Here is a 54,625-nt window from a genome sequence, read left to right as displayed (position 1 = left end):
TTGGCCATGTGGGCGAGCGTACCCTAGGGTTTACGAGTTGCGTCGATTGCTGCGTCGATTGCTGCGTCGAATCTCGAGGAGGGCCGGTGGACACCGATCTCACCGCTGCCTATGCCCGCTGCCAGGAGCTGCACAAACGACATGGGCGTACCTACTATCTCGCCACCCGTCTGCTCCCCACCTGGAAACGGCGGCACGTGCACGCCCTGTACGGATTCACCCGGTACGCCGACGAGATCGTCGACCGGACCGAGGACCTGCCGCCGGCCGAGCGCGCCGCCCGGCTGGACGAGTGGTCCGCCCTCTTCGTCGCCGGGCTCCGCGGGGAGCCGGTCGCCGACCCGCTGCTCCCCGCCGTGCTGCACACCATCGCCGTCTTCGACCTGGACCGGGCCGACTTCGCGTCGTTTCTGAAGAGCATGGCGATGGACCTGACGGTCATGTCGTACCCGACCTACGACGACCTGCTCGACTACATGGAAGGCTCGGCGGCGGTCATCGGGACGATGATGCTGCCGATCCTCGGCAGCTCCGACCCGGCCGCCGCCCGCGAGCCGGCCCGGCAGCTCGGCTTCGCCTTCCAGCTCACCAACTTCATCCGGGACGTCGCCGAAGACCTGGACCGGGGCCGGACGTACCTGCCCGACGAGGACCTGGCCAAGTTCGACGTCACCCGCGACGACCTGCTCGCGGCGAAGGCGCAGGGCCGCAGCACGCCGAAGATCCGAGAGCTGATCGAGTACGAGGTGACCCGCGCCCAGGCCCACTACGAGGCGGCAGCGCCGGGGATCACCCTGCTCGCCCCCGCCTCGCAGGCCTGCATGCGCACCGCGTACGCGCTCTACGGCGGCATCCTCGACGAGGTCGCCGCGCAGGACCACGACGTCTTCGTCCGCCGGGCCCTGGTGCCGCAGAGACGCCGGATGGCGGTGGCCGCCCGCGCCCTGCTCGCCCCGACCGGCACCCCGGTCGCCGTACCCGGACTGGGCCGATGAGCGCCGCGAGCGGGCGTACGGCGGTCGTGCTCCTAGCGCTTCGTCTCGCGCAGGAAGTCGACCAGCACCGGGTTCACCTCGTCGGGGCGTTCCAGGCTGGGCAGGTGACCGGCCCAGGGAAGGTCGAGGTGGCGGGCGTCGGCGAGCTGCTCTGAGAGCCGGGCGGCGATCTCCCGGAAGTCGGCGAGGTCGTGGCCGCCGGAGACGAGCAGGCTGGGGGTGGTGATCGCGGAGAGGTCGGTCTCGACCCTGATCGGGGGGAACTCCTCGACCACGGCCAGTTGCACCTCGAAGGCGTGCCGCTGCATCCGGCGTACCTTCTCCCGGGTCGCCTCGTCGGCGTGCGGGCCCAGCCAGGTCTGCACGTTGAGCTCGGTCGCACCGGCGACGTCACCGGCTTCGAGCAGCGCGTCCTCGCGCTCGCCGAACGCCCGGAGCTCGGCGCTGGGCTCGTGCCCGGCCAGCGCGGTGCAGAGCAGGGCCAGGGCGGTCACCCGGTCGGGCCAGCGGGCCGCGATCTCCAGCGCCACCCGCCCGCCGCCGGAGGCCGCGACCAGCGCCGCGTCCGCGACGCCCAGCTCGTCCAGGAGATCCACCACGTCCTGGGCGTTGTTCCACGGACGGTTCGGCATCGGGGAGTCGCCGAAGCCCCGCAGGTCGGCGCGCACCACGCGGTAGCCGGCGTCGACCAGGACGGGCAGCTGCGGGTCCCACATCCGCCGGTCGCAGGCCGTGGAGTGCAACAGGACCACCGTCGGGCCGTTCCCGGCCACATCATGAGAAAGCATCATCGCGCCACCCTAGGGGTCCGACTCCCCGGGCACCTCCGAATTCCACCCCGAGCGTCACAGGCAGGAGTGCAGCGCCTCGACCAGCTCGTCCACCCGGTCGTGCTCGGCCAGGCGCCCCGTCGCGTACGCGAAGGTGTAGCCACGCCCCGGGTCGGCCCACGCGCTGCTGCCCCCGATCCCGCCCATGCCCCAGCTCCCGTCCGGCTCCCAGCCCATCCCCAGCGTCCAGTGCGCGGGACGGTCCAGGACCAGGTCCGGGCCGTCGTACTGGACCCGGGTGGCCTCGGCGACGAGGTCGGGGCTGAACAGGCGTACCCCGTCCAGGGTGCCGCCGGCGAGCAGGCCCGCGTAGAGCCGGGCCAGCGCGGAGGCGGTGGCGTGCAGGTTGACCGCGGGGATCTCCGCGCCCCGCCAGAGCGGGCTGTTCACCACGGCCAGGTCCCGGCCGCCGGGCGGGTTGTCCAGCGCCCGGGCGCGCAGCGACCCCGGCTCGCCGAGCATCCGCACCGGCCAGTCCGGGTCGCCGTACGACAGGTCGGCGCACCGCCGCTGGTCGGCCGCGCCGAGGCCGAAGCCCAAGTCGAGGCGCCACGGACCGGCGATCTCCTCGGCCAGGAAGCGCCCCACCGACCGCCCGTCCACCCGCCGGACCAGCTCGCCCACCAGGTGCCCGTACGTCCAGGCGTGCTCGCCCGCGACGGACCCCGGCTCCCACTCCGGGTCGGCGGCGGCCAGGTCGGCGCAGAGCAGCGCCCAGTCGGCGACCGCCTCGGCGGGCCGGGGCACCGGGAAGGCCGGCAGCCCGGCGGTGTGGCTGAGCACCTGCCGGACGGTCGCCGGGGTGCGGAACCCGGGCCAGTAGGCGGCGACCGGGGCGTCCAGGTCGACCCGCCCCCGGTCGACCAGCATGAGCAGGCAGAGCGCCGACACCGGCTTGCCGACCGAGTAGACGTTGACCAGCGTGTCCGGCCGCCACGCCGCACCCGCCGCGCCGGCGACGAGGTCGACCACCGGGCGGCCGTCGTACCAGATGGCCAGGCCGGCGCCGGTCTCCCGGCCGGCGGCCAGCAGGTCGTGGAAGCAGTCCCGGACCGCGGCGAAGCGTGCGTGCATCCGGCCACCGTAGGTCCTGGGAAGGTTACCGGCTCGGGAATTCCGGCCCGGTCCGCTGGTCGGCCCCCGGCCGCTGGGGGATGCTGGCGGGATGGCGGAGCCGGAACTGGTGGACGTGGTCGTGGTCGGGCTCGGGGTCGGCGGGGAGGAGGTGGCCGGGCGACTCGCCGAGGCCGGCCTGACCGTCGTCGGCGTCGAACGGGACCTGGTCGGCGGGGAGTGCCCCTACTGGGGCTGCATCCCCAGCAAGATGATGATCAGGGCGGCGAACGCGCTGGCCGAGGCGCGGCGGGTCAACGAGCTGGCCGGCTCGGCCCAGGTGCTGCCGGACTGGGCGCCGGTGGCGAAGCGGATCCGCGAGGAGGCCACCGACACCTGGAACGACCAGGCCGCGGTGGACCGGTTCACCGGCAAGGGCGGCCGGTTCCTGCGCGGCAGCGGCCGGCTCGACGGCCCCGGCCAGGTACGCGTCGGCGAGCAGGTCTTCCGGGCCCGGCACGGGATCGTGCTCGGCACCGGCACCCGGCCCTCGGTGCCGCCGATCGACGGGCTGGCCGACACGCCGTACTGGACGAACCACGAGGCGATCGAGGTGGAGGAGCTGCCGGAGACGCTGCTGATCCTGGGCGGCGGGGCGATCGGGCTGGAGCTGGCCCAGGTCTTCGCCCGGTTCGGCGTCCGGGTCACCGTGGTCGAGGCGCTGGACCGGGTGCTCGCCGTCGAGGAGCCGGAGGCCTCCGCGGTGGCCGCCGCCGCGCTGCGCGCCGACGGGGTGGAGATCCGGACCGGCGTGAAGGCGGAGCGGGTCAGCCACGACGGGTCGACGTTCACCGTGCACTCGGGCGACCAGGAGTACCGCGCCGAGCGGCTGCTGGTGGTCACCGGCCGCCGGGCGCACCTGGACGAGCTGGGCCTGGAGACCGTCGGGGTGGACGCCGTGCAGCGCTACCTGCCGGTGGACGATCGGATGCACGTCGCCGACGGCATCTGGGCGGTCGGCGACGTGACCGGTGAGGGCGCCTTCACCCACATCGCCATGTACCAGGCGTCGATCGTGGTCGCCGACATCCTCGATCACGCCCGGCACGCCGACGGCGGCGCGGACCCCAGTGGCACCGCCAGCGTGGTGGGCGGCGCGATGGGTGCGGTCAGCGCGGTGGGCGGCGCGACGGCCACGCCCGGCCCGGCCGGCACCGTCCCGCGCGCCGACTACCGGGCGCTGCCCCGGGTCACCTTCACCGACCCGGAGGTGGGCGCGGTCGGCCTCACCGAAGAGCAGGCCCGGGGTCGCGGCATCAATGTGCAGGTCGGCTTCACCCAGCTGTCGTCGTCGGCCCGCGGCTGGATCCACAAGGCCGGCAACGAGGGCTTCATCAAGCTGGTCGCGGATGCCGACCAGGGCGTGCTGATCGGCGCGACGTCGGTCGGCCCGGCCGGCGGCGAGGTGCTGTCCGCGCTGGTGGTGGCGGTGCACGCGGCGGTGCCGCTCAGCCAGCTCCGGCACATGATCTACGCGTACCCGACGTTCCACCGGGCGATCGAGGACGCGCTGCGCGAGCTGAGCTGACTCAGGCGCCGTGGCGGCCGGCGCCAGCCGCGAACCGGGCCGCGCCGGCAGCCGAGTCCGCGGCCAGCGACTCCATGCCGTACGCCAGTTCGGTCGCCATCGCCTCCGGCGCCGGCAGGCCGGCACCGGCCAGCACGGACGCGCGGTCGTTGCGCAGGCAGGTCTGCGGGTGGCGGGCGATCTCGGCGGCCAGCCGCTCGGCCGCCGCCCGGGCCTCACCCGGCGGGACCACCCGGTTGACCAGACCCATCGCGTACGCCTCGTCGGCCGGCACCGGGCGGCCGGTGAGGATCAGGTCCATCGCTCGGCTCTCCCCGATCAGCCGGGGCAGCCGGACCGTCCCGCCGTCGATCAGCGGTACGCCCCACCGCCGGCAGAACACCCCGAGCGTCGCGTCGGACTCGGCGACCCGCAGGTCGCACCAGAGCGCCAGTTCGAGGCCGCCGGCCACGGCGTACCCGGAGATCGCGGCAATGACCGGCTTGGACAGCGCCATCCGGGTGGGCCCCATCGGGCCGTCGCCGTCGGGTTCGACCCGGTTGCCGCTGGGCGTACCGATGGCCTTGAGGTCGGCGCCCGCGCAGAACGTGCCGCCCGCGCCCCAGAGCACGGCGACGGCGGCGTCGGGGTCGGCCTCGAAGGCGCGGAACGCGTCGGCGAGCGCCCGCGCGGTCGGCCCGTCGACGGCGTTGCGCGACGCCGCCCGGTCGAGGACCACCGTGGTCACCGGTCCGTCGTGCGCCACGTGTACGGCCATCGGGACAGCATGCCCGGCGCCTGTGCCGGCGCGCCAGGCCGACCGGCGGAGCGCCCACCCCTTGGTGTGTGTTGGGCACGCTACAGAGCTGATGACGTAAACGAATCACACGGCGGCGGACCGGTCGGCCGCACAGCGTGCAGCGCCCGTCCCGACGACCGGACGGGGCACCGCTGTGTCGGGATCAGGGCCGCTCGGCCACCTGGGAGAGGAAGGCACGCCAGGCCGCGGGCGTGAAGGTCAGGGCCGGGCCGTCGGGGTCCTTGGAGTCGCGGACCGCGACCAGTCCGGGAAGGTTGTCGGCGACCTCGACGCAGGCACCGCCGTTGCCGCTGCTCCGGGTGCTCTTTCGCCACCGCGCGCCGATCAGCTCCATGTCTCCGCCACTTCCGTGATGAGGTCGACTGACTGCCAGTGGGACAGCGCCTCGCCGCGAACGTTCTCCCACGCTGCCATCATGGCCGCGATGTCCTCCGGGTCGCTAACGACTTGTCCCTGAACCTGATTGTCGAGATAGCCGGCGAGGCGGTGGTCGGGGCAGGTGGCGATCACGAACGGGCCGTTCAGGCCGGCGTAGGCGCCGACCGAGGACGGCACGACGTGCACCCGCACGTGCGGCTCCGCGCATGCCGCGACCAGGGCACGCAGTTGCTCGTGCATCGCCTCCCCGCCGCCGACCGGTCGACGGAGGACCGCCTCGTCCACCACGGCGGTGAACTGTGGCGGGTCGTCCCGCTTGAGGACGCCCTGGCGGGCGATCCGGGCCGCCAGGTGTCGCTCGACGTCGCCCCGGGGGATCAGGCCTGCGCCGCCGAGTACGGCGCGGGCATACGTCTCGGTCTGAAGAAGGCCCGGCAGAACGGTGGGCTCGAACCAGCGCAGGCACAGCGCTTCGCGCTCGATCTCCTGCCATGGACGGAACCACACCGGCTCACGACGTCTTGAAGTGTCCGGCCAGATGTCCGCGACGTCCCGCCCGAGCACGTCGGCAGCCGACGCGCGGTGCCGGGGATGAGGGATGCGGCCCTCAGTCAGCCACCGCCCGACCGTCTTCGGATCGACGCCGACCCGTTCGGCGAGCGACTCGGTCGTGTGCCCGGTCTCGCTGAGCGCCACCCTGAGCGCGTCGTTCACGGCCCCTCCATCGGACGTCCCGAATATCTGATGACCATATCCCTACGCGGTGTATCTGTCTGGTGACGCGCGGGAGGGTGGTCCCCATAGGACGGCGCAACCGGTGGAGGCGAGGAGCCCGGCGGCCTGCGTCAGCACGGGGGCCGCCTCGCCGGCGACGTCGGGGACGGCCCCCTCAATCTGCGAAGGGAGCCCCAGAATGCGTTTCCGGTTCTGGCGCCGCAAGGCCGAGACGTCGACCCACGTCCCCCGGCAGCGGCTGCCGTTGAACGAGCGGCCGGACTGGCTGACCCAGCCGACCGAGGTCTTTCCGACGTCCGACCCGGGCCGGGCCGACAATCTCACCCCGGCCCAGCGCTGGCGGGCCGGCGGGTGGCGGCGCAACGGCGGCCCACGGTGAGGCCCCGACCGCACCTGCCGATGCGTCCGCTGTGGCGGTGCCGGGGTTGCGGCGCGGAGTGGCCCTGCCAGCCGGCCCGGCTGGCGCTGCTGGTCGAGTACCGGGAGGACCGCACCGCCCTACTGGTCTACCTGACCACGGTGATGGCCGAGGCCGGCGCGCAGCTCTCCCAGCTCAACGGACACGCCATGCCGGAGAACCTGACCGAGCGCTTCCTGACCTGGGCGCGAGCCCGGTAACCGCGCGGCACAACTCTTCACACAACGCGGACCTCGGTCAGGCCGAGCCACGACGCCAACGCCTGCAGCTCGGCGTCGACCGCCGCGGTCATGGCGGGGGTGAAGGGGACGTCCCGGTGGACGCCGTCCACCCGCAGCACCGAACTCTTCCGGTCGGCCGTGGCGTCGACCTTGCCGATCAACTGGTCGTGGTGCAGCACGGGGAGCGCGAAGTAGCCCCAGCGTCGGTTCGCCTTCGGGACGTACATCTCCAGGCGGTAGTCGAAGTCGAAGAGCTCCAGGGCGCGCTTGCGGTCGTGGATCAGCCGGTCGAACGGCGACAGCAGCGCGGTACGCCCCGCGAACGGCTGGCCGAGCGCCGCCGGATCGACTCGCCACGTGCCCGGTGTGCCCGACACCTCCGCCGGCTCGCCGGCCTCCCCGACGTACGAGGAGCGGGCGATGCCCAGCGAGCGCAGCCGCCGCTCGTCGCGCCTGCGCCGCGCCTCGTCGAGCGGGATCACCGGCGTGCCGGCGGGGTAGACCCGTTCCGCCAGGTCCCAGAGACGCTGCCGGCCGACCCGGCCGGCGATGGCGACCTCGCCGCGCGCGGAGAGGAACTCCAGCATCTGGGTGACGTTGCGGTTGTTCGTCCAGCCGGTCGACGGCCACGGCACCACGCTGCTGTCCGGCACGTCCCGGGACAGCAGCGGCCCGGAGGCGCGCAGCAGGTCGAGCACGTCCCGGCGGAACGGGTCGTTCGCCTTCAACCAGTCGCGCCGGCGCGCCTCCTCCGGCCAGGCCGCCATCTCGGCCAGGTAGAGCCCGAGGTCCGCCATCGGCCGCACCATCGCGCGCTGCTCGAACGCCGTCCGGTCCCGCTCCACCGCGTGTAACAGCTGGGCCGGCGCGTACCCGGCGCCGAGCCGGGTCCACGCCACCAGGTCGGCGCTGGGTGCCACCGCCGCCGTCGGGTCCAGCTGCAGGAACGTCAACCGGTCCAGCACGGTCAGGAGGTCCGTCGGCCGGTGCGCGTCGAGCAGTTGGGCCCGGACGGCGATCCGCCGGGCCTCGCCCCGATCGAGTCGGTGAGCAGGCATGTGCACGAGGCTACTCAGAACGACTCGTCCAGGCTGACCTCCCCGCCGACCGCGACTTGGTACGCGGACACCCGCCGCTCGAAGAAGTTGGTCAGCTCCTGCACGTCCTGAAGCTCCATGAACGGGAACGGGTTCGTCGACCCGTACGCCGGCGGCAGGCCGAGCCGGGCGAGCCGGGCGTCCGCGACGTACTCCAGGTAGCGGCGCATGTCGGCGGTGTTCATCCCCGGCAGGCCGTCCCCGCAGAGGTCCCGGGCGAACGCCAGCTCGGCCGCCACCGCCTCGTCCAGCATGGTCCGCACCTCGTCGGCCATCTCAGCGTCGAAGAGGGACGGCTCCTCGGCTCGGACGGTGTCCACCACCGAGAAGGCGAACTCCATGTGCATCGACTCGTCGCGGAACACCCAGTTGGTGCCGGTGGCCAGTCCGGAGAGCAGACCCCGCGAGCGCAGCCAGTAGACGTAGGCGAAGGCGCCGTAGAAGAACAGCCCCTCCACGCAGGCCGCGAAGCAGATCAGGTTGAGCAGGAACGCCCGCCGGTCCGCCCGGCTCTCCAACCGCTGCAGCGAGCCGACCGAGTCGATCCAACGGAAGCAGAACTCCGCCTTGTCGCGGATCGACGGGATGTGCTCGACCGCCGCGAACGCCCTTGCCCGCTCGGCGTGGTCGGGCAGGTAGGTGTCCAGCAGGGTCAGGTAGAACTGGACGTGCACCGCCTCCTCGTAGAGCTGGCGGGACAGGTAGAGCCGGGCCTCGGGCGCGTTGACGTGCTGGTAGAGGTTGAGCACCAGGTTGTTCGCCACGATCGAGTCGCCGGTGGCGAAGAACGCCACCAGGCGGTGGACCAGGTGCCGCTCGCCGTCCGACAGTTTCGCCAGGTCGGATACGTCGGAAGCCAGATCCACCTCCTCCACCGTCCAGGTGTTGCGGATGGCCGCCCGGAACCGCTCGTAGAAGTCCGGGTAGCGCATCGGTCGCAGGGTCAGGTCCATACCGGGGTCGAGCAGCATCTTCACTGGCAGGCCTCGCAGATCTCGGGGTTCTCCAGCGAGCAGGCGACCGCGTCGCTCTCGCCGACGGACAGGGTGAGCAGCGCCGTCGCGACGGGCTTCGGCTGCGCCGGCACGACGCGCTTCGGCTGCGCCGGCGCCGGGGCGGCGACGGTGGTCTGGGCGATCCGGGTGGCCGGGCGGGACCGCAGGTAGTAGGTCGTCTTCAGCCCGGCCCGCCAGGCGTACGCGTACATCGAGGAGAGCCGGCCGATCGTCGGGCTGGCCTGGAACAGGTTCAGCGACTGCGACTGGTCCACGTACGGCGCCCGGGCCGCGGCCAGGTCGATCAGCGCCTTCTGCGGCAGCTCCCAGGCGGTGCGGTGCAGCGCCTTCAGTTCCGCCGGCAGGTCCAGCCCCTGCACCGAGCCGTCCGCCCGCTTGATCGCGTCCCGGGTGGCCGAGGTCCACCGGCCCAGCCGCTTCAGGTCGGCGACCAGGTGCCGGTTGACCTGGAGGAACTCCCCGGAGAGGGTCTCCCGCTTGAAGACGTTGGAGACCAGCGGTTCGACGCACTCGGCGCAGCCGGCGATCGAGGCGATGGTGGCGGTCGGCGCGATCGCCACCAGCAGCGAGTTGCGCAGCCCGTGCCGGGCGACCTTCTCCCGCAGCGCCGTCCACGCCTCCGGCCGCGCCGGTCGGGCGTCCGGCCAGTGGTCCGGGTGCAGCACCCCGCCGGCCGCCCGGGTCAGCGGGTACGCCGGGTGCGTCCCGCGCGCCGCGGCCAGGTCGGCCGAGGCGTCGTACGCGGCGAGGGCGACCTCCTCGGCGATCCGGGTGGAGAGCGCCAGCGCCTCCGCCGAGTCGAACGGCAGCCGCAGCGCGGCGAATACGTCGGCCAGCCCCATCACCCCGAGCCCGAGCGGACGCCAGCGCCGGTGCGCGGTCGCCGCCTGCCCGGTGGGGAACCAGTTCCGGTCGATCGCCCGGTCCAGCGCGCCGACGGCCAGCCGGACGGTCCGCGCGAGCGCCGCGAAATCGACCCCGTCGGCCGTCAGGAGCGCGGTCAGGTTGACCGAGCCGAGGGTGCAGACGGCTGTCTCGTCGTCGCTGGTCACCTCGAGGATCTCGGTGCACAGGTTGGAGTGGTGCACCACCCCGCCACCGTTGCCGACCTGGTTGCAGGTCCGGTTCGCCGCGTCCTTGAACGTCATCCAGCCGTTGCCGGTCTGCGCCAGGGTGCGCATCATCCGGCCGTACAGCGTGCGGGCCGGCAGGGTCCGCACGGCCCGGCCCGCCGCCTCCGCCGCCCGGTACGCGGCGTCGAACTCGTCGCCCCAGAGGTCGACCAGCTCCGGCACCTCCTTCGGGTCGAAGAGCGACCAGTCGGCGTCCGCCTCGACCCGGCGCATGAACTCGTCCGGCACCCAGTTGGCCAGGTTGAGGTTGTGGGTACGCCGGGCCTCGTCCCCGGTGTTGTCCTTCAGCTCCAGGAACTCCTCGATGTCGGCGTGCCAGGTGTCCAGGTAGACGCAGGCCGCACCCTTGCGCCGGCCGCCCTGGTTGACCGCGGCCACGCTGGCGTCCAGGGTGCGCAGCCACGGCACGATGCCGTTCGACCGGCCGTTGGTGCCCCGGATCAGCGACCCCCGCGAGCGCACCCGGGACCAGGAGATGCCGATCCCGCCGGCGAACTTGGACAGCTTCGCCACCTGCGTGTAGCGCTCGTAGATCGAGTCCAGCTCGTCGCGGGGCGAGTCGACCAGGAAGCAGGAGGAGAGCTGCTGGTGCCGGGCGCCGGCGTTGAACAGCGTCGGCGAGCTGGGCAGGTAGGCGAGCAGGGCCATCGCCCGGTACAGCTCACCGGCCTCCTCCACCGTGTCCGACAGGCCGGCGGCGACCCGCAGCCAGAAGTGCTGCGGCCGTTCCAGCACCGCCCGGGTGCCCGGGTGGCGCAGCAGGTAGCGGTCCTGCAGCGTGCGCAGTCCGAAGTACTCGAACGCGTCGTCGTGGGCATGGTCGACCAGGGCGTCGAGGGCGGCGGCGTGCGTCGCGACGAAGCCGGCGAAGCCGGGGTCCAGCAACCCCTCGGCGTACGCGGCCGCGACGCTGTCGCTGAACGTGGTGATGCCCTGGGCTGCCGTCTCGTCGGCGATCCGCCCGGCGAGCAGGCGCGCGGCGAGTCGGGCGTACGCCGGCTCCTCGGCGGTCAGGCCAGCCGCCGCCGCGACGGCCAGTTCGGCCAGTTCGGCGGCGTCGGCCCGGGCGGTGCGCCCCGACTCGACCAGGGCCAGGATCCGGTCCGGGTCGGTGTCGGGCAGGTCGTGGTGGTGCCGGTGCAGCAGGTCCCGCAATGCCTCGACCGCGGGCGGGGCGAAGGTGGATGACGCCGTCACGTGCTCTCCTGGGTCGTCGGTGGGGACCGCGGGAGGGCACGACGGCACGCCGGACCGCCGCCGGTCGGTGTGCCGGCGGTGCTCCGTACGGCTCGACGGCCCTCCCACGAGGCCCCAAGGTGGTACGCGCGCCGGACGGCGCGCTCTGCTGGCAGGTCTTCGGACTCGCGGGCCGACGCGTTTCCGCGTTCGCCTACTGGCCGTCGCTTCCCGGGCCCCGTCGGGCCCAGTGCTTGATGACGGCGGTCGTTCCCGCTCACCGCTGCGGGGCAGTCCCGGATTCGCACCGGGTTCCCTGTTCGGCGCGACGCCTGGCGGGCGTCGCGCCTGGCCGACCATGAGGTCGAACCAGCAGTACGAGTGATCCTAGATGTAGTGGTGACGGAAAAGCCAGCACACAACATGCTGTGGGCGTGTCGCCTTGCCGAGAATTTCGGCCGGTCGTACAACCTGGACTGGGCCCGACCCCGTCAGCGGGGTGGAATCTTTCACGGAGGGGTGGGTGGATGCGGGCGGCCTGGAGCAGGAGTACGTCGAGTACGTCACCGCGCGGCTGCCGGTGCTGCGCCGGATCGCCTGCCAGCTGCCATGGACGGGGGTGCCAGCCTCCAGATCTTCAACGTGCAGGGCATGTACGTCGAGATGGCCGCCCACGACAAGGCCACCCTGCGGCAGATCGGCGGGAACCTGGACGGCCTGTTCCGCGGCGCCACCTTCCACCCGAAGATCGCCGACTGGCGTTGATCCCCCGATCGGGCGACGTGTGTTCTGCACACCCGTCGTCCGGTTTGGGGCGGCTCCTGCCGGGAAGTCGGACGAGGTGCGTGAACTGCTGACGAAACTCGAACAAGCATCGGCGCTGGACCGGGTGGGCGACCGGCTGCAACGCGCCGTCCAGGCCACCCTGCGTCCGCAGCGGGTCCGGGACGCGCTGCACGGCGTCTGGCTCGGCCACCCGCTGCATCCGGCGATGGTGCAGGTGCCGGTCGGCGCCTGGATCTCCGCCGCCGTGGTCGACCTGCTGCCCGGTCAGCGCCGGGCCGCCACGGCGCTGGTCGGGCTCGGCACGGTCAGCGCGGTGCCCGCCGCCGTGGCCGGGCTCAACGACTGGGCCAGCCTCACCCGCGACCAGCGCCGGGTCGGCCTGGTGCACGCCGCCTCCAACGTCGTCGGGGTGGCCCTCTACGGGGGCTCGCTGGCCGCCCGGCTGAACGGGCGGCACGGGCTGGGCAAGGCGCTGGCCTACCTGGGGCTCTCCGCGGCGAGTGCCGGGGCGTACCTGGGTGGGCACCTGGCGTACAAGCAGGGGGCGCAGACCACCCAGAGCGTCTCCGAGCTGCACCGGATGAGCGACGGCTGGCACTCGCTGGCCGACCTGGCCACCCTGCCGCAGCGGCAGCTGGTCACCCGCGAGGTGGACGACGTCTCGGTGATCCTCTACCGGCACGGCGACGACGTCACCGTGATGCTGGAACGCTGCCCGCACCAGAGCGGCCCGCTCGGCCAGGGCGAGGTGCAGGAGATCGACGGCCACGACTGCGTGGTCTGCCCCTGGCACGGCAGCGCGTTCCGGCTCAACGGTGGCGAGGTCGTGCACGGGCCGTCCGCGAACGACCAGCAGATCCTGCCGACCCGGGTGGTCGACGGGGTCCTGGAGACCCGCCTGCCCTGACTGAGCCCGCCGACCGCCGCCACCCGTGCCGCCGGGCAGTTTCAGCAGCTGACCGGGGCGGATCCGTCCGGTCCGGGTCGGTGAGCCGGTTGAGCCGGGCGTGCACCGGATGCCCGACCGGCTCAGCTATCCGGCCGCCGCCGGCACCTGGGCGCTGCTCAGGCTGACCGGCGCGGGACCGGCGCCCTGGCTGCGTGCCACGCTCGCCGGGCTGGGTCTCGCGCTCGGGTTCGCGGCGACGACCCTGCTGCTCGGCCGGCGCGGATTCGGGCTCGGCGACGCCAAGCTGGCGCTGAGCGTCGGGGCGCTGCTCGGCTGGTACGGCTGGCCGGTCCTGCTGGTTGGGCTGGTGCTGGCCTTCGCGCTCTCCGCGCTGGTCGCCCTCGGCCTGCTGGCCGCCCGCCGGGCCAACTGGTCCAGCCACCTGCCCTTCGGCCCGTTCCTGATCGCCGCGACCGCCCTGACTCTCCTCCTCACCCCGTGACCGCCCGGCGGGGCGTCAGCGGGGTGGCACGGGGCTGATGGCGAGGCGCGCCGCGCGGCGGACCTGCCAGCGCAGGGCCTCGGCGACCGGGCGGGCCGCCAGCGGGGTGACCAGCGCGCCGACCAGTACACCGAGGAGCAGGCCGGCGGCCACGTCGTGCGGGTAGTGCACGCCGATGAAGGTGCGGGAGAGCGCGGCGAGCAGGGCCAGCGGTGCGGCGACCAGTCCGATCCGGCGGTGCAGCAGCAGGGTCGCGGCGGCCAGGGCGCCGGCGATGGTGGCGTGGTTGCTGGGGAAGGACCAGTCACCCGTCGGTGGGCAGTGGGCGGCCACGATCACCAGATCGGCCGGGCTGCGACAGGGGCGGTCCTCGGCGACCAGGTCCTTGAGTCCCTCGCTGCCGCCGTACGCCAGCAGCACCGACACCGGGGCGGCCAGGGCGAGCGCCCGGCCCCAGATGTCGCCGCCGAGCAGCCGGGTCGCCGCCGCGAGCACCAGCAGCACGCCGAGCAGCAGGACCGCCCCCTCGGTGAAGTGGGTGGCGAACCAGTGCACCGGCGGCGGGGTGGCGTCGGCGAAGTCGACGATGTCGTGGTACCAGTCGACGCTGATGTCGGGAACGTCGGTCATAACGGTGTCAGTCATGAATCACCTCACCGTTTGTTCATACTCCGTTCACCTGGAGGTTGGGCGGGAATCCCCGGGAGGGGGCGGCTGGCTCAGTCGGCGGCGGCGGGGGTCGGCTCGGCGGGCTCGCGCTGCGCCGGCTGGGCGGCCACCCCGGACATCCGCTCGACCAGCGCCTCCAGTGCCTCGAAGGCGTACGCCCAGTTGTGGCACTTGAAGCTGCGCAGGCCCTCGATCGGAGTGCGGCAGTCGGCGCAGTACACCCCCGGGATCGCGTCCGGCACCTCGGTGTTGACGTACTTGCGCTCGCCGAGGATCACCCGGGCGATCATCGCCGGGTCATGCACGCCGTGCAGCGCCGAGGCCACGATGTCGTACCAGTTCACCCGCCGCCCGCACTTCGGGCAGTCCGGCTCGTCGCCGCTGACCCAGAGCGGCGCGCCGATGCTGCGCGCCGGCATGCCGAGCAGCTTCTCCAGCCGGCGTACGTCCGGCTCCGGCGTCGTCCAGCGGTGCCGGCCCGGCAGCGAGGCGGGCGAATCGTAGACGGCGCGGAACACGACCGGATCCACCTCCACGGTCTCGCGCTTGCTGGTCATGCGGAACCTCCTCGACGCTCGGTAGGCACCACCGTCCTACCAGGTGAATGGGTTGCGCAGCCGGATCATGGACACGACGGGTCAGCGGTGTGTCGCGCAGGTTGCTACACATCAGGGCGCGAGACGTCGACGGAGAGAACGCTGTCGTGACCGGTGAGCCGGCAACCACCCCGACCGAGGCCGAGTCGCGGCCGAACGTCGCCCGGATGTACGACTACTACCTGGGCGGCTGCCACAACTTCGCCGTCGACCGGGCCGCCGCTGAGCGCCTTGCAGGCCGTCGGCCCCACCGAGCCCGCCGTCCGTGCGGCGATCTTGGGCCTGAAGCTCGACCCGGCCGTCCATCAGGATGCCGCCGCGCCGGACGGCAAGGTCGGCGTGGCTCTGCAGACCACGCAGACGGCAACGCCGTTGCCCGGTTTTGACTGCTGCATCGGGCACGGGGCGGGCACGACTACGGCACCCATTTGGTTCGGTCAACTGCGCAGTTCGCAGGACGTTGACGGTAAGTCACTGGCTTGCTCTGGCATCCAGCGGAGAGACTCCCGATAGCTGATAACCGTCGAGCCAGGCCCATCCGTCGTAGATGATGCAGTCAGGCACTCGGACGAGCCGGAAGAAGATTGGGCTGACGAACTGAGCGCTCGCGGCCCTGGCGACATAGAGCAATCCCCGCGCCTTCTTCTGTACGAGCCGGCGAGTTCAGTCGGTGGAAGCATTTGCCTCGACGAGTTCGGTGAATATCTCGGAGGGCTTCTTCCAATCGTGGATCTTACGCGGTCGGTCGTTGATCTCGGAAGCCACCATCGCCAGATATTTGGGGTCGGAGGTGATTGGGACGCCCTTGGGGAAGTACTCCCGCAGGATCCGGTTGGCGTTCTCGTTGCTGCCGCGTTGCCAGGGTGAGTGCGGGCGGGCGAAGTACACCGGCAGCCCGGCGGCGGTGATCCGGGCGTGGCCGGCCATCTCCGACCCGCAGTCCCAGGTCAACGACCGGGCCAGCTGCGGCGGTAGGGTCCCGGCGGCGGCGATGATCGCGTCGCCGACGGTCAGGGCGTCCCGGCCGGTCAGCGGGACCAGGACCACGAACCGGGAGGTGCGCTCGACCAGCGTCGCTACCGCGCTCTTGCCTGCCTTGCCGATGACCAGGTCGCCTTCCCAGTGCCCGGGGACCTGCCGGCCCTCGACCTCGGCGGGGCGTTCGTCCAGGTAGCGCGGCTCACGGATCCGCGGCGCCGGCGCCGGACGGGCACCGCCACGCCGGGCCGTGCGGCCGGTACGCAGCCGGATCAACTCCCGCGCCAGAGTGGACACCGGCTGGGCATACACCCACTGGTAGATCGCCTCATGAGACACCCGGTAAGCCTGATCGTCGGGGTAGTCGAACGCCAGCCGACCCGCGATCGACGCCGGCGACCAACCCAGCCGCAGACGCTCGCGTACCACCTCCTGCAGGCCCGGCGCCCGCTCGACCGCCCACGTCTTCGGCCTGCACCGGGCGACCGCCGCCGCCGCGTCGGCCGCCGCGGCCCGGTACCCGGCCCGGCCACCGTGCCGGGCAACCTCCCGCGACACCACCGACGGATCCCGGCCGATCAGCACACCGATCTGCTTGTACTCCAGGCCTTCGGCCAGGCCACGGGATATCTCTTCACGGTCAGCCAAGGTCAATATTGCGCGCACGGCGGAACATCCTGTCCCACCGAACCATCAAGATCAAATGCTACGACCGGCTGAACCTGCCGCCCTGACCAGGACATTCGCGGCCTTGATCAGGATCGCTGACCTGCGTTTGAGTGGACCCAATGTGGCAGAACCCGAACCGCATTCACGCCGTTCAGGGGCCAGTTGTCACCCGTTACGGCGGTTCGGCGGCGGCTGATCGGCGAGTAGGTGGTCGCCCGCAAAGACGGTCCGACGTCGCCGCCCGAGGCGGGGTCAGCTGGAACCGTTGCCGCCGAGAAACATGGGCCGCTCGAAGAAGGTCTCCAGCACGACGATGGTCTGGGTGCCGGTGACGCCGTCGACGGCGAAGACTCGTCGCAGCACGGCCTGCAGCTCCTCGGTGGTCGAGGTGCGGATCTTCGCCAGCAGCGACGCCGACCCGGCGATGATGTGCGCTTCCTGGATCTCGGGTATAGCCGCCAGCGCGTCGCGGGTCGGCGGGTCGCCCATCCAGGCGCTTGCCTGCAGCATGACGTAGGACAGCACTCCGCGGCCGGCCGCAGCCGGATCGACGTCGACGGCAGTACGCCGGATGACACCGCGTTCGCGCAGCTTGCGCACCCGCTCATGGGCCGACCCAGCCGACAGCCCGACCGCCCGACCCAAGGACGCGTACGACTGCGTCGCGTCGACCTGCAGCTGCGCCAGCAAAGCCCGGTCGATGCCGTCCATACGCGCTCCAAGATGTGAAACGGACAACTCTGCTGTTGACCATATCAGATTCTGTGGGAAAGACTTCTTACCGAATCTCATTCTAGCAGCGAGGAGAGTTCGGTGGCTGAGACCATCCCTGCCCAGTTCCAGATGCTCGACGAGCGCTTCCGCTACTGCAACGGCGACTTCGTCGTCGAACGCCTGCACACCGGCTCACGCAAATCAGAGGGCCCGGCGTACTTCCCGGCCGGGCGCTACCTGGTCTGGAGCGACATCCCCAACGACCGGCTCATGCGCTGGGACGAGACCACCGGCGCAGTCGGCGTCCTGCGGCACGGCTCCGGTCACGCCAACGGCAACACCGTCGACCGCCAGGGCCGGCTCATCACCTGCGAGCAGGGCAACCGGCGGGTCACCCGCACCGAACACGACGGCACCGTCACCGTGCTCGCCGACCGCTACCAGGGCAAGCGGCTCAACAGCCCCAACGACGTCGTCGTACGTGCCGACGGCACGATCTGGTTCACCGACCCGAGCTACGGCATTGATGGCGACTACGAGGGCAACAAGGGCGACAGCGAGTTCGGTGGCGCCTGCTACGTGTTCCGCCTCGACCCGGCCACCGGCGACCTGCGAGTCGTCGCCGACGACTTCTGCCGGCCCAACGGTCTCGCTTTCTCCGCCGACGAGCAGCGGCTCTACATCGCCGACACCCGCCAGGAACCCAGTCACATCCGCGTCTTCCACGTCACCGCCGAAGGCGCCCTGACCGGCGGGAAGATCTTCGCCGAGTGCGACTTCGGACGCTTCGACGGCCTGCGTCTCGACGCCGACGGCCGGGTCTGGGCCGCGGCCTGGGACGGGGTGCACTGCTTCGACCCCGACGGCACCCTCATCGGCAAGCTGCTGCTGCCCGAGTCCGTCGCTAACCTCACCTTCGGCGGGCCGAAACGCAACCACCTGTTCATCACCGCCGCCACGAGCGTGTACACGCTGCGCGTCACCGTCAACGGCGCCCGTTATCCCGAGCCGACCCAGCAGGTGCGCCGATGAGCCACGCACACACTGCGCCAGCCGGATGGCAGCGACACATCGCCGAGGACCTGGCGGTGACAGCCGGGTTCGGCCCTGCGGTAGAGGCCGACCGGCGAGCACAGTTCCTCGTCGACCAGCTGATCACGGCGGCCATCGGGCCCTGGTCCTCGGCATCAGCGGGGCATCGATTCGGCTAGTGCCGGGCGCAGGTTGAGGTTGAGCCCATCGACGGCGCATGGCAGGCTCGTGCCCCATGATCGATGAATTCGGGAAAGAGTACCTGCACAGCGATTTGCGTGAGATCCGCGAGACGATGCTGTGGAAGCTCGATGGGTTGACCGAATACGACATCCGCCGCCCCCTGACCTTGACGGGGACCAACCTTCTCGGCCTGGTCAAGCACCTGTCGCTTTCGGAGTCCAGGTACTTCGGCGAGGTCTTCGACCGGCCGTTCCCCGAACCCCTGCCCCGGTGGGACGACCTCGGGGCGCGCGACGCCGACATGTGGGCGACCGAGCATGAGACGCGCGAGGAGATCACCGACCGTTACCGTCGCGTGTGGAAGCATTCGGACGCGACGATCAGCGCCCTCGCCATCGACTCGCCTGGCCACGTGCCGTGGTGGCCGCGCCCTGACGTGAAGCTGTTCAACATCCTGGTCCATGTGCTCACCGAGACCAGCCGGCATGCCGGACACGCCGACATCTTGCGCGAACAGCTCGATGGCTCTACAGGGACAGCAGCTAAGTACGCGAATTCGCAACGCGACGCGGCGCTCTGGGAAGCCCGGCGCACGAAGATCGAGCGGGCTGCCAAGGCGGCCGTCGCCAAGCCCGATCACGATGGTCCCATCAACGCACACAACTGAACCGCGACGATGCCGGGTCAACTGGTTCGACCGCCGCTATTGGCGGTCTGTCCTGGTGGGATGCGCCGGACCTGAGGTGAGATGGGCGCGGCCGATGGACGCCACCTCGCTGGCGGCGAAACTCAAGGAGCACGGCATCTGGGCGCCGGCCGCGCGGAACACCGCATCTTGTCTTCGGGCAGCACCGGGCGGGCGGCCGGCGCCGTCGGGCGCCCGGTCGCCGCGCGCCAGGTGAAGGGATGTGCGCGAGGTGAAGCGACGCGCATCGGATAAGGAACGCGGACAGGTCCAGCGACGTGCGCTGGGTGAAGGCACGACTGTTGTCGCTACTGGCCGTTCGTCGTCTCGACCCGGGCGATGAGCTGCTTGAGTCGCGCGATCTCCTCGGCGAGCGCGGCGTTGCCCGCCGCGGTGAGGGTGATCCAGGTCCGGCCGCGCCGCCCGGCGTAGCCCTTCTCGACCTCGACCAGACCGGCCGTCTCCAGCACGCCCAGGTGCTGGGAGAGGTTGCCGGCGGTCAGCTCCAACTGGGTGCGCAGGAACCCGAACTCCACCCGGCGCGCCTCGTGCGCGATGGTGAGGATGCCGAGCCGGACCCGCTGGTGCACCAGGTCGTCGATCCCGGTGACCGGATGCGCGGGTGCCGTCTCGTCCGGCTCCGGGGCGTCGACCGGGCCGGTCACCGGGGCCGCCGCAGCCGTTGCGCCAGCGCGAAGCCGGCGCTGCCCAGCAACAGCACGCCGCCGCTGATGAGCAGCATCGGTACGAACTGCGACTGGCCCCCCCAGTGGACCCCCCACCCGAAGTTGATCGGCACCAGCACCACCGCCAGGTACGCGATGGTGAACAGCAGCAGCGCGACGTGCCGCTCCAGCCAGGCCAGCACCAGCAGCGCCAGCCCGATCGCGCTGGTCGGCCCGAGCAGCCGGAACAGGAACTGGACGAAGGCGGACGGGTGGAGTAACGCCTGCGGGTCGGGGACGATCCAAGCCCCGGCGCCGGCTGCGTCGGCGGCGACCAGGACGACCGAGAGCGCGACACCGGTGAGCACGTACGGCAGCACCCGGGCGTCCACCCCCCGGGCCCGGGCGACCCGCAGGTACCCGCCGGCGATCACCACGTACGCCAGGACCGCCGCCGCCAGCCAGTAGAACTCCGCGGCCGCGAACCACACTTTGCACACCTGACCGTCGGCCACCGCGTGGCAGTCGCTGACGACCGGGTGACCGTACCGGTACGCCGGGATCGCCCCGAACGTCACCACGGCCAGCACCAGCAGCGGCAACCACGTCACCCGCTGGGCAAGACGAACCCGGCGTGCGAGGTCGCGCGCATCAGCCAGCAGCCGGCGTGGGTCACCGCCGGCAGGAACCGCATCGGAAGTCATGCCAACAGGTTTCCATAACAAACCGATTGGCGCTAGTAGCAGTGTTTGGTTTGGCAGGATCGGCGGATCAAGTTCGTCGGGCTGCGGATCACATTCGATGGGAACCGATACGTGCGATGAGACCGGCCTGAGCGCGGCATCTCGGTTGCACCAGCAAGCAACGGCCGGCATCCAGGGCATGTCCTCGGTGGCCTGGACGAGATAGCTCCCGAGGTAGAGGGGCCAACGACACCGGAGCATCCGCGTACTCCGCCCGTAGCTCCCGCTTCCGCGTCGGGCAGGGCCAGGGCAGGTCGCAGCCTCCGCAGCTCCAGACCGGCATGACCGGGCCATGAGTGGTCACCGCACACCGCCGAGGAACCGGGCGGTGATCGTCCGGGCCTGCCGGCTGGTCGCCCAATCCACCTGCCAGCACGGGTACGGAGTCAGCCGCGACCACCAGGCGCGGCAGCCGGCGCACATGCCATCGAGCCCCCGGACGTGCACCGCGAGGAGCCATGACCGTTGGCGACGGCCTGGACCTGGTCCTCGTCGACCCCTTGACCACCGGGCAATCAACATGCGGCGCTGACCTGCACCTTTGGCGGCCTTGACCTGCGACGACGGTCCCTCAACGTCCACGCTTGTAAGGCCGGACCCAAGCGCGAAATCGGGTTTCGATCCGCCGGTCGCCGGGCCGGTGCGAGACTGGGCGCGTGCCAGCCCCGCCGGCGCCCCAGCGTCGGTCGAGCCGACCCGGCAGGTGGAGAACATGTCCAACGACAATGGAATCCGTCCCTTCCGGCTCGACACGCCGGAAGAAGCGATCGCCGACATGCGTCGCCGGATCGCGGCCACGCGCTGGCCCAACCGAGAGCTGGTCACCGTCGCTCTCAGGGCGTGCAGATGGCGACGGTCCAGGAGCTGGCCCGCTACTGGACGACCGATCACGACTGGCGCGCGTTCGAGGCGAAGCTGAACGCCCTGCCGCAGTACACGACCTACATCGACGGCGTCGAGATCCACTTCATCCACGTGCGGTCGCAGCACGAGAACGCCCTGCCGCTGATCATGACGCACGGTTGGCCAGGCTCGGTCGTCGAGCTGCTCGGGGTCGTCGGCCCGCTCACCGACCCGACCGCGCACGGCGGCACCCCCGAGGACGCATTCCACCTGGTGCTGCCGTCCTTGCCGGGCTACGGCTTCTCGGGCGAGCCGACCGAGCTCGGCTGGGAGAACGGCCGCATCGCACGCGCGTGGGCGGAGCTGATGGACCGCCTCGACTACACGCGCTACGTCGCCCAAGGGGGCGACGTGGGCGCCGCCGTCACGGACGCGATGGGCCGCCAAGCACCCGAGGGACTGCTCGGCATCCACATCAACTTGCTCGCCGGGGCGATCGGTCTCAAGGACCAACTGCCGGCGGAGTCCGAGCAGGAACGCGCGGCGCACGACGCGCTCAACACGTTCACGATGGACGGCTTCGGCTACTTCCTGGAGCAGTCCACCCGGCCGCAGACGATCGGCTACTCCCTGCTGGATTCACCCGTCGGGCTGGCGGCCTGGATGCTCGACCACGACACGGACAGCTACTACAAGATCTCCCGCGCGTTCGTCGACGGCGAGCCCGTGGGCGGCCTCACCCGGGACAGCATCGTCGACAACATCACGCTGTACTGGCTGACGGGCACCGGCGCGTCGGCCGCCCGGTGGTACTGGGAATTTGGACGGTTCCTGGCCGCAGCCGGTGCGGCCGGCCAGGCCCCTCCGCCGGTCTCGGTTCCGGTCGGCTTCACGACGTTCCCCGGCGAGCTCTGGGCTGCCCCGCGCAGCTGGGTCGAGACGGTCTACCCCAACCTCACGTACTTCAACGAGGTCGACAAGGGTGGCCACTTCGCCGCCTGGGAGGAGCCGGAGCTCTTCTCCACCGAGGTGCGGGCCGCGTTCCGGCCGCTGCGGAAATCCTGAGCCCGCACCGGTTCGCGCGTGATCCTCCTGGTCGGTGAGCCGCCGCACGCGCGTCTAATTGCCGCCCCGTCAAGCGAAGGTTGACGCGGCGCTTCGCGACGAGGCCGTGGTGGGGATGCGGCGCGTGCCCCAGCCGGTTCGATCAGGTGCTTCGCGAGGACGGTCAGGACCGGGCGGGGCAGCCGTCGTCAGGTTGTCCCGGCAGAATCAAGCCATGCGGCGGGGAAAGGCCGGGAGAATCCTGGCGGTGTCGGGCACGATGCTCATGCTGATGACCGGGTGCGGTGGCTGGCAGGACGGCAAGGACCTGGCTCAGGCGAAGGAGCGCACCAGGGACGACGCGTGGCAGCAGACGCGCGACGTGCAGCGAATGATCGACTACGACCACGCCGACCGGGCCGACCTCTTCATCCGCTCTGCCGGACGAGTGAAGGGCGTCGAGGTGATGCAGGTCAGCGGATCGACACCCGACACGGGCGACGGCGTGGTCCTGGTGATTCGCGTGCACGGCCGCACCCCGATCGTCGACTCGTGGAATCGGCGCACTGGTGAGCAGTTGGTCCTGCAGCACTGCTTCCGGCTCGTCTACGACCGCACCGTCAGAGATGAACCGGTCGGCGCAGCCCATCCGGCCGACCTGGTGGAGTGCCCCACCACCGCACCGCTCAGCATTCCGGCGAGTCCCGAACTGCCCGCCGGCGCCCGCTGACGGCCAGGCTTCCTGGCGCTACCTGGGACCTACTGCTGTATTTCGCTGCTGTACTGGCCCTGATCGCGGTATCGATGAGCACGGTCAGGGCCTCTGACCTGCGGTGAGTGGGCCGCCAGGGACTCGAACCCTGAACCTATGGATTAAAAGTCCACAGCTCTGCCATTGAGCTAGCGGCCCCGCCCGCTCAGGCTACCGGAACCCGCTCGCTCGAGCCTTCCGGCTTCCCGCCGCCCGTCGATGTCCGACAGCCGACGTAGAAACCACCGCGCATGCGGGTGAGCCGTTCGACGATGGCCCAAGGTGCCGGGGCCGGCCAGGTGGGGGCCATGACCTTGTTGCGTACCGCCGTGCTGGCCGCGGCGACGCTGGCGACCGGGCTGATGGCGGGGCTCTTCTTCGCGTACTCGTGCTCGGTGCCGGGTCTGGCCGCGACCGACGACCGGAGCTTCGTCGGGACGCTGGCCCTGATCGGTGCCCTGCTGGCCCGCCGCGCCTGAGCCGCCGCGGCGGGACGCCGGTCGGGGCATGGGGCGGACGGCGGGGGGAACCGGGACGGGCGTGAGGATGAGCAGTACGCCTGCGGTGGCCGCGTCGAGCGAGGCGGTCGGCGCGGACGGCGTACGGCAGCCGGGCGGCGAGGTGCACGCCTGGCTGCCAGGGCAGAACCAGACCGTCTGCGGGCTCCCGCTCAGCCGGACCCGGCTGCGCCGCTTCCCGCACGTGCCGTTCGACTACGCCTCCACCGACGTGCTCACCGAGGCCGACCCGGTCGGCTACATCTGCCCGCGCTGCCTGGCCGCCACCCAGGGTCGCCGCCGGCAGGAGAAGAGCTGGGTACGCCAGTCGCCCCGGCCGTGACCGGTCCGGGGGTTGGAGTCCGGTTCAGCGGGTACCGCAGCCGATATGCGGATCGTGATCGTCGGGGCCAGCGGCAACGTGGGGACGGCGGTGCTGCGCCGGCTGCGTCAGGAGCCCGGGCTGGAGCTGGCCGGGGTGGCCCGCCGGCTGCCCGGGCCGGACGCCGGTGAGCCGTACGACCGGGTGGAGTGGCACTCCTGCGACGTCGGGGCGCCCGGCGCGGCCGACAAGCTCGCGGCGATCTTCGCCGGGGCCGGGGCGGTGGTCCACCTGGCCTGGCAGATCCAGCCCAGCCACGAGCAGCGCACCCTGCACGGGACCAACGTCGGCGGCAGCCGGGCGGTGATCGACGCGGTCCTCCGGGCCGGCGTCCCCGCCCTGGTGTACGCCTCCTCGGTCGGCACGTACGCGCCCGGCCCGAAGGACCGCCCGGTCAGCGAACGCTGGCCGGCGACCGGGGTGCCCGGGTCGTCGTACAGCCGGCACAAGGCCGAGGTGGAGGCGCTGCTCGACACGGTCGAGCGGGAGCACCCGGCGCTGCGGGTGGTCCGGCTGCGCCCGGGGCTGATCTTCCAGCGGGACGCCGGCACCGAGATCACCCGCTACTTCCTCGGCCCGCTGGCCCCGGTCCGTCTCCTGCGGTACGGCCGGATCCCGCTGGTCCCCACCAACCGCCGGCTGCGGATGCAGGCGGTGCACGCCGACGACGTCGCCGACGCGTACGCGAAGGCCCTGCTGGGTGAGGCGCGCGGTACCTTCAACGTCGCCGCGGACCCGGTGCTGTCCCCGGAGCTGGTGGCCCGGCACTTCCACGGCTGGACGGTGCCGGTGGCCGCCCCGGTGCTGCGGGTCGCGGCGGCGCTGACCTGGCGGGCGCGGCTGCAACCGGTCGACGCCGGCTGGGTGGAACTGGGGCTGAACGCGCCGCTGATGTCCAGCGCGCGCGCCGAGACCGAGCTGGGCTGGACGCCCAGGATCGACGCCCTGACCGCGCTCAAGGAACTCCTCGCCGGGATGGCGGACACCGCGCACACCGCCGCCCCGCCCATGTCGGCGGACCCGGACCTTCCCGGCCGCCCCGGCGCCCTCCTCAAGGCCCGCACCCCCGGCCACGGCAACCCCTACTGAGGTACGAAGCCGACCCGCCGAGGGTCAGGACAGCCGGGCGCCGAGGAAGAAGATGCCGGGGTGGCCCTTCGTCTCGAAGCCGTCGCTGGGATTGCGACGCAGCGTCGAACTCTCGATCCGCATCGTGCCGGTGCGGTTGTTGCTGACGAAGAAGATCGCGCCGCCGCCCTCGTTGGCGTGGTTGTCCTCGATGATGGTGCCGGCGATCCGCACGGTGAACTCGTTCCCGTCGCAGTAGATCGCGCCGCCGCTGCCGCCGCCCGGCGAGCCGGACTTCGCCGGGTTGGCGCCGGAACCGACCGCCTGGTTGTGCCGGAACACGCTGTTCAGCACCGTCCAGGAGACGCCGATGCTGCTGGTCGCCGCGCCGTTCGCGCAGACCCCGCCGGTGAAGGTGCTGTTCACGACGTAGACCGGCTTGTTCTCGTACTGGCTGAGCACCCGCAGCGCCGCGCCGCCCAGGTCCGGCCCGCTCCGGTCACAGCGGTTGTCCACGAAGCGGGAGTTGACCACCTTGAACCGCCCGCCGCGTACGAAGATCGCGCCGCCCCCGCCGCCCTCGGCCGTGATCCCGGTGGAGTTGCCGCCGGCGAAGGTGAGGTTCTGCACGGTGAGCTGCGGGTGGTCCTGGTTCTGGCAGTGCGAGGTGGTCCAGCCCTGCGCGCTGTCGCAGGTGTTCATGTAGAGGATCCGGCGCTGGCCCCCGCCGCTCAGGGTGACCTTGCCGCCGCCGTCCAGCACGATCTTCGGGCCGTTGGCGTTGCGGACCTTCGCGGTGGCGGTCATCCGGATGGTCACCGGGTCCGGCCCACAGTTGAACGTGATGATCCCGCCGGCCGCCACGGCCTTCACCACCGCGTCCGAGGTGCAGCTCGCGGCGGTGCCGGTGCCGATCCGCCGGGTCGGGTGCGAGGTGTCCACCGCCCGCGCCTCGGCGGGTACCGCGGCGCCGCCGTTCGGGTTGCCCGCCGTCAACGTCGCCTCGCCGCTCGACGGCTTCGGAGCGGTGCTCGGCTTCGAGGCGCCGAAGCCGGTCCGCCCGGTCGGGGTGGTCGAGGGTCCGGCGCCCGGCGCGGCGGCGGTACCGGCTGCCGGCACGGTCCCCGGGCGACTCCCGTCCGGATCGGCAGACCCGCACGCGGGCAGTGCCGCGATGACGACACCGAGGGCGAGCAGGGCGACAACCGGCTTCATGCGCACCGCTCGATGCTAGGAGCCCGTCCGCCACCACGACGAATCGCCACCCGATCCTTAACCCACGCCTAACCTCCGCCGCCCGCCGCGGGATTGGGTCAGGTGTGGGAGAGAGCGAAGGAGACGAGGAAGCCGAGGACGGTGATCAGGCCGACCAGGAGGTGGGCGTCCTCGAAGGCCTCGGGGACCATGGTGTCGGTGATCATCGCGAGGATCGCGCCCGCCGCCAGCGCGGTGATGGTGGCCAGTACCTCCGGCGGGGCGCCGCCGAGCAGCGTGTAGCCGGCCAGCGCCGCGGCGCCGCTGACCAGGGCGATCGCCGTCCAGAGCAGGAAGATGTACCGCGTGGAACGGCCGGCCTGGCGCATGCCGGCGGCGCTGGACAGGCCCTCCGGCACGTTGCTCAGGAACACCGCGATCACGGTGACCAGGCTGACCGGGCCGCCGGTGAGCAGGCTGGCACCGATCACCACCGACTCCGGTATGCCGTCCAGCAGCGCGCCGACCGCGATGGCGGAGCCGGAGCCGGGCTGCTCCTGTTCGGAGGGCTGCTCGTCGCCGGAGCGCTTGCGGTGCCGGGCCCCGCGCCGGGCCAGCAGGATGTTCGCCCCGGTGTACGCCAGCGCCCCGGCCGCCGCGCCGACCGTGGTGGGCAGCAGGCCGCCCTGCTGGTGCGCCTCGGCGATCAGCTCGAAGGAGACCGCGCTGAGCAGCACCCCGGCGCCGAACGCCATGATCGACGCGATGATCTTCCGGGGGATCCGGGCGAAGAACCCGGCGGCCGCCCCGATCAGCAGGGCGGACCCGGCCAGCAGACCCCAGGCACCCGCTTGCAACCACTCCGGCATTCGCAGGACCCTACCCGGGTGCCGGAGGGGAAAACGGACTCAGAAATCGGCGAACAGGTACGGCACCTCGCGGGGGAAGATGCGGCGCAGCTCGGCCGCCGCGTCCGCCGGCACGTCGCCGAGGCCGCGAATGTCGATCTCGGCCGGGTCGAGCACCCCGTACGCGAGGGCGGAGAGCCCGGCGGCGGTGAGCGTCGCGGTCGGGACGCCGCCCCCGGCGGAGTCGCCGGGCAGCAGTTCGAGCCGACCGGTGGCACCGTCGAGCAGGTGGGTCCCGCCCAGCCAGCGGTCGCCGACCAGGTCGATCCGGACCCGACCGGTCCCGGTCGGCAGGCCGGTCAGCGCGTCCAGGGAGAGCAGCCGGGCCATCGGTGCCGGCGACCCGGGCCGGGACACCCGCGCCTCGACGTGCACGGCCAGGTCGGTTAGCCACAGTTCGGGCAGTTCGTCGGCGGGGAGCTGGACCCGGATCCGCTCGACCTGGTCGACGTGCCGGGCGAAGAACTGCAGCAGCAGCGCCCGGGCGTAGGGGTCGACGGCGAGCAGGTCGTCGGCGATCAGCTCGCCGCCGTGGTCGTCGATCCGGTAGGTGACCGCCCCGGCCGTGCGCCCGTCGACCACGGCGGTGAGCAGCCAGCGGTCGTCCCGGTCGCGCAGCCCGACGGCCCGGAAGTCGGGGAAGACCGCGAAGCCGTGCCGCTCGTGCAGGCAGCGCTCGGTGAACGCGCGCCAGACCTGGTAGCCCGCCCCGATCCGCTCCCAGACCACCTCGCCGGGCAGGTCGGCGGCGAGCAGCGGGGCGAGGTCGGCGGGGGAGAAGACGGCGGTTCGCGCCCGGGGCAGCCCGACGTAGCCGAACCGCTCGTAGAACGACGCCCGGAACGGGTACAGGGCGGTGAGCGGGTGCCCCTCGTCGCGCATCTCGTCGAGGAGCTGGTGCAGCAGTGCCCGGACGTGGCCGCGCCGGCGGGCCAGCGGGTGGGTCGCCACCCCGGCGACGCCGGCCATCGGCAGGACGGCGCCGCGGAGGTTCTGCCGCATGGGGACCGCCGAGGCGGCGGCCACCGTCGTGCCGTTCTCCTCGGCGACCAGCGTCCGGTTGCCGGCGTTGTAGGGCAGGTAGTCGCGGAACTGCTCCACCCGGGCTGCGGCCAGCGGCGACGCCTCGAAGGCGTATGCCTGGAGCGGGAAGCTGGTGGTCAGGCGTTCTTCGGCCGCCAACCGACGGATGATCATTCCTCATCCCAACCCGGTCCGGTGACCGCCGCAACCGCTTTCGCCGGCCCGGGTGCCTGTCAGGCCGCGGCGACGTCGGAGACGATCACGGTGACGTTGTCCGGCGCGCCCGCCTGGTGGGCGAGCTTGACCAGCTGCTCACCGCAGTGCTGGCGGTCGCCATACGTGCCGAGCGCCGAGGCGATCGCGGTGTCCTCGGCGTAGTCGGAGAGGCCGTCGCTGCAGAGCAGCAGCCGGTCGCCGGGGAAGACGGTGAGCACCCCGATCGCCGGTGGCGCGTCCGAGCCCTGCACGGCGCGGGTGACCAGGGACCGCTGCGGGTGGTGCCGGGCCTGGTCGGGGGAGAGTGCCCCCTGGTCGACCAGCGCCTGGACGAAGGTGTCGTCCCGGGTGAGCTGGGTCAGCTCCCCGTCCCGCAGCAGGTAGCAGCGGGAGTCGCCGACCTGGGCGAGGACCAGGGTGTCGTCGGCGAGCAGGGCGGCGGTCAGGGTGGTGCCCATGCCGTCGCGGGCCGGGTCCACGGTGATGGCGGCCCGGATCCGCTGGTTGGCGGTGCTCACCACGGCCCGCAGCGCGTCGGCGGCCTCGTCGGAGACGGTCGGCGGGGTCAGCTCGTCCAGGATGCGGATGACGATCTCGCTCGCCACCTCACCGGCCGGGAGCCCGCCCATGCCGTCGGCCACCGCCACCAGGCGGTCACCGGCGAGGGCGGAGTCCTCGTTGTTGGTCCGGACGAGGCCGACGTCGTTGAGGATGGCCGAGCGGAGGATGAGCGTCATGGGTCCAGCTTGCCAAGAACACCCCGCCGCCGTCTCTATGCACTACTGCGTGTGGGTGTGAGAAATGATGCCGATGTCCATCGTGACGGTGATCGCCGGTGTCGCCGGGGTGCCCGACCCGGCCCGTACGACTGATTGGCGCCGCCCGTCTCCGCGCCGTCCGTCGGCTGACCGCGGTCACCCCCGCGGGTAGCGCAGCAGCAGGCTCGCCCACACCTCCTCGTCGCCGACGGCGGCATAGCTGTGCGGCACGTCGGACGTCCAGCGCAGGTGCCCGCCGGCCGCCGCGGTCAGCGGGTCGGCCACCGGCCCGGCGCGCAGCACGCCGGAGAAGACGGTGACGTGTTCGGTCACCCCGGCCTGGTGGGCGGGGGAGAGCTGTCCCGGGCCGGGTGCGACCCGCATCCGGTACAGCTCGTACGTCGCGTCGCTGTCGGTGAAGACCTCCAGCAGGGTGGCGCTCACCGCCGCGCCGCGTACGGTCGGCGTCTCGGCGGGCCCGGAGAGGACGGCGGTGAGCGGCACGCCGAGCTGCGCGGTGACCGCGTACAGGGTTTCCAGGGTCGGGTTGCGGGTGCCGTTCTCCAGGCCGGAGAGGGTGGCCTTCCCGACGCCGGCCAGCCGGGCCAGGGTGGAGAGCGAGATCCCCCGCTCCTCGCGCAGGGCACGGACCCGCGGGCCGACCGTTCCGGGTGCGGGATCACGAGCTGGTGGGGGCGACGCCATGCCGCTATGGTGCTACACGTCATCGTTCCGTAAACGGAACGACTGGTGGAGGGTGAGCGGATGGCGGGCCGACTGCAACCGGTGCTGGCCGGGATCGTGACGGCCCTGGTGGGCTTCGCCAGCTCGTTCACCGTGGTCCTGGCCGGGCTGCGGGCGGTCGGCGCCGATGACGCGCAGGCCGCCTCCGGGCTGCTGGTGCTCTGCGTGGCGGCCGGCCTCTGCGCGGTCTGGCTCGGGCTGCGACACCGACTGCCGATGGCCGTCGCCTGGTCCACCCCGGGCGCGGCGCTGCTGGTCGCCACCGGTCCGGTGCCCGGGGGCTGGCCCGCGGCGGTCGGCGCGTTCCTGGTCGCCGGCCTGCTGATCGCGGCGGCCGGGCTGATCCCCGCGCTCGGCCGGGCGGTGGCCGCGATCCCCGCGCCGATCGCCAGCGCGATGCTCGCCGGGGTGCTCCTGCCGCTCTGCACCGCGCCGGTGCGGGCGCTGGTGGAGGTGCCCCGGCTGGCCGGTCCGGTGGTGCTCACCTGGCTGGTGCTGCACCGCTTCGCCCGTCGCTGGGCGGTGCCGGCCGCGCTGGCGGTGGCGGCGGTGGCCATCGCGCTCACCATCCCCGCCCCCGGGCCCGGCCGCCTGCACCTGGCGCCCGCCGTCGAGGTGACCACGCCGGCCTGGACGGTGCCGGCGATCATCGGGCTCGCGCTGCCGCTCTTCCTGGTCACCATGGCCGCGCAGAACGTACCCGGGATGGCGGTGCTCGCCGGCTACGGCTACCGGGCGCCGCTCGGTTCCGCCCTCCGGGTCACCGGGCTGGCCAGCGCGCTCGGCGCGCCGGCCGGCGGGCACGCGGTGAACCTTGCCGCGATCACCGCCGCGCTGGCCGCCGGCCCGGACGCCCACCCGGACCCGGACCGCCGCTGGATCGCCTCGGTCACCGCCGGGATCGGCCTGGCGCTGCTCGGCCTGGGGGCCGGCGTGGCGACCGCCCTGGTGCTGCTCTCGCCGCCGATCCTGGTGGCGGCGGTGGCCGGGCTCGCGCTGCTCGGCGCGCTGGCCGGCGCGGTATCGGCGGCCGTCGCCGAACCGGACGCGCGGGAGGCGGCCGTGGTGACCTTCGTGGTGACCGCGTCCGGGGTCAGCCTGCTGGGGGTGGGCGGCGCGTTCTGGGGGTTGGTCGCCGGCTGGCTGATCCTGCTGCTGTTCCGTCGCCGCCGTGCCGTCCCCGACCCCCGACCCGAGCCCGGTGCGGCCGACGCCCCGGAGGCAAAGCGGGTCGTGCCGGCCCGGTGAGCGCGGGCGGTCAGGAGCAGATCCGCTTCGGAGCGGTGGCACCGGGGCGCAGCCGGAGGCGTACGACATGCCCGGCCGGGTCGCGGAACTCCGCCTCGGTGGGCGAGACGAGGTGCACCTCGCCGTCCTGGGCCGGGTTTCCCCACAGCCAGCGCCGACAGGGCCAGCGCGGCCGTCAGCGACACGACTGTTCTCCTCATCCGGACCCCCGTTCGCCCCGCCGCCGGGTGCGACGCCTCCCGCGTGTCGAGGACGACGAGGACGTGGGTGACTTCCGGGTCGTCGTCGTCCGCGCCCCACCAGCCCCGGACGAAGCCGGGGCTCTGCCGGGTCACCTCGGCCATGTGGGTGAACTGGGCCGTCCGCTCCTCCGGGCCTGCCGGCGTGCCGCGCTGCTCTCCGATCACCATCCACATCCCGCCTACGGTAGGGGATTCGCGGTGATTCATCGACGACATCAGCTCTGTAGCGTGCCCGAGGAGTGCGGCCGCCCGCCTCACTCCTCGGCGGGCAGCTCCGCGGCGGCGACGTCGAGGCGTACCTGGTCGCCGGTGACGGTGGCGATCCGGTCGGCGAGCACGTAGACCGCGCCGGTCCGGGCCAGCTCGGTCGAGACCTTCAGGTAGCCGCTGCGCAGCAGCCGGGCGGCCAGGTCGGCCGGTACGTCCGGTTCCTCGACCGCCGCCGACTCGATCAGCTCGTCGAGGCTGCTGCCCGGGTCGGCGGTGGGCGTCTGGACGGTCACCGCGATCGGGTCGCCGCGTTGGACGAGATCCACCGTGCCGACCTCCATGCCGGTCGCGTCGACCACCCGCATGCCGGTGGTGACCCGGGAGATGGCGGCCTGCTGCTGCGTACCCTGCTGGTTCATTCAGGCGCGGTTCCCGGGCCGCCCCTGGGCTAAACGGACGGGGTCCAGCCGCTCGACGGGCGGGGCGAGAGCTCGCGCCAGCCGTCCGGCCCCTCCAGCAGCGCCCGGACCGTCTCCTCGGCCTCCTCGGCGCTGGCGTACTCGTAGAACTGGGAGACCCCCTCGGCGCCGCCGGCCCGCTGCTCGACGTGCCAGCGGTCCCCGTCCACCCGGAGGAAGACGTCCCGCCGGGCCAGTCGCCCCCATTTCCCGTTCCACCAGTGCCTGCGCTGCTCCATGGCGGGACTCTATCGAACATGTGTACGACATGTGCCGGCCCCTGCGGGAATCCCGCAGGGGCCGATGTGCAGTCGGTACGTCAGCGGCCGACCGGCGGTTCGTTCCGTCGGCCCAGCACGTCGTCCAGCGCGCCCCGCTGCTGCCCGGGCGTGGTGTGACCACCGGCGACCAGGGCGTCCCGGATCTCGGTGAGCAGCTTGACCTCCTCGCTCGGCGCGGCCGGCGGCGGCTCCTCGCCCCGCTTGCGCCGCTCGGCCAGCCGGTTCATCGGGAACACGACCAGGAAGTAGAGCGCCGCCGCGGTGAGCAGGAAGGTGATCACCGCGTTGACGAAGGCCACCCAGTCGAACGGGATCTCCCCGCGGAACTTCGGAATGGTCCCGCCGATGCCTTTGTCGCTGCCGGTGATCAGCAGGATCATGACCCGGACCAGCGGTTCCAGGAACGACTTGGTGAGCTGGGTGACCACGCCGGTGAACGCGGCGCCGATGACGACACCGACCGCCAGGTCGACGACGTTGCCGCGCATGATGAAGTCTTTGAAGCCCTTGAGCATCCGTACTCCCGTACTGTCCGATTCTGCGGTCCGGGACAACCTATGCCCCCGAGGGCAGCTCCAGAAAAGCACCGGCCTCGATCGCCGCGCGCGCCGGATCGCCGTCCCGGATCGCGGCCACGAGTCGACCGTGGTCGACGTACCGCTCGGGCGCCAGCGCGCCGCCCATGGCCTGCGCGACGGTGCTGCGCAGCGCGGTGCCGACCGAGGCGTACAGCTCGGCGAGCATGGTGTTGTGCGCGGCGGCGACCACCGCGGTGTGCAGCGCCGCGTCCGCCTCGACGAACTCGTCCACCCGGCCGGAGCGCCACGCGGCCTCCCGGGTGGCGAGGGCGTCGTCGAGCGCCGCCAGGTCCGCAGGTGTTCGCCGCCGCGCGGCGAGCCGGGCCGCCTCCACCTCGAAGGCGCGGCGCACCTCGACCACCTCGGCCATCCGGTCGTCGGTGAGCCGACGGGCCACCACCGGGGCCAGCTCGTCGGTCGACACCACGTACGTCCCGGAGCCCTGACGGCACTCCAGCACGCCGGCGTGGACCAGGGCGCGGACCGCTTCGCGGACGGTGTTCCGCCCCACCCCGAGCGCTGCGACGAGCTGCGGCTCGGTCGGGATCCGGCCGCCCACCGGCCACTCGCCGCCGAGGATCCGGGCCCGGAGCTGCGCGATGGTCTGCCGCACCCGGTGGCCGCGCGGCGGCACGGCGAGGGAATCGACCGCCGGTGTCACCGGTTACACCTGCTGCCGAAATTCATCCCATGATTGTAGGTTCGAGGTCATGACCCCGCCACCCACCACCGACGTGACGCCCGGCCCGGCGCCGGCCGCCGCGCCGACCCGGCCCCCGTCGCCCGCCACCGGCGGCGCGCTGGTGCTGGTGGGCATGCTGCTGGTCGCGCTCAACCTGCGGGCCGCGGTGACCAGCCTCGGCGCCCTGCTCGACGAGGTACGCGGCGGTCTGGGCCTCTCCGGCGCGATGGCCGGCTTCGTCACCACCCTGCCCACCATCGCCTTCGCCGGCCTCGGCGCGCTCACCCCGTGGCTGGTCCGCCGGTACGCGCCGGCCCGGGTCCTGGTCGTGGCCATGCTCGCGCTCACCGTCGGACAGGTGCTCCGGGTGGCGACCGACTCCGCCCTGCTCTTCGTGCTCACCAGCGCGCTGGCGCTGGCCGGCATCGCGGTGGCGAACATCCTGCTGCCGATGCTGGTCAAGCAGCACTTTCCGCACCGCACCGGGCTGGTCACCGGGGCGTACACGATGGCGTTGACCATCGGCACGACGGTGGCCGCCGCGTCCGCGGTGCCGGTCGCGCACGCCTTCGGCTCCTGGCGGGCCGGACTGGGCGTCTGGGCCGGGATGGCCGCGGTGGCCGTACTCCCGTGGGTGCCGCTGGCGCTGCGGGCCCGCGCCGCGCGGCGGACGGCGACCCCGGCGGCGGCGGTCGCCACCCCGACCCGGATCCGGCCCGGGCGGACCCGGCTGGGTTGGGCGATGGCGGTCTACTTCGGGGCGCAGTCGCTCAGCGGGTACGCGATCATGGGCTGGTTGGCCCAGCTCTTCCGGGACGCCGGATACCGCGCCGAGGCCGCCGGCCTGCTGCTGGCCGGGGTGACCGCGCTCGGCGTGCCGGTCGCGCTGGTGATGCCGACCCTGGCCGGCCGGCTGCGCACGCTGCGACCGCTGGTGCTCTCGCTGACCGCCGCGTCCACGGCGTCCTACGTCGGCCTGGCGCTCGCGCCGCACGGCCTCGCGCCGCTCTGGGTGCTGCTGCTCGCCCTCGGCCAGGGCGCCTTCCCGATGATCCTCACCACCATCGGGCTGCGCGCCCGCACCGCCGAGGGCACCGTGGCGCTGTCCGCGTTCGCGCAGAGCACCGGTTACGTGATCGCCGCGCTCGGCCCGCTGCTGGTCGGCATCCTCTACGAGACCACCGGGGGCTGGACCGCGCCGCTCGGGTTCCTCCTCGGCGCGCTCGCCATGCAGACGACGGCGGGCATGGTGATCGCCCGTCCCCGCTACATCGAGGACGAGCGCTGAGGGGGAACGATCAGGAAGAGGCCGGCGTCGGGTCGCCCGCGACGGCCTGCTCCACCGTCGGGTACGTGTGCAGCACCTCGACCAGCCCGCTGACCTCCAGGATGCGCAGCACCCCGCGCTGCGGGGCGGCCAGCCGGACCACGCCGCCCGCCTCGTCGCAGCTGTTCTTGGCGCGGACGAACACCGACAGCCCGGTGGAGTCGCAGAACGACACGTTCGCCAGGTCGAAGACGAGGCGGCTGCGTCCCTTGTCCAGCAGATCCGTGATCTGGTCCTGCAGCTGCGGTGCCGTTGCCATGTCCAGCTCGCCCGCGACCGACACGACGACCACGTCGCCGCGCTGTTCCGTGTGCACCGTCAGGGACATTCGTCAACCTCCTGTTTTCGCTGGAACGGTATCCCACGAAGCGGCGGATACGCCGAACGGGAGCCGCTACGGGTGCCGACGATCATTCTTTGCCGCGTGACAAATAGTCGGCGCGGCTCCGGTGGTAGAGTCCGGCCGGTTCACCAGTCCAGGGAGGTCACCATGGCGTTGAGCGCCGAAGAAAGTGGTCGGCTCGCACGTCTGCTCACTGCAAACGCCGAGCGGCTGATCCAACGCTGGACGGAAGCGGTCGGGAGGTCGCTCCGCGGCCGCCTCAGCCAGGCCGAGCTCGCCCGCCAGGTGCAGGAGCTGCACCGTAGCATGATCGACGCCGCCGAGAACGGCCTTACCGACCTGGAATCCGAGCAGGGCGGCGAGCTGCGCGCCGTGCTCGCCGAGCTGTCCCGGGGCCGGGCCCGGCAGGGCTTCACCGCCACCGAGACGGCGATCAGCGTCTTCGCGCTGAAGGGCGTCCTGCTCGAGCTGATGGAGCAGGGCCAGGACGTGGCCACCCTCCGCGACTTCGTGGCGTTCTCCGCCCTGATCGACGAGATGGGGCTCTTCACCTGCGAGAGCTTCGTCCGTACCCGGGAGAGCCTGATCGCCGACCAGGCCGAGCAACTGCTCGAGCTCTCCACCCCGGTGGTCAAGATCTGGGAGGGCGTGGTCGCCGTCCCGCTGGTCGGCACCCTCGACTCGGCCCGCGCCCAGGTGGTGATGGAGCGGCTGCTGCAGACCCTGGTCGACACCGGCTCGCCGTACGCGATCATCGACATCACCGGCGTCCCGGCGGTCGACACCCAGGTCGCCCAGCACATCCTCAAGACGGTGGTGGCCGCCCGGCTGATGGGCGCCGACTGCATCATCTCCGGCATCCGGCCGCAGATCGCCCAGACGATCGTCGCCCTCGGCATCGAGTTCGGCGACATCGCCACCAAGGCGAGCCTCGCCGACGCCCTGGGCCACGTGCTGCGGCTGACCGGCGCGGGCAACGCCCGCCGCCACCAGCGCCGGGAGTCCTGATGGAGCGGGTGCCGGTCCTCAAGATCGGTGACATCCTGCTGGTCTCCATCCAGATCGACATGTCCGACCAGACGGCCGTGATGCTCCAGGAGGACCTGGCCGAGCGGATCGTCGCCACCGGCTGCCACGGTGTGATCATCGACATCACGGCGCTGGACATCGTCGACTCGTTCGTCGGCCGGATGCTCTCCACCATCGCGTCCATCTCCAGGGTGCTGGACGCCGAGACGGTGGTGGTCGGGATGCGTCCCGCCGTGGCCATCACGCTGGTCGAGCTGGGCCTGTCGCTCAACGGCATCCGGACCGCGCTGAACGTCGAGCGCGGCATGGAGCTCATCGCGGCGGCCCACGCCGACGAGTGGGTCATGGTCGACGGCGACGAGGACGTCGAGACGACGGCCACGACATGACCGCCGGTGTCGACCTGGCTGTGCCGCAGACCCAGGCGATCCGCAGCGACGACGACGTCGTCCGGGTGCGGCAGCTGGTGCGTACGGTGGCGGTGGCCGCCAAGCTCTCGCTGGTCGACCAGACCAAGCTCGTCACCGCCGCCAGCGAGCTAGCCCGCAACACCCTGATCTACGGCGGGGGCGGTACCGCCGACGTGGCGGGCGTCGACGACGGTCGTCGCCGCGGCGTGCGGATCGTCTTCGCCGACGCCGGGCCAGGGATCCCGGACCTCGACCTGGCCCTGACCGACGGGTACACCACCGGCGGCGGCCTCGGGCTCGGCCTGAGCGGCGCCCGCCGGCTGGTGGACGACTTCGACATCGTCACCGCCGTCGACGAGGGCACCCGGATCACCATCACCAAGTGGTCCCGATGATCGGGGACGTGGTCGCTGACCACGGTCTCTGGTTCCGGGTGGAGAGCGGTGGCGCGGGCAGCGGCGTACGGCGGGCGGCCGAGCGCCTCGGCGCCCAGCTGGGGCTGGGCGAGCATCGCGTCGCCGACCTGGCCATCGTCGCCGCCGAGCTGACCAGCAACCTGGTGAAGCACGCCCAGGAGGGGGTGCTGCTGCTCCGCCCGGTGCGCCGGGCCGGGCGGGCCGGGGTGGAGCTGGTCGCCATCGACTCCGGGCCCGGCATGGCCGACCTGACCGTCTCCTCGCAGGACGGGCACTCCACCACCGGGACGCTGGGCATCGGCCTGGGCGCGATCGCCCGGCAGGCGAGCTGGTACGACGGCTACTCGCGGCCGGGCCGGGGCACCGTCCTCGCCGTGCAGGTCTGGTCCGGGCCGGCGCCCGAGCCGTCCTGGGCGAGCGGGCTGGTCCGGCCGATCACCGGCGAGGAAGTCAGCGGCGACGGGTACGGCGTCCGAATCGCCGAGGGGCGACGCCAGGTGCTGGTCTGCGACGGCCTGGGGCACGGGCCGCTGGCGGCGGCCGCCACGGAGGCGGCGCTGGCCGCGTTCCGGACCGCGCCGGCCGCTCCGCCGGCCGCCGTGGTGCAGCACCTGCACCGGACCATCTCGCACACCAGGGGGGCCGCGCTGGCCGTGGCCGAGCTGGACCCGGCCGTGGGCTTGCTCCGGTACGCGGGCCTCGGCAACATCGCAGCCATGATCGTGGTAGAGGGCGAGCGGCGTCGCGGACTGGTCTCGCTGCCCGGCATCGCCGGCCACCAGCGCCCCGCGGTGCGGGAGTACGAGTACCCGTTCGGGGCCGGCGCGAGGCTGGTCATGCACAGCGACGGCGTGGTCGACCGCTGGGACCTCGCCGACTACCCCGGCCTGGTCGGGCGGTCGCCCCTGGTGACGGCCGCCACCCTGCTCCGGGACGCCGGCATCCGCCGCGACGACGCCTCCGTCCTGGTCGCCCAGGCATGGTCATGACCGGGTCGGCCGGCACGCCCCCGCTGCTCCAGATGGCGCTCCGGGTCGAACAGGACATCTTCGTCGTCCGGCAGCGCGGTCGGGAGGTCGCCGCGGCGGCTGGCCTGGAACACCAGGACCAAGTACGGATCGCCACCGCGCTCAGCGAGGTCGCCCGGGACCTGCTGCGAACCGCTGACGGGGCGGATGTCACCTTCTTGATCGGGTTCGACGTCGCCGCCGGGCGGTATGTGCTGTACGTGGATCTCGCCCCGGTGCGCCCCCTGCCGAACGGCAGCTACCAGCCGCAGTCCGGCGCGGTGGCGCGACTGGTGGACACGCTGGGCGTCGTCGCGGACGAGGGGGATACGGTCGTGAGGATGTCCCGACGTGTCCCGGCCAACTCCCCGGCGCTGACCCCGGAACGGCTCGCCGAGCTCCGCGCGGAGCTGGGCAGCAGCGCTCCGGGCACCGCCCTGGACGAACTGGCCATGCAGAACGAGCAGCTGATCGCCGCACTGGACGAGGTCCGCAGCCAGCGCGACGAGCTCGAGGTCCTCAACTCCGAACTCCAGGAGACCAACCAGGGCGTGATGGCGCTCTACAGCCAGCTCACCGAGGAGCTGGAGGAGACCAACCGCGGGGTGGTGGCCCTCTACGCCGAGCTGGACGAGAAGTCCGCCCAGCTGCGCGCGGCCAGCGAGTCGAAGAGCCGGTTCCTGGCCAACGTCAGCCACGAGCTGCGCGCCCCGGTCACCGCGATCATCGGGCTGTCCCGGCTGATCGCCGACTCCCACTCCGATCCGCTCACCGCCGAGCAGGCCCAGCAGGTGGGGCTGATTCGCTCCTCGGCGGCGGACCTGCTCGGCCTGGTCAACGAGCTGCTCGACCTGGCGAAGGCCGAGTCCGGCCGGATCGAGCCGAACTGGGCCGACGTGGACCTGCGGGCGCTCTACGGACAGCTCCGGGGCACGCTGCGGGCGCTGGCCACCCGGCCGGATGTCGAGCTGGTGGTGGAGGAGCCGCCGTACCCGGCGATGGTCCGCTCCGACGAGGTGCTGCTCGCCCAGGTACTGCGCAACCTGCTGCACAACGGGCTGAAGTTCACCGAGCGGGGCGAGGTCCGGCTGCGCGCGCAGCGGCAGGACGACCGCTGGTCGCTGTCGGTCTCGGACACCGGCATCGGCATCCCTGCGGAGCTGCACGAGCGGATCTTCGAGGAGTTCTACCAGGTGCCCGGGGCGACCCGGGTCGGTGGCACCGGCCTCGGGCTGCCGTACGCGCGCCGGCTGGTGACGCTGCTCGGGGGGACGCTGAAGCTGTCCAGCGAGCCGGGCCGGGGCAGCACCTTCACGGTCACCCTGCCCGAGGGCGGAGCGTGACGGTGGAGGGCGACGCGGCGACCGTGCTGGTGGTCGACGACAGTCGGGCCAAGCGCTACCTGCTGGTCAGCTGGCTGACCCGGGCCGGGTTCGACACGATCGAGGCGGAGAACGGCGCCGAGGCGCTGGCCCTGGTGGAGACCGGCCCGATCGACCTGGTGGTGCTCGACGTCCGGCTGCCCGACCTGAGTGGCTTCGAGGTCTGCGAACGGATCAAGGAGCGCAACCCGGCGATGCCGGTCATCCACGTCTCCGCGCACGCGGTCGACGTGGTGGACCGGGCCCAGGGGCTGACCCGGGGCGCCGACGCCTACCTGGCCGAGCCGATCGAGCCGGAGGAGCTGGTCGCCACCGCGCACGCGGTGCTCCGCTACTACCAGGCGCGGCAGCGGGCCGAGCTGCTCGCCGAGCGGCTGGCCGCGCTCGCCGACGCCACCGTGCAGATGCACGCGGCCCCGAACTTCGTCCGGCTGCTGGAGGCGGCGGCGGCCGGCGCGGCGGAGATCTTCAAGAGCCCGGCGGCGGTGATCGCGGAAACCTTCGACGGCGACTGCCTGGCGGGCGTGGTGGCCGGGCCGGACGCCAAGCCGCGCGTCGTCCCGTGGGTGGTCGACGACACCGGGGTGCCGATCGGCACCACCGTCCGGGTCGACGAGCCCGCCGCGTGGGGGCGGATCGACTGGCCGGCCGGCGACACGGTGACCGTGGCCGCCGCCAAGCTGCGCGAGGACCTCGCCCCGCTCTACGTGGCGGTGCCGACCGCGACCCAGACGGTGCGCACGCCGGTGCTGGTGCAGCTCGCCCAGGCGGTCGCCTCGGCGGTCGAGGCGCAGCGCTCCTTCGACCAGGAGCACCGGATCGCCGTCACCCTCCAGCGCAGCCTGCTGCCCCGCCGGCTGCCCGAGGTCGCCGGCCTGGACCTGGCGGTCCGGTACGAGCCGGCCAGCGCCCAGACCGAGGTGGGTGGCGACTTCTACGAGCTGGTGATGCTCGAAGGGCATCTGCTGGTGGCGATCGGCGACGTCGCCGGCCACTCGCTGCACGCCGCGACCGTGATGGCCGAGCTGCGGCACGCGGTGCGGGCGTACGCAGTGGAGGGGCACCAGCCGGGAGTGATCCTGGACCGGGTCAACGAGCTGATGCGTACCCTGCTGCCGAACGAGCTGGCCACCATCTGCCTGCTGCAGCTGCACCCGGAAAGCGGCCGGATCCGGCTGGCCAGCGCGGGGCACCTGCCGGCGCTGCTCAGCATGGACGGCCGGGTGGAGTTCGTCGAGCAGCCCGCCCCGCTGCTCGGCGTGCGCGCGCCCCGCCCGCCGGACCTGGAGTTCGTGCTGCCGGCCGGCGCGACGCTGGTCCTCTACACCGACGGCCTGATCGAGCGGCGGGACACCACCATCGACGACGGGATGGCCGCGCTGGCCGCGGTCGCCACCCGGGTGGACGACGACCTGGACCAGTTCTGCCAGCGACTCCTGGTCGAGCTGGCCCCGCCGGAGATCCACGACGACGTCGCCGTGGTCGCCGTCCGCCGCCGCTGACGGTCCGATCGCCGGCGGGTGGCGCCGACCGTGCGACTCAGCTCAGCGAGCGGGCGTACGCGGCGGGGGAAACCCCGGTGACGGCGCTGAACTCGCGGACCAGGTGCGCCTCCTCGCCAACACCGGCCGCAACCCCACCTGGCACCCCTGACCCTCCCCCACGCCCACCCGCTCTCCGCGATCTTGCAGTGGGGCCCGCGATCCGCGGTACATGCCCGGTATGTCGGGGCGCCAACTGCAAGATCGTGCGGGGAAGGGGTTGACGTGGCTATTCGCTGAATGAATAGTGGCGGAGTGTCCACTCAGCACGTTCTGCTCGGGTTGCTGGCGGGTGGGGCGCGGCACGGGTACGAGCTGAAGCGGGCCCACGACGCGCGGCTGCCCCGGGCCCGGCCGCTCGCCTTCGGGCAGGTCTACGCCACCCTCGCCCGCCTCCAGCGCGACGGGCTGGTGGTGCCAGCCGGGCAGGAGCGCGACGGCGGTCCGGACCGCACCGCGTACGTGCTCACCGCCGAGGGGCGGGCCGCGCTGGAACACTGGCTCAGCACCGTCGAGCCGCCCATGCCGTACGTGGCGAGCACGCTCTTCGCCAAGGTGGTGGTCGCGCTCCTGGTCGCCGACGTCGACCGGGCCCGGGCGTACCTGACCGCCCAGCGCCGGGCACACACCACGCGGCTGCGCGAGCTGACCGCGGTCAAGACCGCCCCCTCGGCCACCCTGGACGACGTCGTCGCGGCCGACTTCGCCATCGCCCACCTCGACGCCGACCTGCGGTGGCTGCACACCACCCTGGAGCGGGTCGCCGACTGGCACCGGGAGGTGCACTCGTGACACACCTGGAAGCTCGCGGCGTGATCAAGGCGTACGGCAGGACGCCCGCGCTGGGCGGGGTGACCCTCGATGTGGCCGAGGGGGAGATCGTGGCGGTGACCGGCCCGAGCGGCTGCGGCAAGTCCACCCTGCTGCACTGCCTCGCCGGCATCCTCCGCCCCGACGCGGGCGAGGTCACCTGGCGCGGCGCGCGGATCGACACCTGGTCCGAGGCGGCCCGGTCCCGGCTGCGCCGCACCGAGTTCGGGGTGCTCTTCCAGTTCGGCCAGCTCGTCGCGGAGCTGACCGCGGCGGAGAACGTCGCCCTTCCGCTGCTTCTCGCCGGCACGGGGCGGCGAGCGGCGCGGACGGCGGCGCTGACCTGGCTGGAGCGGTTGGGGGTGGCCGAGGTCGCCGACGTCCGGCCGGGCGAGATGTCCGGTGGTCAGCAGCAGCGCTGCGCCACCGCCCGGGCGCTGGTCACCGAGCCCCGGGTGCTCTTCGCCGACGAGCCGACCGGCGCGCTGGACACGCTCGCCGGCGAGCAGGTGCTCACCCAGCTGGTCCGGCTCGCCCACGAGCAGCGCACCACCGTCGTGCTGGTCACCCACGAGCCGCGGATCGCCGCGTACGCCGACCGGGAGATGGTGCTCCGGGACGGCCTGGTCGACCACACCGGCCTGGGGCTGGACACGCCGCTCACCGGCGGCCACCGGTGAGGCCGGCCACCCTGGTCCGCCTCGCCCTGGCCGGCACCCGCGCCGACACCGCCCGGGTGGCGCTGACCGCGCTGAGCGCCGCGCTCGCCACGCTCGCCGGGCTGGCCGCGTGCACCGTGCTGGCCATCCCGACGCCGCGCTGCTGCGGCGGCAACAACTGGTCGGAGCAGTACAGCAACGCGCTGCTGCGCGAACCGGGGCTGCGCGGCGGCACGGCGCTGGCCCTGCTGCTGCTCACCGTGCCGGTGCTGGCGCTGGCCGGCCAGTGCACCCGGCTCGGCGCCCCGGCCCGGGACCGCCGGCTGGCCGCGCTGCGGCTCGCCGGGGCCACCCCCGGCCAGGTCACCCGGGTCGTAATGGCGGAGACCGGGCTGGCGAGCCTGCTCGGCACGCTCGCCGGTCTCGCCCTCTACCTGGCCGGTCACGAGCTGCTGCACCGGCCGGACGCGCGCGGCCGGTTCCCGCTGCCCACCGACGTGTACCCGTCGACCGCTGGCGTCGTGGCGGTGGTGCTCGGGCTGCCGGCGGTCGCCACGCTGGCCACCGCCCTGCTGCTGCGCCGGGTGACGACCACCCCGTTCGGCGTCGTCCGGAAGGCACGGACCAGGGCGCCCTGGCCCTGGCCGGGCTTGCTGATCCTCCTCGGGCTGGCCGCCTTCGCCGCCTTCCGGCCGGTGGGGCTCTGGTACGAGCGTCGGCACAGCGAACCACCGCTCTGGCTGCTGCCGACGCTGCTGGTCGGTGGGGGCCTGATCGCCATGATCGGGGTGGTCACCGGGACCGGTTGGATCTCGCACCGCACCGGCCGTCTGCTGCACCGGCACGCCCGGGGGCCGGCCGCGCTGCTGGCCGCGTGCCGGTTGACGGCCGATCCGTGGGCGGGCAGCCGGACTTTCGCCGCGCTCCTCGCCGCGCTCATCTTCGGGGCCGGAGCCGCCGGGGTACGCGCCGACTTCCTGGCCACGATCGAACTGGAGCGGCGGACCGGCAACGGGATGGCTGCTCCCGACGACTTCTACCTGGGCACGATGGACCTGGTCAACCTGGCGGTCGCGGTCGCCATGGCGATCGCGGCGGGCGGCCTGCTGGTCGCACTGGTGGAGGGGATCGTCGCCCGGCGGCAGGCGTACGCGGCGCTGGTGGCGACCGGGGTGCCCCGGGGAGTCATCGGCCGGTCCATCCTCTGGCAGTCCCTTGCGCCGGCGGCACCCGCGATCGCCGTCGCGCTCACCGTCGGTCTCCTGCTCGTCCGAGGCGCGTTCAGGGCGCCGACCGGCGGTGGTTACTCGCAGGAGGTCTGCGACGCCGGGGAGAAGCTCTGCGCCGACGAGGTCACCCGCGCCCAGTACGTCCGCACGGAGTGGGTCCCCCAGGTGACCGTGCCTCCGGACCTACCGTGGGACCGGCTCGCCTGGCTCGGTGCCGGCGCCCTGGCCGCGGTGCTGTTGACCGTCGGGGTCGGCCTGCTCTTCCTGCGCTCCAGCACGGCGGTGGAGGAGTTGCGGACGACCTGATGTGACGCCGCCGCCGCCGGTCACGCTGTTGCCTGCGGAGGGCCCCCGGCGGGCCCTCCGGGGTCGGGCCGGACCGACCGGCGGAACGCGGAACATCGGGAGATCACCAGCATGCAGAACCAGCCCGGCTCGGCACCGCCGGTTTTCGTCGACCGGACCGGACGGCGTCGCCGGCTCACCGTCATCGCCGGCGCGGCGATGGGCCTCGGCCTGCTGACCAGCTTCGGGCTGATCCTCGCCGGCCTCTTCTTCGACTCCTCCGTTCCGCTGCCCGGCTGGTCGGAGACGAAGCAGCGGCCCCCCGTCGAGGCCGGGGTGGACGCCCCCGGCGAGGTTCGCCAGGAGAGCAGCCCGAGCCCGCGGCCGACGCCGGTGACCAGCACCTCCGCGCCCGCGCCGGCGCCCGCGCCGACCTCCGCCGCCGCCACCGTTGGCGCCAGGGCCACCGTCCCGGCGCCCCGGCAGTCCACCAGCAACCCGCCGGGCCAGGGCGCCGAACGGCGCACCGCCAAGCCCAGCCGGACCCCGGGCAAGCCCTGACGATGGCGAGACACGTGGCGCGGCCCGATCCCCGGGCGCACTGGCTGCTGCTCCTGCTCGGTCTGCTCGTCCTGCTCGCGGCGCTGAGCTTCAACGGGCTGGTCACCAACGTCGGCGGCGGGTCCGGCCCGTCGGACGCGCCCGCCTCGCCCGCCCCCCGGCAGGCCACCGCCGGCGGGCCGGTGCTGCGGCTGGACGGGCCGACGCCGGTCACCCGGCGGATGCCGTCGCGGACCGTCGCTCTCACCTTCGACGACGGGCCGGACCCGCGCTGGACGCCGCAGGTGCTCGACGTGCTGCGCCGGCACCACGCGCACGCCACGTTCTTCGTGGTCGGCGCGCGGATCGACGAGCACCCGGAGCTGGTCCGGCGGATCCTCGCCGAGGGGCACGAGATCGGCTCGCACACCTTCACCCACGCCGACCTGGCCGCGGTGCCGCGCTGGCGGGCCCGGTTCGAACTCGCCTGGACCCGTAGCGCGGTCGCCGGGGCCACCGGTCGCGAGGTGACCCTGCTCCGGCTGCCGTTCTCGTCGACCACCGACTCGCTCACCACGCCCCAGTACCAGGCGCTGCGGGACGCCGCCGGCAGCGGCCACGTGGGCGTGCTCACCGACCGGGACACCAGGGACTGGCAGCGGCCCGGCGTACCCGCCATCGTCCGGGCGGCCAGCCCGCCGGGCGGGGCGGGGGCGGTGGTGCTGATGCACGACGGCGGCGGCGACCGCGGCCAGACGGTGGCCGCCCTCGACCAGCTGCTGCCCCGGCTGACCCGCGAGGGCTACCGGTTCACCACCGTCTCCGCGGGGATCGGCGCGCCGGACTCGATGCTGCCGGCCGGCGCGGGCGCCCGGCTCAGCGGCACCGCGCTGCGCTGGGCGCAGACCGGTGCCGGCTGGCTGGCCGCGGCCATGAACCTGCTGCTCGGCGTCGCGCTGGTGCTCGCGGTCGCCCGGCTGGCGGTGCAGGTGGTCTGCGCCCAGCTGCACGTGCGCCGGGTCCGCCGGCCGCGGCGCCGCCGGCCCGAGGTGTACGCCCCGGTCTCGGTCATCGTGCCGGCGTACAACGAGGCGGCGAACATCGCCGCCACCGTGCGGTCGCTGGTGGCCAGCGCGTACCCGGCGCTGGAGGTGATCGTGGTGGACGACGGCTCCAGCGACGGCACCGCCGACATCGTCGAGCGGCTGCGACTGCGCGGGGTGCGGGTGATCCGGCAGGCCAACGCGGGCAAGCCGGCGGCGCTGAACACCGGCATCTGGGCCGCCCGAGCCGACCTGCTGGTGCTGGTCGACGGGGACACCGTCTTCCAGCCGGACACGGTCCACCGGCTGGTGCAGGGCTTCGCCGACTCGACCGTCGGGGCGATCTCCGGCAACACCAAGGTCGCCAACCGGCGCCGCCTGCTCGGCCGCTGGCAGCACCTGGAGTACGTGATCGGCTTCAACCTCGACCGCCGCATGTACGACGTGCTGGAGTGCATGCCGACCATTCCCGGCGCGATCGGCGCGTTCCGCCGCGACGTGCTGCTCGAGGTGGCCGGCGTCCCCGCCGACACCCTCGCCGAGGACACCGACCTGACCATGAAGGTGCTCCGGGCCGGCTGGCGGGTGGTGTACGAGGAAAGCGCGATCGCCTGGACCGAGGCGCCGTCGTCCCTGCGCCAGCTTTGGCGGCAGCGCTACCGCTGGTGCTACGGGACGATGCAGGCGATGTGGAAGCACCGGCACGCGCTGACCGAGCGCGGCGCCGGCGGCAGACTGGGCCGGCGGGGCCTGCCGTACCTGGCCATGTTCCAGATCCTGCTGCCGCTGGCCGCCCCGGCGGTCGACGTCTTCGCCCTCTACGGGCTGCTCTTCCTGCCCTGGTCGGCGCTGGTGCTGGCCTGGGCCGGACTGCTCCTGCTCCAGGGCTTCACCGCCGCGTACGCGCTGCGCCTGGACCGGGAGCGGTACGGCCCACTGTGGACGCTGCCGTTCCAGCAGCTGGTCTACCGGCAGGTGATGTACCTGGTGGTGGTGCAGTCCGTGGTCACCGCGGTGGTCGGCAACCGGCTGCGCTGGCAGCGGATGGTGCGGACCGGCGAGGCCGCTGCGCTGGTTGGCGCGGGCCAGCCCGTGCGCTGACGCCATGGCGGTCCGTCGGACGCCGGGGCGCCGGACGGCCCGGGGTGCTGCCGCCGGGCGCGGGACCTGGCGCGCCGCGCCGGCGAGGTTCGGTCAGCGGGGGTCGAAGAGGCCGGCGGACCACGCGACCGCCACGCCGATGACGGCCGAGCAGCAGCAGATCAGCAGGGCGGCGGCGACCACGCCGAGGATCACCCAGGCGGTCCCGCGCCGGGCCGCACCACGTCCGGCATCCGGCGGTACGTCCGCCCCGGCCGCCGCCTGGTCGTCGCTCACCGCGCGGCCCCACTCACCCCGGCAGTCTAGGCGTCGGGGTGCGGGGCAGGATGGGGCGATGGAGCTGATCTCGATCGACGACGTCCGGGCCGCCGCCGACGACATCGCCGGGACGGTGGTGCGCACCCCGCTGCTGCCGGCACCGTGGGACGACGAGCTGTGCCTCAAGCCGGAGAGCCTGCAACCGGTCGGGTCGTTCAAGCTGCGCGGGGCCACCCACGCGGTGGCCCGGCTCGACCCGGCGGTCCGGGCCCGGGGCGTGGTGACCCACTCGTCCGGCAACCACGGCCAGGCGCTCGCGTACGCGGCACGGGCGGCGGGCGTCCCGTGCACGGTGGTCGTCCCGGAGGGGGCCCCGCTGGTCAAGGTGGACCGGATCCGGGCGTTGGGCGCCGAGGTGGTGCTCGTCCCGCCGGCCCGCCGGGTCGCCGAGGCGGAACGGATCGCCGCCGGCACCGGGGCCGCGCTGGTGCCGCCCTTCGACGACCGGCGGATCATCGCCGGGCAGGGCACCATCGGGCTGGAGATCGTGGCGGACCTGCCCGACGTGGACGTGGTGCTGGTGCCGGTGGGCGGCGGCGGGCTCGCCTCGGGGGTGGCCACCGCCGTGCGGGCGCTCCGCCCGTCGGCTGCGGTGTTGGGGGTGGAGCCGCTGCTCGCCGCGGACGCCCAGGAGTCGCTCGCCGCCGGTGAGGTGGTGGTCTGGGACGTCGAGCGGACCTACCGGACCAGCGCCGACGGGCTGCGTACGCACCTGTCCGCGCTGACCCTCGCCCACCTGCGGGACCGCCTCGACGGCATCGTCACGGTGACCGAGGAGGAGATCGGCGCGGCGATGGGCCGGCTGGTCCGCGAGGCGCGGCTGGTGGTCGAGCCGAGCGGCGCCGTGGCGGTCGCCGCGCGCCTCTTCCGCCGCGACGAGCTGCCGTCCGGGCGCACGGTCGCGGTGGTCACCGGCGGCAACGTCGATCCGGCGCGGCTCGCGTCGGTGCTGGGCTGACCGGGACGGAGGGGCCCGGGCCGGGCCCCTCCGCACGGCTCAGGCGCGGCCGAGGCGGTCCAGGATCCAGGCGTTGATGAACGCCTCCTCGCGCCAGGCGTCATACCGGCCGCTGGGGCCGCCGTGTCCGGCGCCCATCTCGGTCTTGAGCAGGTAGTCGCCGTCCGACGCGACCGCCCGCAGCCGGGCGATCCACTTGGCCGGCTCGTGATACAGCACCCGGGTGTCGTTCAGGCTGGTCACCGCGAGGATGGCCGGGTAGTCGACCGGGGCCACGTTCTCGTACGGGGTGTACGACTTCATGTACACGTACACCTCGGGGTCGTCGAGCGGGTTGCCCCACTCCTCCCACTCGGTGACGGTCAGCGGCAGCGACGGGTCGAGGATCGAGGTGAGCGCGTCCACGAAGGGCACCTGCGCGACGATCCCGGTGAACGCGTCCGGGGCCAGGTTGGCCACCGCGCCCATCAGCAGGCCGCCGGCCGAGGCGCCCCGGGCGACGAGGCGGTCGCTCGCCGTCCAGCCGGCCTTGACCAGGTGTCGGGCGCAGGCGACGAAGTCGGTGAAGGTGTTCCTCTTGGCCAGCAGCTTGCCCTGGTCGTACCAGCGCCGGCCCAGTTCGCCGCCGCCGCGGATGTGCGCGACGGCGAAGATGACGCCCCGGTCGAGCAGCGAGAGCCGGGCGACCGAGAACCACGGGTCCATGCTCGCCTCGTACGAGCCGTAGCCGTAGATGACGGCGGGGGCGGAGCCGTCCCGCGGGGTGTCCTTCCGGCAGACCAGCGAGATCGGCACCCGGGTGCCGTCGTCGGCGAGCGCCCAGTCCCGGTGCTGCTCGTAGTCGGCCGGGTCGTACGGCCGACCGTCCGGCCCGGGCCGCACCGGCTTCCGCTTGCGCAGCACCATCTGCCGGGTGACCAGGTCGTAGTCGTAGACCGAGTCGGGGGTGACCAGCGAGGTGTAGCGCAGCCGCACTTCGTTGGTGCGGTACTCCGGGTTGGCGTCCAGCCCGACGCTGTAGATCGGCTCGGGGAAGTCGATGTCGTACGCGTCGCCGCCGCCGACCGGGAGCACCCGCAGCCCGGTGAGCCCGTTGGTGCGCAGCGAGACGACCAGGTGGTTCTCGAACGCGTCGACGGACTCCAGCCGGGTGCCCGGGGAGTGTTCGATCAGCGGCGTCCAGTCGCCGGGCGCGTCCGCCGAGGTGTACGCCAGCGCGAAGTCCTCGGCGCCGTCGTTGTGCAGGATCAGGAAGCGGTGGCCGTGGTGCTCCACGGCGTACTCCACGCCCTGCCGGCGGGGGGCGATGACCGCCGGCTCGCCGGTCGGGTTGGCGGCCGGGACCACCCGTACCTCGCTGGTGGTCTTGCTGTGGATGTCGATGACCACGAACCGCTCGGAGCGGGTCAGCTCGACGCCGACCCAGAACCGCTCGTCGTCCTCCTGGTGCACCACCACGTCCTCACCCGACGCCGTGCCGACGCCGTGCCGCCAGACCCGGTTGGGCCGCCAGGCCTCGTCGACGGTGACGTAGAAGAGCGTGGAGGCGTCGGTGGACCAGGCGGTGCCGTAGAAGGTGTCCGGGATCTCGTCGGGGAGCACCTCCCCGGTGGAGAGGTCCTTGACCCGCAGGGTGAACCGCTCGTCGCCGGCGAAGTCCGCCGAGTACGCCAGCCAGCGGCCGTCCGGGCTGACGTCGAACGCGCCGAGCGTGAAGAAGTCGTGCCCCTCGGCGAGCTGGTTGCCGTCGAGCAGCACCTCCTCGCCGTCCAGCGGGGCGCCGTCGGCGCTCACCGGCGGCGCGGTCTCGCCGTCGCGGACGGCCCGCCGGCAGTGCACGCCGTACTGCTGCCCCTCGACGGTGCGGGTGTAGTACCAGTACCCGTCCTTGCGGGTGGGCACCGACAGGTCGGTCTCCTGGGTACGCCGGCGGGTCTCCTCGAACAGCTCCGCGCGGAGCTGTTCGAGGTGCGCGGTGCGTGCCTCGGTGTACGCGTTCTCCGCGGTCAGGTGGGCGATCGTCGCGGGGTCGTCCTTGGCGGCGAGCCAGGCGTACTCGTCGACGACGGTGTCGCCGTGGTGGGTGCGCTCGGTCGGGACGCGCTTGGCGACGGGTACGGGGGTCTCGGTGGTCACGGCGTCACGTTACCGGCCCCCGGCGCGCCGTCGTGGGGTACGCGCGGCACGGGATCCGGCAACACCGCCGCCACGTCATTCGAACACATGTACGATGACCGGCATGGCGGCTGCAGCGAGTTCGACGGACCGGCCCGGAGCCCTCGGGATCACCCGGCGGCTGGCGGAGATCTGCGGCCCGCCGTTCGCCCGCTTCGCCGGCCCCGCCGACGAGGTGGCCGGCCGGACGGCCCGCTGGGTGGCGGTGCCGGGCGGCCCGCACGCCGCCGCCGAGGTGCTGCGGCTGGCCGCCGCGCACCAGCTCACCGTCGTGCCGCGCGGCGCGGGCACCAAGATCGACTGGGGTGCCGCCCCGGCGCAGGTCGACATCATGCTCGACACCGGACGGCTCGCCGGGATCTGGCACGAGCCGCAGGGTTCGCCGGTCGCCGAGATCGGCGCCGGCACCCCGCTCCGGGCGGTCCAGGCGACCCTGGGCCGCACCGGCCGGCGGTTGCCGATCGACGCGCCCTCCCCGGGGGCGACGCTGGGTGGGGTGCTCGCGGCAGACGAGGCCGGCCCGCTGCGGCACCGGCACGGCAGCCCGTGCGCCCAGCTGGTCGGGGTTCGCTACCTGGACGCCGACGGCGAGCTGGTCAGCCTGGGTGAGGCCGGCACCGCGCTGCTCGGCCGGGCCGCGCCGGCGGGCGGCGGCGCGGCGGCGCTGTTCGGCACGGGGCGGCTGGCGGAGCTCGACGTGGCCCGGCTGCTCTGCGGCTCGCATGGCGGTCTGGGCGTGCTGGTCTCGGCGACCATGCGGGTGCAGGCCGGGCCGGCCAGCCGGGTCTGGGTCACCCGGCCGGTCTGGACCCCGCTGGAGGTGCACGACCTGGTCCGGGCGGTGCTCGCCGCCCGGCTCGACCCGGCCGCCGTCGAGCTGGACCTGCCCGTCCCGGTCTCGCTGCCCCGCCGGCGGGTCCACCCCGACCACCCCTCGGTCCGTGACCGGCCCGACCACCCCTCGATCGCCCGGCGGTCCGCCGGGCCGGCCGCGGCGGGCAGCCTGGTGGTGCTGCTGGAGGGCGGCCCGGCCGACGTCGCGGAGCGCGCCGAGCGGCTGGTGGCCCTGCTCGGCCCGGAGGCGGTGGTCGGTCACGCCGCCCCGGACTGGTGGGGGCGTTCCCCGTTCGGCCCGGGCGAGACCGCGTTGCGGATCGAGGTGCCCATCAACGACCTGCACGCGGCGGTGTACGCGCTGCGCGACGCGGCCGGCGCCCCGGTGCCGGTCCGCGGCTCCGCCGGGGTCGGCACGGTGCACGCCGCCCTGCCCGGGTCCCTGCCGCCCGCCCGGGTGGCGTCGATCCTCGCCGCGGTGCGCGGGGTGCTGCTCGCCCGGCAGGGCCGCTGTGTCGTGGTGGCCGCGCCCGCGCCGGTCCGCCGGGTGGTCGACCTGTGGGGCGAGCTGCCCACGCTGCCCCGCCTGCGGGCCGCCAAGGAGCACCTCGACCCGCACCAGCGCCTCGCCCCCGGCCGCCTCCCCGGCGGACTCTGACCCCACCCACCACCCACGCTCGCCGTGTTGATCAAGAAGCTTCGGTCAGAATTCGACCCCGAAGCGGACGCAACCCTTGATTCAACAAACCGGGGTGGGGCTAGAGGGCGTCGTTGCGGAGGACCAGGATCGCGATGTCGTCGCGGGGGGCCTCCACCGAGAAACCGATGGTGGCGGCGCGCAGCCGGGCGGCCACCACGTCCGCGGAGTAGCCGGCCAGCGGGGCCGCGGCGTCGCGCAGCCGCTCGGTGCCGAAGAGTTCCCGGCCGCGCCGCCGCTCGGTCACCCCGTCGGTGAAGAAGATCAGCGCGTCTTCCGGGCCGAGCTGGATGTCGGCGGTGGGCGTGGCGATCGAGTCGAGCAGCCCGAGCGCCGTGCCGCCGGTGCCGACGAACGCGGCGCCACCGCCGCCGCGCAGCAGCACCGGCCGGTCGTGGCCGGCCAGGTGCAGGGACACGTCGAGCCGGTCGCCCCCGGCCGGTCCGACCGCCGCCATGGCCAGCGTGCAGTACCGGCCGCCGCCCCGCTCGACCAGCGTCTCGTTCAGCCGGCCCAGCACCTCCGGCAGCGGCTTGCCGTCGCCGACCAGCACCCGGATCACGTCCCGGACCAGGCCGGTGACCGCCGCCGCCTGGACACCCTTGCCGGACACGTCGCCGATGACCACCAGCCAGCGGCCGTCCGGCAGCGGCACCACGTCGTAGAAGTCGCCCCCGACCTCGGCGTCGTCGCCGGTCGGGACGTACTCGGCGGCGAAGCCGATGCCCTCCACCACCGGGAGGACCGGCGGCAGCAGCGACTGCTGCAGGGTCTGCGCGACCCGGCGCCGTTCGGCGTGGATCCGGGCGTTCTCGATCGCCAGGGCCGCCCGGCGGGCCACGTCCTCCAGCACCGAGACCTCGTCCGGATCGTGCCGGTGCCGCTGGTGCCGGCCGACGGCCAGGGTGCCGAGCCGCTGGCCGCGGGCGATCAGCGGGACGGCGAAGCCCTCCATCGGGGCGCCGAGCGGGATCTGCGCCGCGCTCCGGGACGCCTCGCGCAGCCGGGCCTGGATCGACTCCGGCCCGGTCTCCTGGAGCACCTTGTGCAGCTGCGGCAGCACCGACTCGTCGGCGTGGCTGGACGCGGCGAGCCGCAGCCGGCCCCACTCGTCGGTGGTGTGCACCGCGCACCACTGACCGAGCCGGGGCACCACCAGCTGCGGGATGAGCGCCAGGGTCAACTCGACGTCCAGGGACTGGGCGAGCAGCTCGCTCGCCTCGGCCAGGAAGGTCAGCCAGGCCGACCGGCGGACGTCCGCCCGGCGCAGCCGGTCGTTCTCCAGGTGCAGCGAGAGCCGCTCGGCCGCCAGCACCGCGAGCGGCCGGGCGTACGCCGACGGCGCCGCGTCCAGCTCCAGCTCACCCGCGTACGGCCGGTGCACGGCCAGTGGCACCCGGATCACGTCGTTGTCGTCCCGGGGCTGCCGGCCGTACCGGGCCAGGACCTGGGTGCCCTGCCCGTCGCCCCGGTCCAGCCGGATCACGCCACCGGTCGCGCCGACCATCTCCGCCAGCCGGGTCACCAGGCCGGTCGCGAACTCCGGCAGCGGGTCCTCCGCGTACGGGTCCGGGCTGATCTGCATCAGCTCGCTCATCGCCGCCGCGCTCGGCGCGCCGCCCTCCGGGGGGTCCCCGTGCGGACCGGCGCCGGTGCGCGGGCTCCTGCCCTCCGCGGCCGCCGTCCGCCGCGCCGGTGGGACGGCCGCGTGCCGGTCCAGCCGGAACCAGACGCCCTTCCCGGTGGGCAGGTAGGTGGTGCCCCAGCGGCTGGCGAAGTGGTCCACCAGCAGCAGCCCGCGCCCCCGCTCGGCGATCTCGGTGATCTCGTCGGCGTCGTTGCGTACGCCGACCACCAGCTCGTCCACCGGGCCGACCGCGAAGTCGGAGACGGTCACGCTGAGCCCGGTTCCGTCCGCCGCGACCTCGATGTCCAGTTCGGTCTGGGCGTGTTCGACCGCGTTGGTGGAGAGTTCGGTGGTGAGCAGCAGGGCCTCGTTGAGCAGTTCCTCCAGGTCCGCCTCGGCGAGGACGGACCGGACCAGGGCTCGGGCGGCGGCGGGCGTACGCCGGTCGGCCGGAAGTCGGACCCGCCGGACATGCTCGCCCGAGCCGTCCGTCATGCCCGGTTCCGCCTCAGCTGACACCTTCGTATCCTCCACCGCCGCCGCCCCGGCTGCCAAACCGGGCCCGGCCGGTCGGACGACGCGTGGGCGTGGCGGGTGGTCGCAGGTCGTAGCTTCGACGGCGACGCGGGCAGAATGATGGGATGGCGGCGTGTCGGCACGAGCCGCTGGCCCCGAGCTGAGCGAGGAATGATGACCACGGCGAGACAATCGACAGCCGCGGACCCGTCCGCCCCCGATCACGAGGTGCTGCTCGGCGAGCTGGTGGAGGCGCTGCGGCGGGTCCGCCGCGGCGACCTCAAGGTCCGGCTGCCCCGCCGGGCCGGCCTGGCCGCCGAGGTCGCCGACGCCTTCAACGACGTGGTGTCGCTCCAGGAGCGGCAGCACCTCGACCTGCGCCGGATCAGCCGGATCGTCGGGCGGGACGGCCGGCTCACCGAGCGCCTCGACGACGAGGGCCTGGACGGCTCGTGGGCGGAGGGTCAGCGGGCCATCAACTCGCTGATCGACGACCTGGGTCGCCCCACCACCGAGATCGCCCGGGTGATCGTGGCGGTGGCCGACGGTGATCTCTCCCAGCACATGGCGCTGGAGATCGACGGTCGCCCGCTGCGCGGTGAGTACCTGCGCATCGGCCGCACGGTGAACACCATGGTCGACCAGCTTTCGTCCTTCTCCAACGAGGTGACCCGGGTGGCCCGCGAGGTGGGCACCGAGGG

At 73.2% G+C, this 54,625-nt stretch carries 56 protein-coding genes, 1 tRNA gene, 4 pseudogenes and 1 riboswitch (1 of these 62 cut by a window edge); of the genes and pseudogenes, 31 read left to right on the top strand and 30 right to left on the bottom strand.

Annotation, left to right across the window (positions count from 1 at the left end):
- Positions 1-8, bottom strand: partial view of a polyprenyl synthetase family protein gene (locus SLP03_RS18940; RefSeq protein WP_319461932.1) — the start only. It extends 1,147 nt beyond the left edge of the window; only the first 8 of its 1,155 coding nucleotides appear in the window; it begins with the start codon at positions 6-8; the stop codon falls past the left edge of the window.
- Between the two features lie 78 nt (positions 9-86).
- Between SLP03_RS18940 and SLP03_RS18935 the strand changes: the two genes are divergently transcribed.
- Positions 87-995 carry a phytoene/squalene synthase family protein gene (locus SLP03_RS18935; RefSeq protein WP_319461931.1) on the top strand — a complete coding sequence of 303 codons (909 nt, stop codon included), beginning with the start codon at positions 87-89 and terminating at the stop codon, positions 993-995.
- 32 nt (positions 996-1,027) lie between these two features.
- On the opposite strand, the gene SLP03_RS18930 is transcribed toward SLP03_RS18935, so the two are convergent.
- Complete coding sequence (locus SLP03_RS18930) at positions 1,028-1,786, bottom strand: alpha/beta hydrolase (RefSeq protein ID WP_319461930.1); 759 nt, start codon at positions 1,784-1,786, stop codon at positions 1,028-1,030.
- A gap of 54 nt (positions 1,787-1,840) precedes the next feature.
- On the bottom strand, positions 1,841-2,899 hold the full coding sequence (locus SLP03_RS18925) for a serine hydrolase domain-containing protein (RefSeq protein WP_319461929.1): 1,059 nt from the start codon (positions 2,897-2,899) through the stop codon (positions 1,841-1,843).
- A gap of 91 nt (positions 2,900-2,990) precedes the next feature.
- On the opposite strand from SLP03_RS18925, the gene SLP03_RS18920 reads away from it, so the two are divergent.
- Complete coding sequence (locus SLP03_RS18920) at positions 2,991-4,466, top strand: dihydrolipoyl dehydrogenase family protein (protein WP_319461928.1); 1,476 nt, start codon at positions 2,991-2,993, stop codon at positions 4,464-4,466.
- 1 nt (position 4,467) lies between these two features.
- Here the strand turns inward: SLP03_RS18920 and SLP03_RS18915 are convergent, their stop codons facing one another.
- From SLP03_RS18915 to SLP03_RS18905, 3 genes are all read right to left on the bottom strand, one after another.
- Complete coding sequence (locus SLP03_RS18915) at positions 4,468-5,223, bottom strand: crotonase/enoyl-CoA hydratase family protein (protein ID WP_319461927.1); 756 nt, start codon at positions 5,221-5,223, stop codon at positions 4,468-4,470.
- A 184-nt stretch (positions 5,224-5,407) separates the two neighbouring features.
- The gene (locus SLP03_RS18910; RefSeq protein ID WP_319461926.1) at positions 5,408-5,599 is read right to left on the bottom strand and encodes a DUF397 domain-containing protein; all 192 of its coding nucleotides are present in this window, start codon (positions 5,597-5,599) and stop codon (positions 5,408-5,410) included.
- Entirely contained in the window at positions 5,590-6,357 is a 768-nt protein-coding gene (locus tag SLP03_RS18905; RefSeq protein ID WP_319461925.1) for a helix-turn-helix transcriptional regulator, read from the bottom strand. The genes SLP03_RS18910 and SLP03_RS18905 overlap by 10 nt, the downstream gene beginning before the upstream one ends.
- Positions 6,358-6,556: 199 nt before the next feature.
- Here SLP03_RS18905 and SLP03_RS18900 point away from each other — a divergent pair, with 199 nt between their 5' ends.
- Together SLP03_RS18900 and SLP03_RS18895 are read left to right on the top strand one after the other, a co-directional pair.
- Positions 6,557-6,757: a hypothetical protein gene (locus SLP03_RS18900; RefSeq protein ID WP_319461924.1), complete on the top strand. Its 201-nt coding sequence runs from the start codon at positions 6,557-6,559 to the stop codon at positions 6,755-6,757.
- Positions 6,754-6,996, top strand: a complete 243-nt coding sequence (locus SLP03_RS18895) for a flavin reductase (protein WP_319461923.1) — start codon at positions 6,754-6,756, stop codon at positions 6,994-6,996. The genes SLP03_RS18900 and SLP03_RS18895 overlap by 4 nt, the downstream gene beginning before the upstream one ends.
- A 17-nt stretch (positions 6,997-7,013) precedes the next feature.
- On the opposite strand, the gene SLP03_RS18890 is transcribed toward SLP03_RS18895, so the two are convergent.
- From SLP03_RS18890 to SLP03_RS18880, 3 genes are read right to left on the bottom strand one after another with little or no spacing between them, the layout of a single operon-like run.
- Complete coding sequence (locus SLP03_RS18890) at positions 7,014-8,075, bottom strand: DNA glycosylase AlkZ-like family protein (RefSeq protein WP_319461922.1); 1,062 nt, start codon at positions 8,073-8,075, stop codon at positions 7,014-7,016.
- Positions 8,076-8,089: 14 nt separating this feature from the next.
- On the bottom strand, positions 8,090-9,085 hold the full coding sequence (locus SLP03_RS18885) for a ribonucleotide-diphosphate reductase subunit beta (protein WP_319461946.1): 996 nt from the start codon (positions 9,083-9,085) through the stop codon (positions 8,090-8,092).
- A gap of 2 nt (positions 9,086-9,087) precedes the next feature.
- Positions 9,088-11,460, bottom strand: coding sequence for a ribonucleoside-diphosphate reductase subunit alpha (locus SLP03_RS18880; RefSeq protein WP_319461921.1), 2,373 nt, complete (start codon positions 11,458-11,460; stop codon positions 9,088-9,090).
- A gap of 132 nt (positions 11,461-11,592) precedes the next feature.
- A riboswitch (cobalamin riboswitch) is annotated at positions 11,593-11,828 on the bottom strand.
- Between the two features lie 220 nt (positions 11,829-12,048).
- Here SLP03_RS18880 and SLP03_RS18875 point away from each other — a divergent pair.
- The 3 genes and pseudogenes from SLP03_RS18875 to SLP03_RS18865 all read left to right on the top strand — a co-directional run.
- Positions 12,049-12,204, top strand: a complete 156-nt coding sequence (locus SLP03_RS18875; protein WP_319461920.1) for a hypothetical protein — start codon at positions 12,049-12,051, stop codon at positions 12,202-12,204.
- Between the two features lie 76 nt (positions 12,205-12,280).
- Entirely contained in the window at positions 12,281-13,132 is an 852-nt protein-coding gene (locus SLP03_RS18870) for a Rieske 2Fe-2S domain-containing protein (RefSeq protein ID WP_319461919.1), read from the top strand.
- Between the two features lie 88 nt (positions 13,133-13,220).
- Positions 13,221-13,616: pseudogene (locus SLP03_RS18865) on the top strand (prepilin peptidase); the annotation flags it as partial.
- A 15-nt stretch (positions 13,617-13,631) separates the two neighbouring features.
- Here the strand turns inward: SLP03_RS18865 and SLP03_RS18860 are convergent.
- Together SLP03_RS18860 and SLP03_RS18855 are read right to left on the bottom strand one after the other, a co-directional pair.
- Entirely contained in the window at positions 13,632-14,261 is a 630-nt protein-coding gene (locus tag SLP03_RS18860) for a phosphatase PAP2 family protein (RefSeq protein WP_319461918.1), read from the bottom strand.
- A 74-nt stretch (positions 14,262-14,335) separates the two neighbouring features.
- The gene (locus SLP03_RS18855) at positions 14,336-14,842 is read right to left on the bottom strand and encodes a hypothetical protein (RefSeq protein WP_319461917.1); all 507 of its coding nucleotides are present in this window, start codon (positions 14,840-14,842) and stop codon (positions 14,336-14,338) included.
- Positions 14,843-14,988: 146 nt separating this feature from the next.
- Between SLP03_RS18855 and SLP03_RS31685 the strand changes: the two are divergent.
- A pseudogene (locus tag SLP03_RS31685) lies at positions 14,989-15,129 on the top strand (SAM-dependent methyltransferase); the annotation flags it as partial.
- Positions 15,130-15,544: 415 nt separating this feature from the next.
- Here SLP03_RS31685 and SLP03_RS18845 read toward each other — a convergent pair.
- Positions 15,545-16,507: an IS30 family transposase gene (locus tag SLP03_RS18845; RefSeq protein ID WP_319461915.1), complete on the bottom strand. Its 963-nt coding sequence runs from the start codon at positions 16,505-16,507 to the stop codon at positions 15,545-15,547.
- A 273-nt stretch (positions 16,508-16,780) separates the two neighbouring features.
- The gene (locus SLP03_RS18840; protein WP_319461914.1) at positions 16,781-17,239 is read right to left on the bottom strand and encodes an Lrp/AsnC family transcriptional regulator; all 459 of its coding nucleotides are present in this window, start codon (positions 17,237-17,239) and stop codon (positions 16,781-16,783) included.
- A 102-nt stretch (positions 17,240-17,341) separates the two neighbouring features.
- Between SLP03_RS18840 and SLP03_RS18835 the strand changes: the two genes are divergently transcribed.
- Together SLP03_RS18835 and SLP03_RS18830 are read left to right on the top strand one after the other, a co-directional pair.
- Positions 17,342-18,274 carry an SMP-30/gluconolactonase/LRE family protein gene (locus tag SLP03_RS18835; RefSeq protein ID WP_319461913.1) on the top strand — a complete coding sequence of 311 codons (933 nt, stop codon included), beginning with the start codon at positions 17,342-17,344 and terminating at the stop codon, positions 18,272-18,274.
- A 235-nt stretch (positions 18,275-18,509) separates the two neighbouring features.
- Entirely contained in the window at positions 18,510-19,124 is a 615-nt protein-coding gene (locus SLP03_RS18830; protein WP_319461912.1) for a DinB family protein, read from the top strand.
- Positions 19,125-19,450: 326 nt separating this feature from the next.
- Here SLP03_RS18830 and SLP03_RS18825 read toward each other — a convergent pair whose 3' ends face one another.
- The 3 genes and pseudogenes from SLP03_RS18825 to SLP03_RS18815 form a co-directional block, all read right to left on the bottom strand.
- Entirely contained in the window at positions 19,451-19,807 is a 357-nt protein-coding gene (locus SLP03_RS18825; RefSeq protein WP_319461911.1) for a transcriptional regulator, read from the bottom strand.
- Positions 19,804-20,418 carry a hypothetical protein gene (locus SLP03_RS18820; protein WP_319461945.1) on the bottom strand — a complete coding sequence of 205 codons (615 nt, stop codon included), beginning with the start codon at positions 20,416-20,418 and terminating at the stop codon, positions 19,804-19,806. Before SLP03_RS18820 ends, SLP03_RS18825 begins: the two co-directional genes overlap by 4 nt.
- Positions 20,419-20,667: 249 nt before the next feature.
- Positions 20,668-20,854: pseudogene (locus SLP03_RS18815) on the bottom strand (hypothetical protein); the annotation flags it as partial.
- A 408-nt stretch (positions 20,855-21,262) separates the two neighbouring features.
- Between SLP03_RS18815 and SLP03_RS18810 the strand changes: the two are divergent.
- Both SLP03_RS18810 and SLP03_RS18805 read left to right on the top strand, forming a co-directional pair.
- Positions 21,263-22,458: pseudogene (locus SLP03_RS18810) on the top strand (epoxide hydrolase family protein).
- 247 nt (positions 22,459-22,705) lie between these two features.
- The gene (locus tag SLP03_RS18805; RefSeq protein WP_319461910.1) at positions 22,706-23,167 is read left to right on the top strand and encodes a hypothetical protein; all 462 of its coding nucleotides are present in this window, start codon (positions 22,706-22,708) and stop codon (positions 23,165-23,167) included.
- 108 nt (positions 23,168-23,275) lie between these two features.
- Here the strand turns inward: SLP03_RS18805 and SLP03_RS18800 are convergent.
- A tRNA-Lys gene (locus SLP03_RS18800) sits at positions 23,276-23,347 on the bottom strand.
- Between the two features lie 149 nt (positions 23,348-23,496).
- Here SLP03_RS18800 and SLP03_RS18795 point away from each other — a divergent pair.
- From SLP03_RS18795 to SLP03_RS18785, 3 genes are all read left to right on the top strand, one after another.
- On the top strand, positions 23,497-23,667 hold the full coding sequence (locus SLP03_RS18795; RefSeq protein WP_319461909.1) for a hypothetical protein: 171 nt from the start codon (positions 23,497-23,499) through the stop codon (positions 23,665-23,667).
- A 67-nt stretch (positions 23,668-23,734) separates the two neighbouring features.
- A complete protein-coding gene (locus SLP03_RS18790; protein ID WP_319461908.1) occupies positions 23,735-24,028 on the top strand; it encodes a hypothetical protein in 294 nt (97 codons plus the stop codon).
- Positions 24,029-24,073: 45 nt separating this feature from the next.
- Positions 24,074-25,156, top strand: coding sequence for an NAD-dependent epimerase/dehydratase family protein (locus tag SLP03_RS18785; RefSeq protein WP_319461907.1), 1,083 nt, complete (start codon positions 24,074-24,076; stop codon positions 25,154-25,156).
- Between the two features lie 24 nt (positions 25,157-25,180).
- Here the strand turns inward: SLP03_RS18785 and SLP03_RS18780 are convergent, their stop codons facing one another.
- The 5 genes from SLP03_RS18780 to SLP03_RS18760 all read right to left on the bottom strand — a co-directional run bounded on the left by SLP03_RS18780 (position 25,181) and on the right by SLP03_RS18760 (position 29,939).
- A complete protein-coding gene (locus SLP03_RS18780; protein ID WP_319461944.1) occupies positions 25,181-26,350 on the bottom strand; it encodes a hypothetical protein in 1,170 nt (389 codons plus the stop codon).
- 98 nt (positions 26,351-26,448) lie between these two features.
- The gene (locus tag SLP03_RS18775; RefSeq protein WP_319461906.1) at positions 26,449-27,198 is read right to left on the bottom strand and encodes a ZIP family zinc transporter; all 750 of its coding nucleotides are present in this window, start codon (positions 27,196-27,198) and stop codon (positions 26,449-26,451) included.
- A gap of 39 nt (positions 27,199-27,237) precedes the next feature.
- Positions 27,238-28,434 carry an enhanced intracellular survival protein Eis gene (gene eis / locus SLP03_RS18770; protein ID WP_319461905.1) on the bottom strand — a complete coding sequence of 399 codons (1,197 nt, stop codon included), beginning with the start codon at positions 28,432-28,434 and terminating at the stop codon, positions 27,238-27,240.
- A gap of 59 nt (positions 28,435-28,493) precedes the next feature.
- Positions 28,494-29,213, bottom strand: coding sequence for a PP2C family protein-serine/threonine phosphatase (locus SLP03_RS18765; protein ID WP_319461904.1), 720 nt, complete (start codon positions 29,211-29,213; stop codon positions 28,494-28,496).
- 177 nt (positions 29,214-29,390) lie between these two features.
- Positions 29,391-29,939, bottom strand: a complete 549-nt coding sequence (locus SLP03_RS18760; RefSeq protein WP_319461903.1) for an XRE family transcriptional regulator — start codon at positions 29,937-29,939, stop codon at positions 29,391-29,393.
- 60 nt (positions 29,940-29,999) lie between these two features.
- On the opposite strand from SLP03_RS18760, the gene SLP03_RS18755 reads away from it, so the two are divergent.
- Positions 30,000-31,226 carry a benzoate/H(+) symporter BenE family transporter gene (locus tag SLP03_RS18755; RefSeq protein WP_319461902.1) on the top strand — a complete coding sequence of 409 codons (1,227 nt, stop codon included), beginning with the start codon at positions 30,000-30,002 and terminating at the stop codon, positions 31,224-31,226.
- A gap of 496 nt (positions 31,227-31,722) precedes the next feature.
- Here SLP03_RS18755 and SLP03_RS18750 read toward each other — a convergent pair whose 3' ends face one another.
- The 4 genes from SLP03_RS18750 to SLP03_RS18735 form a co-directional block, all read right to left on the bottom strand.
- Entirely contained in the window at positions 31,723-32,097 is a 375-nt protein-coding gene (locus SLP03_RS18750; protein WP_319461901.1) for a hypothetical protein, read from the bottom strand.
- Positions 32,098-32,126: 29 nt separating this feature from the next.
- Positions 32,127-32,375 carry a hypothetical protein gene (locus tag SLP03_RS18745; RefSeq protein WP_319461900.1) on the bottom strand — a complete coding sequence of 83 codons (249 nt, stop codon included), beginning with the start codon at positions 32,373-32,375 and terminating at the stop codon, positions 32,127-32,129.
- A gap of 80 nt (positions 32,376-32,455) precedes the next feature.
- On the bottom strand, positions 32,456-32,932 hold the full coding sequence (mscL, locus tag SLP03_RS18740) for a large conductance mechanosensitive channel protein MscL (RefSeq protein WP_319461899.1): 477 nt from the start codon (positions 32,930-32,932) through the stop codon (positions 32,456-32,458).
- A gap of 40 nt (positions 32,933-32,972) precedes the next feature.
- Positions 32,973-33,656, bottom strand: a complete 684-nt coding sequence (locus SLP03_RS18735; protein WP_319461898.1) for a FadR/GntR family transcriptional regulator — start codon at positions 33,654-33,656, stop codon at positions 32,973-32,975.
- Between the two features lie 49 nt (positions 33,657-33,705).
- On the opposite strand from SLP03_RS18735, the gene SLP03_RS18730 reads away from it, so the two are divergent.
- Entirely contained in the window at positions 33,706-34,965 is a 1,260-nt protein-coding gene (locus SLP03_RS18730; RefSeq protein ID WP_319461897.1) for an MFS transporter, read from the top strand.
- A gap of 10 nt (positions 34,966-34,975) precedes the next feature.
- Here the strand turns inward: SLP03_RS18730 and SLP03_RS18725 are convergent, their stop codons facing one another.
- Complete coding sequence (locus SLP03_RS18725; RefSeq protein WP_088976933.1) at positions 34,976-35,332, bottom strand: STAS domain-containing protein; 357 nt, start codon at positions 35,330-35,332, stop codon at positions 34,976-34,978.
- Positions 35,333-35,494: 162 nt separating this feature from the next.
- On the opposite strand from SLP03_RS18725, the gene SLP03_RS18720 reads away from it, so the two are divergent.
- From SLP03_RS18720 to SLP03_RS18670, 11 genes are all read left to right on the top strand, one after another.
- Positions 35,495-36,355: an STAS domain-containing protein gene (locus tag SLP03_RS18720; protein WP_319461896.1), complete on the top strand. Its 861-nt coding sequence runs from the start codon at positions 35,495-35,497 to the stop codon at positions 36,353-36,355.
- Positions 36,355-36,765: an STAS domain-containing protein gene (locus SLP03_RS18715; protein ID WP_319461895.1), complete on the top strand. Its 411-nt coding sequence runs from the start codon at positions 36,355-36,357 to the stop codon at positions 36,763-36,765. The genes SLP03_RS18720 and SLP03_RS18715 overlap by 1 nt, the downstream gene beginning before the upstream one ends.
- Positions 36,762-37,181 (top strand): ATP-binding protein, encoded by a 420-nt coding sequence (locus SLP03_RS18710; RefSeq protein WP_319461894.1) that lies wholly within the window; start codon positions 36,762-36,764, stop codon positions 37,179-37,181. Before SLP03_RS18715 ends, SLP03_RS18710 begins: the two co-directional genes overlap by 4 nt.
- The gene (locus SLP03_RS18705) at positions 37,178-38,191 is read left to right on the top strand and encodes a SpoIIE family protein phosphatase (RefSeq protein ID WP_319461943.1); all 1,014 of its coding nucleotides are present in this window, start codon (positions 37,178-37,180) and stop codon (positions 38,189-38,191) included. Before SLP03_RS18710 ends, SLP03_RS18705 begins: the two co-directional genes overlap by 4 nt.
- Positions 38,188-39,552, top strand: coding sequence for a sensor histidine kinase (locus tag SLP03_RS18700; protein WP_319461893.1), 1,365 nt, complete (start codon positions 38,188-38,190; stop codon positions 39,550-39,552). The genes SLP03_RS18705 and SLP03_RS18700 overlap by 4 nt, the downstream gene beginning before the upstream one ends.
- A complete protein-coding gene (locus SLP03_RS18695; protein ID WP_413644553.1) occupies positions 39,549-41,093 on the top strand; it encodes a SpoIIE family protein phosphatase in 1,545 nt (514 codons plus the stop codon). The genes SLP03_RS18700 and SLP03_RS18695 overlap by 4 nt, the downstream gene beginning before the upstream one ends.
- Positions 41,094-41,387: 294 nt before the next feature.
- Positions 41,388-41,924, top strand: a complete 537-nt coding sequence (locus tag SLP03_RS18690; RefSeq protein ID WP_319461892.1) for a PadR family transcriptional regulator — start codon at positions 41,388-41,390, stop codon at positions 41,922-41,924.
- Positions 41,921-42,622, top strand: coding sequence for an ABC transporter ATP-binding protein (locus SLP03_RS18685; RefSeq protein ID WP_319461891.1), 702 nt, complete (start codon positions 41,921-41,923; stop codon positions 42,620-42,622). The genes SLP03_RS18690 and SLP03_RS18685 overlap by 4 nt, the downstream gene beginning before the upstream one ends.
- Positions 42,619-44,136, top strand: a complete 1,518-nt coding sequence (locus tag SLP03_RS18680) for an FtsX-like permease family protein (RefSeq protein WP_319461890.1) — start codon at positions 42,619-42,621, stop codon at positions 44,134-44,136. Before SLP03_RS18685 ends, SLP03_RS18680 begins: the two co-directional genes overlap by 4 nt.
- 111 nt (positions 44,137-44,247) lie before the next feature.
- Positions 44,248-44,676, top strand: coding sequence for a hypothetical protein (locus tag SLP03_RS18675; RefSeq protein ID WP_319461889.1), 429 nt, complete (start codon positions 44,248-44,250; stop codon positions 44,674-44,676).
- 2 nt (positions 44,677-44,678) lie between these two features.
- Complete coding sequence (locus tag SLP03_RS18670) at positions 44,679-46,799, top strand: bifunctional polysaccharide deacetylase/glycosyltransferase family 2 protein (RefSeq protein WP_319461888.1); 2,121 nt, start codon at positions 44,679-44,681, stop codon at positions 46,797-46,799.
- A gap of 93 nt (positions 46,800-46,892) precedes the next feature.
- Here SLP03_RS18670 and SLP03_RS18665 read toward each other — a convergent pair whose 3' ends face one another.
- A complete protein-coding gene (locus SLP03_RS18665; protein WP_319461887.1) occupies positions 46,893-47,075 on the bottom strand; it encodes a hypothetical protein in 183 nt (60 codons plus the stop codon).
- A gap of 58 nt (positions 47,076-47,133) precedes the next feature.
- Here SLP03_RS18665 and SLP03_RS18660 point away from each other — a divergent pair, with 58 nt between their 5' ends.
- A complete protein-coding gene (locus SLP03_RS18660; protein WP_319461886.1) occupies positions 47,134-48,075 on the top strand; it encodes a threonine/serine dehydratase in 942 nt (313 codons plus the stop codon).
- A 39-nt stretch (positions 48,076-48,114) separates the two neighbouring features.
- Here SLP03_RS18660 and SLP03_RS18655 read toward each other — a convergent pair whose 3' ends face one another.
- Complete coding sequence (locus SLP03_RS18655; protein WP_319461885.1) at positions 48,115-50,211, bottom strand: S9 family peptidase; 2,097 nt, start codon at positions 50,209-50,211, stop codon at positions 48,115-48,117.
- 103 nt (positions 50,212-50,314) lie between these two features.
- On the opposite strand from SLP03_RS18655, the gene SLP03_RS18650 reads away from it, so the two are divergent.
- A complete protein-coding gene (locus tag SLP03_RS18650; protein ID WP_319461884.1) occupies positions 50,315-51,742 on the top strand; it encodes an FAD-binding oxidoreductase in 1,428 nt (475 codons plus the stop codon).
- Between the two features lie 100 nt (positions 51,743-51,842).
- Here the strand turns inward: SLP03_RS18650 and SLP03_RS18645 are convergent, their stop codons facing one another.
- Entirely contained in the window at positions 51,843-53,903 is a 2,061-nt protein-coding gene (locus SLP03_RS18645) for a SpoIIE family protein phosphatase (RefSeq protein WP_319461883.1), read from the bottom strand.
- 195 nt (positions 53,904-54,098) lie between these two features.
- On the opposite strand from SLP03_RS18645, the gene SLP03_RS18640 reads away from it, so the two are divergent.
- On the top strand, positions 54,099-54,625 hold a 527-nt coding region (locus tag SLP03_RS18640; protein WP_319461882.1), incomplete at its 3' end, for a HAMP domain-containing protein.

It is taken from the genome of Micromonospora sp. RTP1Z1, assembly GCF_033804685.1.
In the GTDB taxonomy this organism is placed as follows: Bacteria; Actinomycetota; Actinomycetes; order Mycobacteriales; family Micromonosporaceae; genus Micromonospora.
Note: the sequence above shows the minus strand (reverse complement) of the source record. Positions and strands in the feature narration are given on the sequence as shown.

Bases quoted from the DNA above. Each gene is read 5' to 3' on its own strand.
- SLP03_RS18875 (WP_319461920.1), top strand. From the start codon at position 12,049: ATGGACGGGGGTGCCAGCCTCCAGATCTTCAACGTGCAGGGCATGTAC.
- SLP03_RS18775 (WP_319461906.1), bottom strand. From the start codon at position 27,198: ATGCCGGAGTGGTTGCAAGCGGGTGCCTGGGGTCTGCTGGCCGGGTCC.
- SLP03_RS18795 (WP_319461909.1), top strand. From the start codon at position 23,497: ATGACCTTGTTGCGTACCGCCGTGCTGGCCGCGGCGACGCTGGCGACC.
- SLP03_RS18645 (WP_319461883.1), bottom strand. From the start codon at position 53,903: ATGACGGACGGCTCGGGCGAGCATGTCCGGCGGGTCCGACTTCCGGCC.
- SLP03_RS18660 (WP_319461886.1), top strand. From the start codon at position 47,134: ATGGAGCTGATCTCGATCGACGACGTCCGGGCCGCCGCCGACGACATC.
- SLP03_RS18700 (WP_319461893.1), top strand. From the start codon at position 38,188: ATGACCGGGTCGGCCGGCACGCCCCCGCTGCTCCAGATGGCGCTCCGG.
- SLP03_RS18705 (WP_319461943.1), top strand. From the start codon at position 37,178: ATGATCGGGGACGTGGTCGCTGACCACGGTCTCTGGTTCCGGGTGGAG.
- SLP03_RS18930 (WP_319461930.1), bottom strand. From the start codon at position 1,786: ATGATGCTTTCTCATGATGTGGCCGGGAACGGCCCGACGGTGGTCCTG.
- SLP03_RS18785 (WP_319461907.1), top strand. From the start codon at position 24,074: ATGCGGATCGTGATCGTCGGGGCCAGCGGCAACGTGGGGACGGCGGTG.
- SLP03_RS18760 (WP_319461903.1), bottom strand. From the start codon at position 29,939: ATGGCGTCGCCCCCACCAGCTCGTGATCCCGCACCCGGAACGGTCGGC.
- SLP03_RS18715 (WP_319461895.1), top strand. From the start codon at position 36,355: ATGGAGCGGGTGCCGGTCCTCAAGATCGGTGACATCCTGCTGGTCTCC.
- SLP03_RS18890 (WP_319461922.1), bottom strand. From the start codon at position 8,075: ATGCCTGCTCACCGACTCGATCGGGGCGAGGCCCGGCGGATCGCCGTC.
- SLP03_RS18670 (WP_319461888.1), top strand. From the start codon at position 44,679: ATGGCGAGACACGTGGCGCGGCCCGATCCCCGGGCGCACTGGCTGCTG.
- SLP03_RS18765 (WP_319461904.1), bottom strand. From the start codon at position 29,213: ATGACGCTCATCCTCCGCTCGGCCATCCTCAACGACGTCGGCCTCGTC.
- SLP03_RS18900 (WP_319461924.1), top strand. From the start codon at position 6,557: ATGCGTTTCCGGTTCTGGCGCCGCAAGGCCGAGACGTCGACCCACGTC.
- SLP03_RS18780 (WP_319461944.1), bottom strand. From the start codon at position 26,350: ATGAAGCCGGTTGTCGCCCTGCTCGCCCTCGGTGTCGTCATCGCGGCA.
- SLP03_RS18910 (WP_319461926.1), bottom strand. From the start codon at position 5,599: ATGGAGCTGATCGGCGCGCGGTGGCGAAAGAGCACCCGGAGCAGCGGC.
- SLP03_RS18790 (WP_319461908.1), top strand. From the start codon at position 23,735: ATGAGCAGTACGCCTGCGGTGGCCGCGTCGAGCGAGGCGGTCGGCGCG.
- SLP03_RS18745 (WP_319461900.1), bottom strand. From the start codon at position 32,375: ATGGAGCAGCGCAGGCACTGGTGGAACGGGAAATGGGGGCGACTGGCC.
- SLP03_RS18720 (WP_319461896.1), top strand. From the start codon at position 35,495: ATGGCGTTGAGCGCCGAAGAAAGTGGTCGGCTCGCACGTCTGCTCACT.
- SLP03_RS18675 (WP_319461889.1), top strand. From the start codon at position 44,248: ATGCAGAACCAGCCCGGCTCGGCACCGCCGGTTTTCGTCGACCGGACC.
- SLP03_RS18830 (WP_319461912.1), top strand. From the start codon at position 18,510: ATGATCGATGAATTCGGGAAAGAGTACCTGCACAGCGATTTGCGTGAG.
- SLP03_RS18650 (WP_319461884.1), top strand. From the start codon at position 50,315: ATGGCGGCTGCAGCGAGTTCGACGGACCGGCCCGGAGCCCTCGGGATC.
- SLP03_RS18855 (WP_319461917.1), bottom strand. From the start codon at position 14,842: ATGACCAGCAAGCGCGAGACCGTGGAGGTGGATCCGGTCGTGTTCCGC.
- SLP03_RS18710 (WP_319461894.1), top strand. From the start codon at position 36,762: ATGACCGCCGGTGTCGACCTGGCTGTGCCGCAGACCCAGGCGATCCGC.
- eis (WP_319461905.1), bottom strand. From the start codon at position 28,434: ATGATCATCCGTCGGTTGGCGGCCGAAGAACGCCTGACCACCAGCTTC.
- SLP03_RS18925 (WP_319461929.1), bottom strand. From the start codon at position 2,899: ATGCACGCACGCTTCGCCGCGGTCCGGGACTGCTTCCACGACCTGCTG.
- SLP03_RS18755 (WP_319461902.1), top strand. From the start codon at position 30,000: ATGGCGGGCCGACTGCAACCGGTGCTGGCCGGGATCGTGACGGCCCTG.
- SLP03_RS18885 (WP_319461946.1), bottom strand. From the start codon at position 9,085: ATGCTGCTCGACCCCGGTATGGACCTGACCCTGCGACCGATGCGCTAC.
- SLP03_RS18840 (WP_319461914.1), bottom strand. From the start codon at position 17,239: ATGGACGGCATCGACCGGGCTTTGCTGGCGCAGCTGCAGGTCGACGCG.
- mscL (WP_319461899.1), bottom strand. From the start codon at position 32,932: ATGCTCAAGGGCTTCAAAGACTTCATCATGCGCGGCAACGTCGTCGAC.
- SLP03_RS18915 (WP_319461927.1), bottom strand. From the start codon at position 5,223: ATGGCCGTACACGTGGCGCACGACGGACCGGTGACCACGGTGGTCCTC.
- SLP03_RS18920 (WP_319461928.1), top strand. From the start codon at position 2,991: ATGGCGGAGCCGGAACTGGTGGACGTGGTCGTGGTCGGGCTCGGGGTC.
- SLP03_RS18750 (WP_319461901.1), bottom strand. From the start codon at position 32,097: ATGAACCAGCAGGGTACGCAGCAGCAGGCCGCCATCTCCCGGGTCACC.
- SLP03_RS18730 (WP_319461897.1), top strand. From the start codon at position 33,706: ATGACCCCGCCACCCACCACCGACGTGACGCCCGGCCCGGCGCCGGCC.
- SLP03_RS18860 (WP_319461918.1), bottom strand. From the start codon at position 14,261: ATGACTGACACCGTTATGACCGACGTTCCCGACATCAGCGTCGACTGG.
- SLP03_RS18725 (WP_088976933.1), bottom strand. From the start codon at position 35,332: ATGTCCCTGACGGTGCACACGGAACAGCGCGGCGACGTGGTCGTCGTG.